At 36.0% G+C, this 50,941-nt stretch carries 44 protein-coding genes and 4 tRNA genes; 30 read left to right on the top strand and 18 right to left on the bottom strand.

The genetic code is table 11. The features are described 5' to 3' along the window. The 15 genes from SKM54_RS11545 to SKM54_RS11615 all read left to right on the top strand — a co-directional run. Positions 1-5,641 (top strand): BapA/Bap/LapF family large adhesin (locus tag SKM54_RS11545; RefSeq protein WP_321095398.1); only part of this gene is annotated, 5,641 nt, incomplete at its 5' end. Positions 5,642-5,799: 158 nt separating this feature from the next. Then, the gene (locus SKM54_RS11550; RefSeq protein ID WP_321095399.1) at positions 5,800-6,648 is read left to right on the top strand and encodes a BapA/Bap/LapF family prefix-like domain-containing protein; all 849 of its coding nucleotides are present in this window, start codon (positions 5,800-5,802) and stop codon (positions 6,646-6,648) included. A gap of 148 nt (positions 6,649-6,796) precedes the next feature. Beyond that, complete coding sequence (gene cysS, locus SKM54_RS11555) at positions 6,797-8,218, top strand: cysteine--tRNA ligase (protein ID WP_321095400.1); 1,422 nt, start codon at positions 6,797-6,799, stop codon at positions 8,216-8,218. Between the two features lie 62 nt (positions 8,219-8,280). Next, positions 8,281-8,356: transfer RNA gene (locus SKM54_RS11560), tRNA-Gly, on the top strand. 199 nt (positions 8,357-8,555) lie between these two features. Next, positions 8,556-9,533 carry a KpsF/GutQ family sugar-phosphate isomerase gene (locus SKM54_RS11565; protein WP_154773778.1) on the top strand — a complete coding sequence of 326 codons (978 nt, stop codon included), beginning with the start codon at positions 8,556-8,558 and terminating at the stop codon, positions 9,531-9,533. A 3-nt stretch (positions 9,534-9,536) separates the two neighbouring features. Further along, a complete protein-coding gene (locus SKM54_RS11570; protein ID WP_154773776.1) occupies positions 9,537-10,076 on the top strand; it encodes a KdsC family phosphatase in 540 nt (179 codons plus the stop codon). A gap of 39 nt (positions 10,077-10,115) precedes the next feature. Further along, positions 10,116-10,661 carry an LPS export ABC transporter periplasmic protein LptC gene (gene lptC, locus SKM54_RS11575; RefSeq protein WP_321095401.1) on the top strand — a complete coding sequence of 182 codons (546 nt, stop codon included), beginning with the start codon at positions 10,116-10,118 and terminating at the stop codon, positions 10,659-10,661. Then, positions 10,651-11,217, top strand: a complete 567-nt coding sequence (lptA, locus tag SKM54_RS11580) for a lipopolysaccharide transport periplasmic protein LptA (RefSeq protein ID WP_154773774.1) — start codon at positions 10,651-10,653, stop codon at positions 11,215-11,217. Before lptC ends, lptA begins: the two co-directional genes overlap by 11 nt. Then, positions 11,217-11,960, top strand: a complete 744-nt coding sequence (gene lptB / locus SKM54_RS11585; RefSeq protein ID WP_248104183.1) for an LPS export ABC transporter ATP-binding protein — start codon at positions 11,217-11,219, stop codon at positions 11,958-11,960. Before lptA ends, lptB begins: the two co-directional genes overlap by 1 nt. Positions 11,961-12,118: 158 nt before the next feature. Next, the gene (locus tag SKM54_RS11590; protein WP_321088107.1) at positions 12,119-13,654 is read left to right on the top strand and encodes a TolC family protein; all 1,536 of its coding nucleotides are present in this window, start codon (positions 12,119-12,121) and stop codon (positions 13,652-13,654) included. Then, on the top strand, positions 13,651-15,804 hold the full coding sequence (locus SKM54_RS11595; RefSeq protein ID WP_321095402.1) for a type I secretion system permease/ATPase: 2,154 nt from the start codon (positions 13,651-13,653) through the stop codon (positions 15,802-15,804). Before SKM54_RS11590 ends, SKM54_RS11595 begins: the two co-directional genes overlap by 4 nt. Further along, positions 15,801-16,991, top strand: coding sequence for an HlyD family type I secretion periplasmic adaptor subunit (locus tag SKM54_RS11600; RefSeq protein WP_321095403.1), 1,191 nt, complete (start codon positions 15,801-15,803; stop codon positions 16,989-16,991). The genes SKM54_RS11595 and SKM54_RS11600 overlap by 4 nt, the downstream gene beginning before the upstream one ends. A gap of 101 nt (positions 16,992-17,092) precedes the next feature. Next, entirely contained in the window at positions 17,093-17,692 is a 600-nt protein-coding gene (locus SKM54_RS11605) for an IMPACT family protein (protein ID WP_321095404.1), read from the top strand. Further along, the gene (locus tag SKM54_RS11610) at positions 17,685-18,302 is read left to right on the top strand and encodes an acyltransferase (protein WP_321090251.1); all 618 of its coding nucleotides are present in this window, start codon (positions 17,685-17,687) and stop codon (positions 18,300-18,302) included. The genes SKM54_RS11605 and SKM54_RS11610 overlap by 8 nt, the downstream gene beginning before the upstream one ends. 105 nt (positions 18,303-18,407) lie before the next feature. Next, complete coding sequence (locus SKM54_RS11615; RefSeq protein ID WP_321095405.1) at positions 18,408-19,250, top strand: universal stress protein; 843 nt, start codon at positions 18,408-18,410, stop codon at positions 19,248-19,250. Between the two features lie 155 nt (positions 19,251-19,405). Here the strand turns inward: SKM54_RS11615 and SKM54_RS11620 are convergent, their stop codons facing one another. From SKM54_RS11620 to SKM54_RS11635, 4 genes are all read right to left on the bottom strand, one after another. Then, a complete protein-coding gene (locus tag SKM54_RS11620; RefSeq protein WP_321095406.1) occupies positions 19,406-20,071 on the bottom strand; it encodes an O-methyltransferase in 666 nt (221 codons plus the stop codon). A gap of 129 nt (positions 20,072-20,200) precedes the next feature. Further along, positions 20,201-20,914 carry a D-Ala-D-Ala carboxypeptidase family metallohydrolase gene (locus SKM54_RS11625; RefSeq protein WP_321095407.1) on the bottom strand — a complete coding sequence of 238 codons (714 nt, stop codon included), beginning with the start codon at positions 20,912-20,914 and terminating at the stop codon, positions 20,201-20,203. Positions 20,915-21,048: 134 nt separating this feature from the next. Next, positions 21,049-21,372: a ferredoxin FdxA gene (fdxA, locus tag SKM54_RS11630; protein WP_321095408.1), complete on the bottom strand. Its 324-nt coding sequence runs from the start codon at positions 21,370-21,372 to the stop codon at positions 21,049-21,051. A 215-nt stretch (positions 21,373-21,587) separates the two neighbouring features. Further along, on the bottom strand, positions 21,588-22,460 hold the full coding sequence (locus SKM54_RS11635) for an ATP-binding protein (protein ID WP_321090229.1): 873 nt from the start codon (positions 22,458-22,460) through the stop codon (positions 21,588-21,590). 167 nt (positions 22,461-22,627) lie between these two features. Here SKM54_RS11635 and SKM54_RS11640 point away from each other — a divergent pair, with 167 nt between their 5' ends. The 5 genes from SKM54_RS11640 (at position 22,628) to SKM54_RS11660 (ending at position 25,363) form a co-directional block, all read left to right on the top strand. Further along, the gene (locus SKM54_RS11640; RefSeq protein WP_321088115.1) at positions 22,628-24,142 is read left to right on the top strand and encodes a DUF3336 domain-containing protein; all 1,515 of its coding nucleotides are present in this window, start codon (positions 22,628-22,630) and stop codon (positions 24,140-24,142) included. A gap of 52 nt (positions 24,143-24,194) precedes the next feature. After that, a complete protein-coding gene (locus tag SKM54_RS11645) occupies positions 24,195-24,944 on the top strand; it encodes a protein kinase domain-containing protein (protein WP_321095409.1) in 750 nt (249 codons plus the stop codon). A gap of 107 nt (positions 24,945-25,051) precedes the next feature. After that, a tRNA-Leu gene (locus SKM54_RS11650) sits at positions 25,052-25,136 on the top strand. A gap of 33 nt (positions 25,137-25,169) precedes the next feature. After that, a tRNA-Trp gene (locus SKM54_RS11655) sits at positions 25,170-25,243 on the top strand. Between the two features lie 35 nt (positions 25,244-25,278). Continuing rightward, positions 25,279-25,363, top strand: a tRNA-Leu gene (locus tag SKM54_RS11660). Positions 25,364-25,524: 161 nt separating this feature from the next. On the opposite strand, the gene SKM54_RS11665 is transcribed toward SKM54_RS11660, so the two are convergent. Further along, complete coding sequence (locus SKM54_RS11665) at positions 25,525-25,728, bottom strand: hypothetical protein (RefSeq protein WP_171501329.1); 204 nt, start codon at positions 25,726-25,728, stop codon at positions 25,525-25,527. 378 nt (positions 25,729-26,106) lie between these two features. Here SKM54_RS11665 and SKM54_RS11670 point away from each other — a divergent pair, with 378 nt between their 5' ends. Further along, the gene (locus SKM54_RS11670) at positions 26,107-26,379 is read left to right on the top strand and encodes a hypothetical protein (protein ID WP_154773344.1); all 273 of its coding nucleotides are present in this window, start codon (positions 26,107-26,109) and stop codon (positions 26,377-26,379) included. Positions 26,380-26,390: 11 nt separating this feature from the next. On the opposite strand, the gene gloB is transcribed toward SKM54_RS11670, so the two are convergent. From gloB to SKM54_RS11685, 3 genes are all read right to left on the bottom strand, one after another. Beyond that, positions 26,391-27,122 (bottom strand): hydroxyacylglutathione hydrolase, encoded by a 732-nt coding sequence (gloB, locus tag SKM54_RS11675; RefSeq protein WP_154773345.1) that lies wholly within the window; start codon positions 27,120-27,122, stop codon positions 26,391-26,393. Positions 27,123-27,233: 111 nt separating this feature from the next. Further along, complete coding sequence (locus SKM54_RS11680; protein WP_154773346.1) at positions 27,234-28,292, bottom strand: asparaginase; 1,059 nt, start codon at positions 28,290-28,292, stop codon at positions 27,234-27,236. A 193-nt stretch (positions 28,293-28,485) separates the two neighbouring features. Continuing rightward, a complete protein-coding gene (locus tag SKM54_RS11685; RefSeq protein ID WP_154773347.1) occupies positions 28,486-29,916 on the bottom strand; it encodes a pyridoxal phosphate-dependent aminotransferase in 1,431 nt (476 codons plus the stop codon). Between the two features lie 226 nt (positions 29,917-30,142). Between SKM54_RS11685 and msrB the strand changes: the two genes are divergently transcribed. From msrB to SKM54_RS11700, 3 genes are read left to right on the top strand one after another with little or no spacing between them, the layout of a single operon-like run. Then, on the top strand, positions 30,143-30,562 hold the full coding sequence (msrB, locus tag SKM54_RS11690) for a peptide-methionine (R)-S-oxide reductase MsrB (protein WP_248102729.1): 420 nt from the start codon (positions 30,143-30,145) through the stop codon (positions 30,560-30,562). Next, positions 30,559-31,038 (top strand): glutathione peroxidase, encoded by a 480-nt coding sequence (locus SKM54_RS11695; RefSeq protein WP_321095410.1) that lies wholly within the window; start codon positions 30,559-30,561, stop codon positions 31,036-31,038. Before msrB ends, SKM54_RS11695 begins: the two co-directional genes overlap by 4 nt. 52 nt (positions 31,039-31,090) lie before the next feature. After that, the gene (locus tag SKM54_RS11700) at positions 31,091-31,537 is read left to right on the top strand and encodes an energy transducer TonB (protein WP_321090232.1); all 447 of its coding nucleotides are present in this window, start codon (positions 31,091-31,093) and stop codon (positions 31,535-31,537) included. A gap of 33 nt (positions 31,538-31,570) precedes the next feature. Here the strand turns inward: SKM54_RS11700 and dapC are convergent, their stop codons facing one another. The 5 genes from dapC to SKM54_RS11725 form a co-directional block, all read right to left on the bottom strand. Then, the gene (gene dapC, locus SKM54_RS11705) at positions 31,571-32,740 is read right to left on the bottom strand and encodes a succinyldiaminopimelate transaminase (protein ID WP_321095411.1); all 1,170 of its coding nucleotides are present in this window, start codon (positions 32,738-32,740) and stop codon (positions 31,571-31,573) included. Positions 32,741-32,759: 19 nt separating this feature from the next. Further along, positions 32,760-35,426, bottom strand: coding sequence for a [protein-PII] uridylyltransferase (gene glnD / locus SKM54_RS11710; protein ID WP_154773352.1), 2,667 nt, complete (start codon positions 35,424-35,426; stop codon positions 32,760-32,762). Positions 35,427-35,454: 28 nt separating this feature from the next. Beyond that, a complete protein-coding gene (gene purT / locus SKM54_RS11715; RefSeq protein ID WP_321095412.1) occupies positions 35,455-36,669 on the bottom strand; it encodes a formate-dependent phosphoribosylglycinamide formyltransferase in 1,215 nt (404 codons plus the stop codon). A 156-nt stretch (positions 36,670-36,825) separates the two neighbouring features. Then, the gene (gene ygaH / locus SKM54_RS11720) at positions 36,826-37,173 is read right to left on the bottom strand and encodes an L-valine transporter subunit YgaH (protein ID WP_154773354.1); all 348 of its coding nucleotides are present in this window, start codon (positions 37,171-37,173) and stop codon (positions 36,826-36,828) included. After that, complete coding sequence (locus SKM54_RS11725; RefSeq protein ID WP_171501332.1) at positions 37,163-37,900, bottom strand: AzlC family ABC transporter permease; 738 nt, start codon at positions 37,898-37,900, stop codon at positions 37,163-37,165. Before SKM54_RS11725 ends, ygaH begins: the two co-directional genes overlap by 11 nt. A 123-nt stretch (positions 37,901-38,023) precedes the next feature. Here SKM54_RS11725 and SKM54_RS11730 point away from each other — a divergent pair, with 123 nt between their 5' ends. Then, positions 38,024-38,503, top strand: a complete 480-nt coding sequence (locus tag SKM54_RS11730; RefSeq protein WP_321088126.1) for a hypothetical protein — start codon at positions 38,024-38,026, stop codon at positions 38,501-38,503. A gap of 66 nt (positions 38,504-38,569) precedes the next feature. Here SKM54_RS11730 and SKM54_RS11735 read toward each other — a convergent pair whose 3' ends face one another. Next, complete coding sequence (locus SKM54_RS11735) at positions 38,570-39,268, bottom strand: Crp/Fnr family transcriptional regulator (RefSeq protein ID WP_321088127.1); 699 nt, start codon at positions 39,266-39,268, stop codon at positions 38,570-38,572. Between the two features lie 100 nt (positions 39,269-39,368). Between SKM54_RS11735 and SKM54_RS11740 the strand changes: the two genes are divergently transcribed. Beyond that, the gene (locus SKM54_RS11740; RefSeq protein WP_321095413.1) at positions 39,369-39,911 is read left to right on the top strand and encodes an Mpo1 family 2-hydroxy fatty acid dioxygenase; all 543 of its coding nucleotides are present in this window, start codon (positions 39,369-39,371) and stop codon (positions 39,909-39,911) included. A 183-nt stretch (positions 39,912-40,094) separates the two neighbouring features. Here SKM54_RS11740 and SKM54_RS11745 read toward each other — a convergent pair whose 3' ends face one another. Further along, positions 40,095-40,718, bottom strand: a complete 624-nt coding sequence (locus SKM54_RS11745; RefSeq protein WP_321095414.1) for a superoxide dismutase — start codon at positions 40,716-40,718, stop codon at positions 40,095-40,097. A gap of 185 nt (positions 40,719-40,903) precedes the next feature. Next, complete coding sequence (gene ychF, locus SKM54_RS11750; protein WP_154773359.1) at positions 40,904-41,995, bottom strand: redox-regulated ATPase YchF; 1,092 nt, start codon at positions 41,993-41,995, stop codon at positions 40,904-40,906. Between the two features lie 305 nt (positions 41,996-42,300). On the opposite strand from ychF, the gene SKM54_RS11755 reads away from it, so the two are divergent. Both SKM54_RS11755 and SKM54_RS11760 read left to right on the top strand, forming a co-directional pair. Continuing rightward, positions 42,301-43,065 carry a glutathione S-transferase family protein gene (locus SKM54_RS11755; RefSeq protein ID WP_321095415.1) on the top strand — a complete coding sequence of 255 codons (765 nt, stop codon included), beginning with the start codon at positions 42,301-42,303 and terminating at the stop codon, positions 43,063-43,065. A 211-nt stretch (positions 43,066-43,276) separates the two neighbouring features. Then, on the top strand, positions 43,277-43,747 hold the full coding sequence (locus SKM54_RS11760; RefSeq protein WP_152873408.1) for an Lrp/AsnC family transcriptional regulator: 471 nt from the start codon (positions 43,277-43,279) through the stop codon (positions 43,745-43,747). A 420-nt stretch (positions 43,748-44,167) separates the two neighbouring features. Here the strand turns inward: SKM54_RS11760 and SKM54_RS11765 are convergent, their stop codons facing one another. Both SKM54_RS11765 and SKM54_RS11770 read right to left on the bottom strand, forming a co-directional pair. After that, complete coding sequence (locus SKM54_RS11765) at positions 44,168-44,917, bottom strand: YebC/PmpR family DNA-binding transcriptional regulator (protein WP_154773362.1); 750 nt, start codon at positions 44,915-44,917, stop codon at positions 44,168-44,170. Positions 44,918-45,148: 231 nt separating this feature from the next. Continuing rightward, entirely contained in the window at positions 45,149-45,709 is a 561-nt protein-coding gene (locus tag SKM54_RS11770; RefSeq protein ID WP_154773364.1) for a 1-acyl-sn-glycerol-3-phosphate acyltransferase, read from the bottom strand. A 1,406-nt stretch (positions 45,710-47,115) separates the two neighbouring features. On the opposite strand from SKM54_RS11770, the gene SKM54_RS11775 reads away from it, so the two are divergent. Together SKM54_RS11775 and SKM54_RS11780 are read left to right on the top strand one after the other, a co-directional pair. After that, complete coding sequence (locus SKM54_RS11775) at positions 47,116-48,837, top strand: ShlB/FhaC/HecB family hemolysin secretion/activation protein (RefSeq protein ID WP_321095416.1); 1,722 nt, start codon at positions 47,116-47,118, stop codon at positions 48,835-48,837. An 82-nt stretch (positions 48,838-48,919) separates the two neighbouring features. Continuing rightward, positions 48,920-50,941: two-partner secretion domain-containing protein (locus tag SKM54_RS11780; protein ID WP_321095417.1), on the top strand; the 2,022-nt coding region annotated here is incomplete at its 3' end.

Raw genomic sequence — 50,941 nt, forward strand, 5'->3', positions numbered from 1 at the left:
TGAAGCTGTATTGGAAGCTTTGCTTGATGCAAATAAATCAGCAAACTCAACAGACATTCCAACGCTTGAACAAGCAACCTCAACATTAAATAAAGCGGTTGAAGATGCGATTGCAGCGGAACGAGCAGAAGATTTAGCCGAAGCAAACAAAGAGCTGATTGCAGCACAGGAAGCACTGCAAGAGGCGATTACTGCTGCAAATAATGCACTGGCTTCAACTGATCCACTATTAGATGGTGAAGAACGAAATTCTGTTTATGAAGCACTTATAAAAGCTCAACAGGAGTTAATTGAATCAGTAACTGCAGAAGAATTCTATGATGCAGCATCAGCATTAAATAAAGCAGTTGAAGCTGCGATTGCAGCGGAACGAGCAGAAGATTTAGCGGAAGCGAACAAAGAGCTGACAGCGGCACAAAAAGCACTGCAAGAAGCGATTGAGGCAGCTGAGGCAGCACTTAAACCTGATGCAACACCACTCTTAGATGGTGCAGAACAAACAGCATTGTTAGCTGCATTATCAACAGCGAAAGATGCAAAAGGACTGACAGATGTAGATGCACTTAATTCAGCTGCCAATACCTTACGTACAGCGATTGATGAAGTTGTGGCTGCGGAACAAGCAGAGATCGAGGCACTTCGAGTACTTGAAAAATTGATTCAGACAGCTGAAGAACAAAGTTATCCAGCTGAAATTCAAGCGCTACTTGATCAAGCAATTGAAAGTGCGAATAGTGTTGCGGTTCGTCTAGAATCATCAAAAGCAGAGTTAGAAGCAGCAACGAAGAAACTGACAGAGGCTTTATCGAAAGCAGCTTCAACTCAGGAAGCATTAGATAGTCAAGCATTGAAAGAAGCACAAGAGGCACTTCAAGAAGCGATTACTGCTGCAAATAATGCACTGGCTTCAACTGATCCACTATTAGATGGTGAAGAAAGAGATGCAGTATGGGAAGCATTGTCAGATGCTAAAGGCCAGCTTAACTCTGATGATTTACAGGCTGTTATCACTGCTACAGATACGTTAAATGATGCGGTTCGAGATGCGATTGCAGCGGAACGAGCAGAAGATTTAGCGGAAGCGAACAAAGAGCTGACAGCGGCACAAAAAGCACTGCAAGAAGCGATTGAGGCGGCTGATGAAGCATTAAATTCAGTAAATCCTAAGCTAGACGGCACTCAAGAAATCGAGTTGCTCAAAGCTTTAGCACTTGCGCAAGGCAAATTAAATTCAAAAGATGTTGTTGAATTAAATAAAGCGGCTGATGATTTAGTTGCAGCGACGAATAAAGCTGTATCTGAAGAGCAAGCTGAGCTTGTGGCATTACAAGGACTTGTGGATCTTATTGAAGAAGTACAACTAGAAGCTACATCTGGAGAATTTGATCAAGCTATAGCGAATACGCTTCAACAAGCCATTATCAATGCAACTAATATTGCAGATCGTCCTGAATCGTCTAAATCAGAATTAGAGGAAGCATCAAGAGTTTTAGCTGAGCAACTGGATGCTGCTAAATCTGCACAATTAGATTTAGAAAATCAAATTGTAGAAGATGCAAGATCGTTGCTTAAACAGGCGATTAAAGATGCTGAGTTAGCATTAGAATCAACAGCTCCATTATTAGATGGATATGAGAAAGAAGCTGTTTTACAAGGTCTAGTGGTTGCTAAGGATTCATTAGATTCTTCCGATATAGATGAACTTAAACTAGCTGCTGATACTTTGAATGAAGTTGTTGATAAAGCAGTTACCCAAGAGAATCTTGAATTGGAAGCTTTACAAGAGCTTAGAGAATCTATTGAATTAGCACAATCAAAAACATATGACCCTGATATTCAATATGTGTTAGATAAAGTTATTGTATGGGCAGAAAAAGTTGCAGATCGAGATTCTTCAACAGAAGAGGAATTAAGAGATGCACTCATTGAGCTTGAAGATGCAATAGCGTATGCAGAATCACAAAGTACGATTGTTTCCGATATTAATGCACCTGAAATATCTATCAATCCTCTAGGTTTGAAAAATGATAAACAGCCATTAATTACGGGTACAGCGAGTGATGAATCTAATTTTGAAATATTTGTAGAAATTAAAGATACAAGTGGCAATGTTATCGATTCAGGTTTAGCTGTAATTACTGGCAACACATGGCAATATAAAGCTTCTAATGAATTAGAAGATAGCGAATATACAGTTGTGGCTACTGCTACAGATGTTGCAGGCAACACAAACAAATCTCACATTATTGAACTCATTATTGATGCTACTGCACCTCAAGGTTTGAAAGCAGCATTAGTGGAAGATACGTCAATAGTGGATGACAAAATTTCAAAAAATGGTCAGGTTGCTGTTACTGGAATTGAGAATGGAGCAACGTGGGAATACTCTCTGAACAATGGTATATCTTGGATCAAGGGAGTTGGTGAAAGCTTCAAATTGAGCGATGGGCAATACAACGTCATTCTTCGTCAAAAAGATGCTGCGGGGAATATAGAAATTTATAATATGGGTAAAGTTATTATTGATAACCAAAATCCAATTATTTCTGAATTAAGTATTTCAGCCAATAACTCAGTTGTGTCGGGTAAAACGGAGGCTTATGTATCTGTTGAGATTACTTTAGATGATAAAGTAGTAGGTACTGTCCAAGCTAATGAGTTGGGGCAATTTACCTTCGTAATGCCAGAGCAAATCACAAATAAAGTAATAATTAAGTTTAAAGCAACAGATTTAGCAGGAAATGAGTCACCATATTCTATTATAGAAACTCAAGCATTAGGTGAAGGTCAGTTATTTATACCTGCTGATAATAATGTTGTTTTAGTAGCAGATATTACACCAACTATTCGTCAGCCAAATGTAGCTAAAGAAAATATTTTAGCTAGTGAGACTACAGGATTTACGATTGTAAATGCAGGGTTAGGTGATGTTTTAAATGCTAGTGTTTTAGGTGATGTATTAAAGACTTCTCTACAGATTGATGTTGCAGAAGATACTATGCGTCGAATTACGCTTAAATCTCAAGCAGGTGGTGTAGCAGTCTTAACAGAATACGATCTGTATGTGTATCGTTTGAATAAAGGTACTGGAGAGTATGAACAGTTTAAGGTTCAACCATCTTGGCTGAAAGCATCATTATTAGCAGGTAATTCAGACTCATTAACCTTAGATTTACCTGAAGGAGAGTATATTGCTTTCTTATCTCCTAAATTTGGTATAACTGCTTTGGTTGGCTATACACTATTTGTAATGGATGATCAGGTCTTAGATTATAGTAATCCAGTAGCAGTGAGTGGTGGATATTCAGGTGATGTAATTAAAGATGTTGATACTCAATCTGGTGTCGATATTGTGCCAGCAGGTACAACGGTTACCCAAATTAAGTTTATAGACAATACTCTGCCTGAAGGTTCTACCAATACGACTACGCCTGTAAGTGTTACTGATTCGGGGGGTACTTTAATTCAAGGGAAATTCGGTACGCTCACAATCAAATCTGACGGTACATATAGTTATAAACTTAATTCAGATTTCAAGGGTGTTTATGGAGAAGCGAAGGAAACTTTTGAATACACATTAACATCTGGCGGTGTTAGTAAATCTGCTGAATTAGTGATTGTAATTGACAATAAAGTTCCAGAACTTTCACCTGTTAAAATGACAGATACGCTAGTTGTAAGTCCAGTAGCCAGTGTTACTGATGTAACAAAGACTAGTGATAAGTTAGCTGACTTTACAAGTTTTGAGCTATTGCAAGTTGGACTATTGGATCCTATTTTGAATGCTAATGCCGTTAAATTATCGGATTATCGTCAATTCACTGTTGCTGAAAATACTGTACGTGAATTGACTATGGTAGGTGATGCAGGAGGTGTTGCAGTTGGAGCAACATTTACATTACTTATTTATAAAAAAGATATTACTGGTAACTATGTGCAATATCATGTTGAAGAAAATTGGTATAGCGCAGTGCTATTAGGTGGTAAATCTAAACCTTTAACATTATCTTTCCCAGAAGGTGAATATATAGCGCGTATTGGCTTAGGGGGAATTTTAAATGTAGCCGTAGGTAGTACGCTTAAATTTACTAATGATTATGTATATGACTATTCACAACCTGTTGAAAACTCTGTTCAAGGTGTTTCTAAAAATAGTATTGCGTTAGACAGTGATGAGATTATTTATAAAGTGAATGACATAGCATTTACGCCAAATAGTCCTTCAGATGAACCAGCAACAATCATTATTACAGGTAAGTTTGGTACGCTCACTATTAATGAAAAAGGTGAATATCAGTATCAAATTAATAGTAATACATCAACTTGGACAGAGTTGCCATATGGTAAAGTAGAGTCATTTAACTACTATGTTAAAGATGCGCAGGGCAATGTTCGTGTCGAAAACTTAAATTTTGAAATAAGTTTAAATAATGCTGAGGACTTAAATGCAACAGTAGCATTAGAAATGTCAAATGTCATTGAACCTGTTTCTCAGCAAATTTTCTCTGGTTTAAAAGGTGAGATTAAAGAAACTATCATTATTCAAGAAGGTTTTGCATCTGAATCAGTGAACTTATTCTTTAATACCACATATAAGTTAACAGAAGGTCGAAAAATAACTTATGAAATTCAAAAACTTGGTTCTAATGAAGTAGTTAAGGGAGTTATAGAAGGAGCTGAAAATGGTCAGTATGCTAATGAAATTGGTATTCCTAATCTAAGTTCTGGGCAATATAGTTTTACTGCTAAATTGGAAGGTTTCCCTTTGGGAGCTAGTTTTACAAGCTCTATTATTGAATACCAAAAAATAGATTTGGATAATTTTGTTCTCGAGGGAGCAAAAGCAAAAGGTAGCCTAGATAATTATTCAAGTTTCGTAAATGCCGAATCCTATACAGTAAATGGTAAAACAGTGTCACCATTAGCTGGATCGAATAGTATTTCGGTTCAAGGTAAATATGGGACATTGGTTATCTTTAAAGACGGGTCATATGAATATATAGCATCTGGTACAGGATATGGACTTGAAGAGTTCGATTATGTTGTTAAGCCTATTGTAGGTGCTTCCGATAAAGGGGCTTTAACTATTGAAGTACCTCCTAGCATCACATTAAATCATTATAGCGGTTCAGATTATAATGACATTATCAATGGTACAGCTAATAACGATTTTATCGACTCAAATGCTGGTGATGATACGATTAATGGCGGTGCTGGAAATGATACGATTAATGGTGGTGCTGGTAATGACACCATTACAGGTGGAGAAGGAATAGATACGGTAGTATTTGATCTTCTTTCACAATTATCTGACGATGGTGGTAATGGATTTGACGTCTGGACTGACTTTACAGTAGGTCAGGATACTGGTGATATTATTGATGTCAGCAAATTGTTAAATGGCTTACAAGACGAAGATAATATTTCAGAATATATCTCTATTGCTGTTAAAGGTGATGATGTTGTTTTATCTATCGATAGAGATGGAGCAGCTTCAAATTACGGTAAAGCCGACTTGTTGAATTTACAAGGCAAAGCTAAAGACTCAAATTTCTTAGAGACGAAAGATGGAGTTCTGGTCCTCAAGTCAGAAGATGACATCTTGAAGCAACTTCTTGTTAATAACCAAATCGTTTTCTAATTAAATCTTAGAAAATTGAAAAATAAAAATCCCTGACTTCGGTTGGGGATTTTTTATACGTACAGATTTTAAAAAACCTGTCTAAACATTTAGTTTATTGAGTTAGAACCCTGAATTTGGTAAAAAGCTCCTAATTCATGTGATGTATTGAGAGAATTGTGGCGCTTTATAATATTTATAATCAAGTAACAGGGGCTTTTGTCACAAATGGTTCGACAAAACAGCCTATTATTGTTGAGTTAAATGTTGATAAAGCAAACGTTAGAAACACCTTTAAAGATGAACAAGATTTAATTGTTTCACTGAATACAGGTGAAGAAATTATCATCAAAAACTTCTTTGATGATAAAGGTATCAATAAACTTGTTATACAAGAAAGTAATGGTCATTATTCTGAAATTTTTCCTTCAGAATTGAACAATCAAGGTTTATTTGAAGTTGTTAATTACGCCAAAATCGAGAATTTCGCAGATTATTTATATCAAGCATCCGTTGCAACAAGTGGAATGGATTGGGTTGATGCCGCGATAGCTGTGGGTGCTGCTGGACTAACTGCAGGAATTCTTTACGAGAATGAAAAAGACTCGCAAAAAAATGATGATCAACCAATACAAGAATCGCCAGGATTGCTAAATTTTGAGCAAGTTCCATTGATAGATGATGAGTCGAAAAATACAGAAATTTTCAACCTTTTAAATGATTTAGAACTAGAAAATCTAAATACTGTTGAAACTTGGGATAACTTCCAAGTAGGTACAGTGGGTGTTGATCCAGAAGCAGATATTATCGATGTGAGTAAGTTGTTATCAGATGATGCGACATCAGAAAATATACAAGACTATATTCAAGTTAATTATGATGAAGCAACGCAAACTGCAATTATTTCAATAGATCGAGATGGTGCATCATCATCTCAATACGACATGGCAGAATATTTAACGCTGGCTGATCTTGAAAAATCTGTGACTTTAGATGAGCTGTTGCAAAATAATCAAATCGTTTTCTAATTTCTATTTCTGACGTTAAACGAAAAAATCCCAAACTTAGGTTTGGGATTTTTTATGTAAAAACCATAAAATTTAATGTTAAAACTTTATGAAAAATAGTGCTTAGGTTAAGATGAGCCATCTTTTATAAAAGCACTTATGAAAACCTATGCAACCATTTGTTCTATACAATTCAGAGCAACGTAAAAAAGTTGAATTTGTTCCACGTAAAGAAGGACATATCGACATGTATGTGTGTGGTATGACAGTTTACGATTACTGTCATATTGGTCATGCTCGCGTAATGGTTGCATTTGACTACATTATTCGCTTTTTACGTAGCCAAGGTTGGAACGTAAAATACGTTCGTAATATTACAGATATCGACGACAAAATTATTAAACGTGCCAATGAAAATGGTGAAAGCATTACCGCTTTAACAGACCGTTTCATTAAAGCAATGAACGAAGATGCTGAAAATTTAGGATGCTTACATCCAGATGAAGCACCACGTGCGACAGAATATATTGATCAAATGCAAAATATGATTGGTACGCTTGTCAATAAAGGCACAGCTTATCCATCTGCAAATGGTGATGTTTATTTTGAAGTTGAAAAATTTGCAAAATATGGACGCCTTTCAGGTCGTAAACTTGAAGATATGCAAGCAGGTGCATCTGAACGTGTAGATGTTGAAGTTGAGAAAAAACATCCATTCGATTTTGTACTTTGGAAACATGCGAAAGAAAATGAACCTTCATGGGCTTCACCGTGGGGGAATGGTCGTCCGGGTTGGCATATTGAGTGTTCAGCAATGTCGACTTGCTGCTTAGGAAATCATTTTGACATTCATGGCGGTGGTTCAGACTTAACATTCCCGCATCATGAAAACGAAATTGCACAATCAGAAGCTGCAACAGATGAACAATATGTAAACTATTGGATGCATGTTGGTTTTATTAATGTTGATGGTGAGAAAATGTCTAAATCATTAGGCAACTTCTTTACTATTCGTGATGTGATGGATAAGTTCCATCCTGAAGTGATTCGCTATTTCATTGTATCTTCGCACTATCGTAGCCCTGTAAATTTCTCAGATGCGGCTTTAAAAGAAGCGAAAAATACATTGTCACGCTTCTATCATTCATTCAAAGCATACCAACAAACTTATGGTACAGAAGTTGTTGTTGCTTATGATGAAACATTGGTAGAGCGCTTTAATGTAGCAATGCGTGATGACTTCAATACATCTGAAGCAATTGCAGTTTTGTTTGAAATTAACAAAGCATTAAATACGTCAGTTAAAGATGAAAACGCAGAGCAGGCAGCTGTTTACTATGCAACTTTACGTTATTTAACCAATGTTTTAGGTTTGGTTCAGCATAATGTAGATGACTTTTTAAAGTCAGATATTGGTCAAGAAGCTTTAGGTTTAAGTGCTGAACAAATTGAAGATTTAATTCAGCAACGTGTTGATGCTAAAAAGGCAAAAGAATTTGCTCGCGCAGATGAAATTCGTCAATCTTTACTCGATCAAGGTGTTGTTTTAGAAGATACGCGTCAAGGTACAATTTGGCGTCGTGCTGATTAATTAATCAAACAGAGTTGTAGAGAGTTGACATCAGCATAAAACTCTCTATAATTCACCTCATTGCGGGAATAGCTCAGTTGGTAGAGCATAACCTTGCCAAGGTTGGGGTCGGGAGTTCGAGTCTCCTTTCCCGCTCCAGAATACGAAAAAGCCTTTATCGAAAGATAAAGGCTTTTTTTATGGCGAAATAAAAGTAAATTGAGTCTGTAAATTTAAGTTTTCTTATACATTTAGAAACGTTGCCGTTGAATAGATATGCTAAAATTGCGAAAATTAAGCATAAATACATATGAATGGCTCTTATTGGGCAAGGTCTTAAAAGTTGAATTCAGAAAACATGCCAAATCAAATTGATTTTCAAAGTGTTGCTTTAGAAACTTTAAAAATAGAAAAGCACGCTTTACAAGTTCTTGCTTCTCAAATTGATGAGCGTTTTACTCAAGCTTGTGAAATTATTTTGCAGTGCAAAGGTCGCTTAGTTGTGACAGGTATGGGTAAATCGGGTCATATTGGTCGCAAAATGGCTGCAACTTTTGCCTCAACAGGAACACCATCATTCTTTATGCATCCAGGTGAGGCAGGGCATGGCGATTTAGGCATGCTGGTTCGTGGAGATGTACTTATTGCAATTTCTAACTCTGGTAAGAGTGATGAAATTATGATGTTAGTGCCTTTAGTTAAACATCTTGGTATACCTTTAATTACGATTAGTGGCGACAATAAAGGTCCGATGCCGCAAAATGCAGATGTTGCACTTACATTAGGTAATATTCAAGAAGCGTGCCCACTGGGTTTAGCACCTACATCAAGCACAACAGCAACCTTGGCTTTAGGTGATGCTTTAGCAGTAGCTTTACTTGAAGCACGTGGTTTTACAGCAGATGATTTTGCACGATCGCATCCTGCAGGTGCATTAGGCAAGCGTTTACTTTTAGATGTAAAGCATTTAATGCATACAGGTGATGAGTTACCAAAAGTATCGCCAGATACGCCAATGAATAAAGTCTTATATGAAATTTCAAGCAAGCGTCTTGGTTTGACAACAATTGTCGATGAAAACGATGCTTTACTTGGTATTTTTACTGATGGTGATTTACGTCGACTTATTGATAAACAACAAGGTTTTGATGTTCATTTGAAAGTATCTGAAGTCATGACAAAAAATCCAATCACAATTGGGCAAAATTCTCGTGCTGTCATTGCTTTAGATAAAATGAATGAAAATAAAATCAATCAATTTGTTGTGGTAGACATAGACAACAAAGTAATTGGTGTAATTGGAATGCATGATTTAATTCAAGCTGGGGTAAAATAAATAATGGCATCATATGTTTTATTAGAACAGGCGCGTCATATTCAGGCTTTAGTTCTAGATGTTGATGGTATTTTAAGTGATGGCTTTGTAACACTTACCAATACTGGTGATGAAATTAAATCTTTTGATATTCGTGATGGTTTAGGCATGAAGCTTGTGCAGCAAGCGGGTGTCAAAGTTATTATTATCACAGGTCGAAAAAGTAATATTGTAGAAACACGTATGTCTGCATTAGGCGTAGATTTAGTATTTCAAGGTCGTGAAGACAAAGGTGTTGCACTGAAAGAAGCATGTGCACAATTTAATCTTAAACCTGAAGATTGTTTATACATGGGCGATGATTGGCCTGATTTATCTGCATTTGCAATTGCAGGAATGAAAGTGACTGTGCCAAATGGACATGTTGAAGTACGTCGTCGTGCAGACTTGGTTACTCAGGCAATGGGTGGTCGAGGTGCTGTTCGTGAGGTTTGCGATATGATCTTGTTATCGAAAGGCGTATACGAAGAGTTACTTGAAAAATACGTAACTGCTCCACAATAATGTTATATACATTCAAAAGCTTGAGTTGAAATCACACTTATGGATACAAAAAAGTTATATGTCACAGCTTTAATTATTGTAGCTATAAGTAGTGGCTATTATTATTTTGGCGGAAAAAGTAAGAAGTTAGAAGTCGATTCTTCTAGAAGTATGACCTATTCTGCTGAAGTAATTAATTTGACACAAACCGATGAAAAGGGCTTGGTATCTTTAAAGGCACAAGCAGATCGTCTGGAACAGGATATGCAAAAGCAGACCTCTCGTTTAGATAACTTACATGCTTATACTTTTCAAAATTCGAGACCCGATGGAACTTTCTATGCAAAAGTAGCAAATGCATATGATGACAATGCAAAAGTGATTATGTCTGATGAGGTTGTTGCTACACGGTTGTTAGAAAATGGCGAAAAAATGGTGTTTAAGACGACCGAGCTAACGGGCTATCCGAAAACACGAGAGTTGCAAACAGATAAGCAAATTACCGTTGAATCTCCACAAGCTAACTTCATGAGCCGTGGAATGAAAGCAAACTTTAACAACGGACAATACGAATTCTTTAATATTCGAGGCATCTATGAACGATAATTCTAAGATTAATACATTAAAATTTTTAGCTAGAAAATCGGTATTGGTTGCTAGTTTAGCTGTTGTATTTTCAAGTGCTGTATATGCATTACCATCAGATCGTCAAAAACCACTTTCATTGCTTGCAGATAGAGCAACGTTTAATGAAAAAACAGGTGTTACGACTTATTCAGGTAATGTCATTATTGAGCAAGGAACAATGAAGCTTCAAGCAAGCTCAATTGTTGCAAATCTCGATGCGAATAAACAAATTAGTGTTATTACTGCAAATGGTAGCCCTGCAAAATTTCAGCAACAGCTTGATACTGCAAAAGGTCTAGCAAAGGGGCAGGCACAAAAAATTGTGTATAACGCACAAACAGGAATCATCACGCTTACAGGTAATGCACTGTTAGAACAAGATGGTTCAAGTATTCGTGGTGCAACATTAAGATACAGCATGAATAAAGGCGATGTTGAAGCGATTGGTACTCCAAATAGTTCTGGTTCAGATGGCCGTGTGAAAATTGTGATTCCACCAACAAGCTCTAAGTCTTTCCCAGGAGCACGTGATTAATGGATCAACAGCAAAAACCACAAACTTTATGCATTAAGCATTTAGCGAAAAACTACAATAAACGTTGGGTAGTAAAAGACGTATCTTTTACCATGCAAAGTGGTGAAATTGTAGGTTTACTTGGGCCAAATGGTGCAGGTAAAACTACAAGTTTCTATATGGTTGTTGGTCTTGTGCGTATGGATAAAGGCGAAATTCATTTAGATGATTTGGATTTATCCGATTTAGCCATGCACGAGCGTGCGCAAAAAGGTATTGGTTATTTACCGCAAGAAGCGTCTATTTTTAGAAAGCTGACAATTGCCGACAATATCATGGCAATTCTTGAGACTCGTAAAGATTTAAACAAAGAACAACGTAAAAAACGCTTAGCTGAATTATTGGCAGATTTTAAAATTACGCATATTAAAGATTCATTGGGTATGAGTGTGTCTGGTGGTGAGCGACGTCGTGCAGAGATTGCACGTGCTTTAGCGGCTGATCCTAAGTTCATGCTACTTGATGAACCTTTTGCAGGTGTAGACCCAATTTCAGTAGGTGATATTAAAGATATTATTAGTACGCTTAAAAACCGTGGTATAGGTGTACTTATTACAGACCATAATGTCCGTGAAACATTGGCAATTTGTGAAAGAGCTTACATAGTGAGCGAAGGTTCAGTCATTGCAGAAGGCTCTCCTGAAGATGTTTTAGCCAATGAAACTGTGCGCCAAGTTTATTTGGGCGATGACTTTAAGGTATAGAGTTATTCATTTCATGCAAATATCTAACGTGAATATTTGCATGAAATGTAAATTGATAAATTTAATAACAAAACTATGCGAAATAAAATATTTTTCAACTAAATCCTATTAAAATACTTTACATTATATGAAGCCGCTCATTAGCTCTGGTTTGAATAATGGTAAATGCAAAATTAAATAAATTTAGTTTTTTGAAAGGTTTCGGATCCTTTATTATTGTTGTTCATGGCAGTGGAAGTGTTCAAGCGCAAAATATAGATTTACAAGAGTCATTTAATTCCACTAAGCAATCTTTTAAAAATATCATAATTCCCAAAAGTAAGACTGAGTTTAATCAGGTCAATATCAATGAACTAAGTCAATTCCAAGTTCATACGGCTAACTCGAATGTATTACCTATTATTACAGCTAGTGATACCAAGTCGAAAGATTTAAGTCGAGTAAGTGTATTTCAAAGTAATCAGGTTCCAAGAAACTTTAATCATACTGTTGCAATGGCTTTACAGCGAAGCCCTGCAATAACAGAAGCGTTGGCTAAGTTGTCTGGTGAAAGTTCTAAAATTGATGTGGCGCGAGCGGGATACTATCCACAAATTTCAGGTGGTTTATCTACAGAAGATTATACAAATAAGCAGGGCTATGGGCAGGTTTGGTCAATTGATGCCAAACAAATGGTTTTTGACTTTGGGAAAGTTAAAAGTGATGTGAATGTTGCTGAAGCCAAACTTAGCGTAGCTCAAGCAGATGCTTTAATTAAAATTGATGAAGTTGCATACGATACAGCAATTGCTTTAACTAATTTAAAGCGCTATCAAAGTTTAGCCGAAATTGCCAAACAGCAATTAAAGGGTTTGTCGAGCATTGCTGAAATTACGAAGTTACGTGCAGCAGCGGGTATCAGCACTCAAGCCGATCCTGTTCAGGCACAAACTTATTTGCAACAAGCAGAATCAACATTAATTAATCAACAGAATCAGCTTCAGCAATATGAACAAACACTTCGTACATTAATTGGCACAGATCCAGCCTTAATCACGTTCTCTATCCCACAAAATATTGTTGTAGATTCAAAGTTATTTGATGAACCGAAATATAATCGAATTCCAAAATTAATGGCAGCTCAATCTGCTGTTTCGCTTGCAAGTTTGGAAAAGCAGCAAACTAAGCTAAGTAGTTATCCAACGCTCAGTTTAAGAGGCTCATTAAGCCAAGCCATGAATGGAAAAAATCCAAGTAATAATGAAGAAAATGGCTCAGATAGCTTAATTAAATTAGAAGTAAGCAGTAATTTTTTCCAAGGTGGTGCAATTACCGCACGTAATAAAGCTGCTGCATTTTCAGAACAAGCTGCTAAAGCGCAAGTCAGTGCTGCATATTTAGAAGTTCAAGATGAGCTTTCTAGACTCCGTGAAGAAGTAAAAAATAAAGAAAAGTTATTGGCAATATTAGTTGCACGTAAACAAACGACGGTGCGCACTCGAGAGCTGTATCAGGAACAATATAAATTGGGCACACGTTCGGCTGTAGATTTACTCAATGCGGAACAGGCTATTCATAGTGCGGCTCAAGAAATAGAAAATGCTCGCTACGATATTTATGGTGCCATCATTAAATATTTATCCGTAACAGGTAAATCATATGATGTTTACCAACTTAATAATACGTCAATTCAAGGGTTTACGATTAAGCCATGAGTACATCAATTAATTATCAGCCGTGGCTTCAAGCTGTTTTATCTATTGCGAAGCATTACAGAATTGAACCATCAGAAGAGCGTATTCGTTTACAACTTGACTGGAATACCAATCAAACTGTAGATGATGTATTGGCAGTTATGACACGCCAAATTGGTTTAAGTATTCGTAAGTCAGCGTTTAGTAAAGATTTATTAAATCCTTGGCGTTTGCCTATTCTTGTTGAAATGAATGATGGGCAAGTCGGTGTAATTGATAAAATTGATGCTGAAGGGAATGTAAATATTCAATTTAGTGGAGATGGTGGCTTGTCTCAAACATCCACAATAGATGTTTTAGAACAGCATATTGGCAATATTTACATATTACGTCCTGAAAAGTCTGTACCAGATGCGCGTATTGATGAATATATCAAGCCTTATGAAGAAAGCTGGTTTTGGTCAATTGTTCTACGAGATTGGAAGCGTTATACCGATATTATGTTGGCTTCATTATTGGCGAACATTTTAGCTTTAGCGACCATTTTATTCTCTATGAATGTGTATGACCGTGTGATTCCTGCACAGTCTGTATCTACATTGTGGGTACTTGCAAGTGGTGTTTTGCTGGCTTCAATTTTTGAATTTGTATTACGCATGGCACGTATTTACCTGTCAGATATTATTGGTAAACGTGCAGATTTACGTATTTCAGATCGAGTATTTGGTCATGCTTTACGCATAAAAAATAAAGAAAGATCAAAGTCGACAGGAACATTTATTTCACAAATTCGTGAATTAGAAGGTGTTCGAGATTTAGTGACAAGTACAACAATTTCAGCAATTGCAGATTTACCATTCTTTATTTTATTCCTAGCAATTTTCTGGATTATTGGTGGAAATTTATTTTGGGTCATGTTGCTCATTGTACCTTTAATGCTAATTCCTGGATTCTTAGCTCAAAAACCTCTCGCAAAGCTTGCCAATGAAGGTATTAGAGAAAGCTCCATTCGTAATGCAATGTTAGTAGAAGCGGTGCAAGGTATTGAAGATATCAAGCTTTTACGTGCCGAAACTCGATTTCAAAACCAATGGAATCACATGAATGAAGCATCTGCTGAAATTTCAATGCGCCAACGTAAAATCGTTGGATTCATGAATACATGGACGCAAAAAATTCAAGGTTTGGCATTTGCAATTGTGGTGCTTGTTGGTGCTTTTGCTGTCATGGAAGGTGAAATGACCACAGGTGCATTGGTTGCATGTTCAATTTTGTCATCTCGTATGCTTGCACCCATTTCACAATTAGCAGGTGTTTTAGGGCGCTGGCAACAAGCGAAGGCGGCTAAAAAAGGTTTAGATGAGTTAATGAGAAAGCCTGTAGATCAGCCAGATCATGCACATTTAATTCATAAACCTGCAATTCATGGCGATTACGAATTTTCAGGAGTGATTTTTCAATATGGAGAAGATGACCCTAAACCAAGTTTAATTGTGCCTAAACTCAATATTAAAGCAGGCGAAAAAATTGCGATTTTAGGTCGTAATGGCGCAGGTAAATCTACGTTATTGCAATTACTTTCAGGTATGCAAACACCCGTTCAAGGTAAAATTAAACTTGATGGTGTCGATATGTCGCTGATTGATCCTTCAGACGTACGTCGAGATATGGCACTTTTGAATCAAGGATCAAGCTTATTCTTTGGTACGGTTCGCGAAAATATTACGCTTGGTGCACCATTAGCAAGTGATGATGAAGTTCTAAAATCATTGCAAATGACAGGTGCAATTAATTTTGTACAAGATAAAAAAGAAGGCTTAGATCATCTTATTTTAGAAGGTGGAATTGGTTTTTCTGGTGGGCAACGTCAAGCTTTACTTTTATCGCGCTTGCTTATTCGTAAGCCGAATATTCTACTTTTAGATGAACCAACTGCGGCTATTGATGATGTGACTGAAAAGCAATTTATTGATCATTTGAAACAACAACTTGATCATAAAACTTTAGTAATTGCGACACATCGTAGAGCTGTTTTAGAGTTGGTCGATCGAATTATTGTAATGAACGATGGCAAAATTGTGATGGATGGTCCACGTGATCAAATCTTGAATCAAACACAGCCAAAATCTCGTGTTCAACAGCAACAAGTTCAAGCTGGAGTTCAGTCATGAGTGAGAAAAAGATTAATCTAAAAAGTAATATGACTGTAACTGAACTTGAGCCGCCATTACCAAGCGCAAGTAAGCTGATTTGGATTGTTTGTGTTGGGCTTTTAGTTTTACTTGTATGGGCTTGGTTTTTTAAGCTTGAAGAAGTTTCAACAGGCACAGGTAAAGTTGTACCAACATCTAAAGAGCAAATTGTACAGTCTTTAGATGGTGGTATTTTGACTAAAATTCATGTGAAAGAAGGTCAAATTGTAAATAGAGGTCAAACACTTGCACAATTAGACCCAACACGATTTGAATCGAATGTGGGTGAGACGGCTTCATTGCTCATGTCATCTAAAGCTACAGCCGCTCGTTTACGTGCAGAAGTGAGTGGTACGCCATTGTCATTTCCTGCTGAGGTCTTGAAAGAGACAAAATTAGTAGCTGAAGAAACAGCGCTTTATAATTCAAGACGTGCAAATTTAGAAGAATCATTGGCGGGTTTACAGCAAGCTTTAAGTTTGGTGAAGCAAGAATTAAGCATGACTGAGCCATTGGTTGCGAAAGGTGCAGCAAGTGATGTTGAAGTACTTCGTTTAAAGCGTGAAGCGAATGATTTACTTAATCAAATGAACGATATAAAAAATCAATATCATGTGAAAGCTCGAGAAGAATTAGCGAAAGCCAATACAGATATTGAAACGCAGCAACAGGTCGTAAAAGGTAAGTCTGACACATTAAGCCGTACAGTTTTTAAATCGCCTGTACGTGGTATTGTGAAAGAAATTGATGTCATGACGATTGGCGGGGTTATTCCTCAAAATGGTAAAATCATGACCATTGTTCCTTTAGATGATCAGCTGTTGATTGAAGCACGTATATCACCACGAGATATTGCATTTATTCACCCTGGGCAAGAAGCACTGGTTAAGATTACAGCTTATGACTATGCAATTTACGGTGGTTTAGAAGGTAAAGTTGCGGTTATTTCACCAGATACGACACGTGATGAAGTGAAGCAAGATCAGTTTTATTATCGTGTTTATATTCGTACTAATACCGATAAGCTCACCAATAAAGAAGGTAAGCAATTTAGTATTACCCCAGGTATGGTAGCAACAGTTGATATTAAAACGGGCTCGAAAACTGTGCTTGAATATTTGGTGAAACCATTTAATAAAGCAAGTGAAGCTTTACGTGAACGTTAAACTAGCTTGAAGTAAAAACCTCTTTTCGAAGAGGTTTTTTTATTGCTAAATTTAGCATTAAAACACGTTATAATTAGTCAATTGCTTATGTTTTGTTGTTTATGCCATTTACCATTGCTGAATCTGTACAGTTTGAAGAAGATATAAAGAAAAGCCGTTTTCAGGCGATTGCTGTGCCTGTTGAAAATGAACAAGCAGTTAAAGATTTTTTAGAAGCCAATAAAGATCACACCACAACACATCAATGTTGGGCGTGGAAAATTGGACATGATGTACGTTTTAACGATGATGGCGAGCCTTCAGGCACAGCAGGGCGTCCAATACTTGCAACTATTGAGGGCAATGAGCTTACAAATGTACTTGTATTGGTGAATCGTTGGTATGGCGGTGTAAAGCTAGGTACAGGTGGATTAGTACGTGCTTATGGTGGCTGTGCAGGGCAATGCTTATTGCTTGCCGAAAAAATAGAACTTATTAAAAAGCAAAAAATCTATTTTGAATGCTTATTCAATGAATGGTCAATTTTGCAATATGAACTAAAACAAAACGAAATTGAATATCAAGAAAGTTATACCGCTGAAGGCGTTCAGGTAAATGCGCTTGCACAAGTTCATCAAATTGAACATTTAGCCAATAAAATTCAAGATTTAACCCGAGGGCGTGAACAACTCAAAATTATTGAGGAGCCTAATAATGACTGATGTCGATCCATTATTAAAATATCGTGAACAGCATAAACATCGTTTAAATTACATGCCTTGGTTATATTGGTCACTTAAGCCGAAAAATCGTGTTTGGGCAGAACAGTGGCAAAAAGAATACCAAGAGTATTTGATGTCTATGGAAACGGTTGAAATAGGTGAAAACTGTTTTATTTCACCATTGGCTCATATTTTTGCAGAACCTGGCCGTAAAATTATTATTGGCGATAATACTTTTATTGCTGCCGATTGTACTTTGCACGGACCTTTAGAAATCGGTAATGAAGTTGCAATTAATCATCACTGTATTTTAGATGGTGGCAGAGTAGGTATCAAATTGCATGATCAAGTTCGAATTGCGGCTTATTGTCATTTATATGCCTTCGATCATGGTATGGAATTAGATACGCCAATTTATCAACAACCTGTACGTTCACAAGGCATCGAAATTGGTAAAGATGTTTGGTTAGGTGCACATGTTGGTGTTAAAGATGGGGTGAAAATTGCCAATCATGCTGTAGTTGGTATGAACAGTATGGTGACAAAAAATGTCGAAGAAAATGAAATTGTCGCAGGAAATCCTGCAAAGTTAATACGTTATAGAAAATAAAGGATAATGTTTTAACTTACATATTTTGATGAAAACTATAATAAAGATGTGCTAATTTAAAAATAACAACAATGAATTAAAAATGTGGGATAAAAGGAGGGCTTTATGAAACGTGTAGTAGCTTGTATTGATTCATCCCCTTGTATTAATGCACTCGCAGAAGCGGCTGCTTGGATTGCAAAGAAAACCAACCGTGAGTTGGTGCTTTTGCAAGTTCTAGATTATTACCCAGCAAGTTATCATTTGGGGGAAATTAGTGGTGTAATTGGCTTTGAAAGTAATGCAATGCTGTTAAAAGAGCTTGCGGAACTTGAGCAAAAACAAAGTGAATTGGCACTCGATTATAGTAATAATTTACTCAATCATATTTCTGAATTAATTCAAGAAAAACACGGAATAGTCCCTACACGTATTCAAGAAAAAGGCGACTTTTTAGAACAAAGTTTAAGTGTTCTTCATGAAGATGATATTGCACTTATTGGACGTTTGGGCGAGCGCTCTGCCGAACGTAAAAAACCAATGGGTAGTAATGTTGAAAACTTCATTCGTGGTGCAAATTGTACGGTAATGACCGTAGGTGAAACCTTCAAGCCACCAACGCGTTTCATTTTTGCATATGAATATTCACCAACTTGCGTGAAAATGATGCATCGAATTGCGCAAAGTGATTTGCTTCGAATATTACAATGTCACTTACTGTATGTAGGGGATCATCCTGAGGTGCTCAAAGACCCTGAACAGTTCTTGAAGCAAGCAGGTTTAGATGTAGTTACAGAATATAGATATGGCGATGTTTCAGAGAATATTTTGGGATATCAAAAAGAGCATGGCATTCAGCTCATTTTATTGGGCGCATTTAGTCACAGTAAAATTAAGCAATTCTTTTTAGGTAGTATTACCACAGCCATTTTTAGAAACTCAACTGTACCATTACTTGTTGTGAAATAAGGCTGAATATATTGTTTAGCTTGATGATTTAAACTGATTTATTTCTATCCATAGTTATCCTCATTTATTGTGGATAACTATATGGATAGTGTGTGTAACTATATAAAAAATAAAAAGTAAAAAACTAAGGTTGTTTTTTGCACTGAGTTAAAAGATTATTTAACAATTGCCAAAGCAAAGCCATCGTGTCCTTTACTACCAATAGTTTGAAGTGCTGTACAAGATAGAATTTTAGGATGATTTTGCATCGCTTTAAACATATCTCGAAGACCAACAATACTTGGTTTTTGATTTTCAGGATTTAAGATTTCACCTGCACGAATTACATTATCTAAGAAAATAATTGTCCCCGAGCGTGAAAGACTTAAGCTTAATTCTAAATATTCAGGGTAACTTTGTTTGTCTGCATCAATGAAAATAAAATCGAAAGGTTCTGTATCTTCAGGTAATGCACGTAAAATATCTGCTGCACGACCACATTTAAGTTCTACAGTTGGCTTAAGTTTCGCATTATCAATATTTTCTTGACCTAAAGCAGCGTGAGTATCACGACCTTCCATTGTTAAAATGTAGCCATCTTCAGGAAGTGCGCGTGCTAACCACATTGTGCTGTAAGCAGCAAAAGTTCCAAGTTCAAGAACGCGTTTGCAGTTATTCATTTGAATTAACATTTGCAAAAGCATGCCTTGGTTTGGCGCAACAGCAAGATGATCTGGAAAACCTTTATCGTCAGTATTTTTTAAAGTCTGAGTCAAAATAGGATCTTCAGGAATTAAATGTGACTCGATATAACTATCAATTTCTGTCCACATTTGTTGCATAGTTCATTTACCTTTGTTGCGTTGCGTGCATTTTATACCTTTATGCTCAGACTGCAATTTTAAAAGATAAAAATAAATTTTAGATGTAAAAAAAAGAGGTCAATTGACCTCTTTTTTTAAGATTTTAATTTAGTAATTACACATAGAAGAACTACGAGATAAATTAGGTCCCCATGTGCGGAAACCTTGAGAATCTATGTGAATTTGACCTGAAGAATATAAGCCTAAGCCCATATTTAAGCTGCTACCGTATTGTGACCAAAATTGGCAAAGTTTGAATTTGGTGTATTCAATATATGCATAATCTTCTGGTTGCGGAGTAGCAGGGCCAATACGAAAATCAATTGCAGAGTTAAATAAATGACGAGATGAACTTGCACCACCAGCGCATTGATTTAAAGATAAATCGCGATAAACCGAAGTTACGGTGAAGTCTGTAAGCACTTTAGAGGCAATAAGATATTTAAATATTTTTAAAGTAGGAACTTGGTTTGCCCACAATTCACGACTTGGCACCATGTATTCAGAGCGACCACATTTTTGCCAATCTCGTGCTGTACGTAATAATTCATAGCTTGGAATAATATTTCCTACGCCATTTTTTTCTAAGAATATTTCATAATCACGTATTTGTTTTAAATTATCACTTACGGCAGTCCAAGAGTTATACGCATAAGGAATAACTTTAGGCGGAATCTTGCGATCAAAAGTAACATTTTCATGAGGGATAAAAATTCTTTTACCCGGATGAGAACCTGAACCTTGATTAGGATTAGACGAACATCCAACCATAACAAGTGGAATAAAACTAAACGAAAGCAATGCTTTCAAAAAATGCTTCATTATTTAAATCAGAAGTTTATTAAAATCAGAAACATCATAATCTAAAAAATGATAATTAATGAGAAAATATTGAAATGAAATGTGTCTTTTATGGATAAAAAAAGATCAGCATTTGCTGATCTTTTTTTTTAAACTTATTTTTCAAGATATTGTAATTTATCTTCTTTACCGTTCCAATCTTCACGGTCGGCAGGTTGATCACCAATTTGCGTGATATTTGGCCATGTTTGAGAAAGCTCTGCATTTAGCTCAATAAACACTTCTTGACCTGCTGGTAACTCATCTTCAGAGAAAATTGCATTTGCAGGGCACTCTGGTTCACATAGCGCACAGTCAATACATTCATCTGGATTGATAACAAGGAAGTTTGGACCTTCGTAGAAACAATCAACAGGACAAACTTCAACGCAGTCTTGATACTTACATTTAATACAATTTTCTGTGACAACAAATGTCATGGCGACGGCTACCTAAAAAATTTGGTCTAATAACTAATGATGTATTTTAGGCAAAAACACATCAAACAAACAATTCCTTTTATTGATATTTATTATTTAAATCTATGAAAAGGGGAAATGATATGATTTTTCTTGATAAATGATAATTAATATCACTTAGCGATATCGATTTGTATGACGAATAAAGTGCAATATCGCGAAGTGAATTTAAAAAATTAACTATTTTTAAGCTGTTGAGAGCCAATCCAATGTTTTGAAAATTGATAAGCAGCTCGACCTGAACGTTGTCCACGTGCTTGGCACCATCTGAGCGCTTCTGCGCGTGCTTCTGTATTAAGTTCCATGTTGGCTTTATTTAAATAGCTTTCTACAATTTCTAAATAAAGATTTTGATCCATTGGATAGAAAGAAAGCCATAAACCAAAACGGTCAGATAGAGAAATTTTTTCTTCAATTGCTTCTTGAGGATGCAATTCTTTATGTTGAGGAACATCTGCTCGCATGATAGGCGTGTTCTCATGCATAAATTCAGGTAATAGATGACGACGGTTACTGGTCGCATAAATAATAAAATTACCTGAACCCGATTGTAATGAGCCATCTAATACGCTTTTTAAACTACGATAATTTTCATCTTCTGCATTAAAAGCAAGGTCATCACAATAAACAATAAATTTTTCAGGTCGATCTTTAATAATGTCCTGAATTAAAGGTAAGTCTGATAAATCATCACGTTCAATTTCAATCAGTCTTAAACCTTGAGATTCATATTCTGTAAGTAGGGCACGCACAATAGATGATTTTCCTGTACCGCGAGAGCCAGTTAAAAGAACATCATTTGCAGGTAAGCCTTTTAAGAACTGCAAAGTGTTTTGAATGACTTTTTCTTTTTGACGTTCAATACCTTTTAAATCATCTAAATATATTTTTTTGGCTTGAGTAATTGGCTTTAACTGTTTGTTTTGCCATTTGTAAGCAGCAGCCGAAAAGTCAGGACTTTTTTGAAGCTCAGGTAAAGATTGTTGTACTTGTTGAAGTACAGTGGTCATTAAATTAAGAATATTTTCAGGTAAATCAATTAGTGCCATGATTTTTCAGCTTATATTTCCAAACAGAAGAGGCGAGATGTTGCTTAAAAGAATGTATACCAAACGATAATACATTGCCAACTAAAACACGTTTTAGTCATTGAACTATTTAAAGAAGTTCTGCATAGTGAAAATGTAAAAGATAAAAATGACAGCAGAGGAACATAATGTTGTTCAAAGATTTTGGAAATAGCATGAATCCGCATCAATCTAAACGGATTAAAACATTAAAAAAAGAGATAGAACATGCTGAATCTTATGAGGAATGGAAGCATTTAGCACTCAAAATAGACGAAGAAACAGGTGCGCAAAGTTGGAAGTATGACAATTCATCTCCGTATTTCGATGCTGCCATTATTGCGCATCGTTTAACGTTGTTACGTCGCTATAGAACGCAAAATCGTATCCCAGATTTAATGCATATATTACGTGAAGGCTTAACGTACGATATTGCCAATATTGCACATCCAATGTTGTTTACTGCAACGTTGGTTGGCACAAAAAAAATAATTGAAGACTATGTTTCAGAAGTCAGTAACAGTTTGGCTTTTGTAGCATCTGAAGAATGCCAGAGTATTCCTCACGAAGAAAAAATCACATTTTTCCAATCTTGCCAAAAAGCCTATGGTCAACCTGCTTTAATGTTTTCTGGTGGTGCAACATTAGGTTTGTTTCATACAGGTGTATGTAAAGCGCTATTAGAGCAAGATTTAATGCCAAAAGTCATGTCAGGTTCGAGTGCTGGTGCAATTATGACTGCGATGCTTGGCGTTTCTAAACCTTCAGAAATGCAACAAATTTTGAATGGTGATAGTTTCTTTAACGAAGCTTTTAAATTTAGAGATTGGCGTGAAATTATTAAAGGCAATGGTGGTATTGCAGATGTTAAGTTCCTCAAACAATTTTTAAAGAAAAATTTAGGTGATTTAACATTTGCAGAAGCTTATGCCCAATCTGGCTTGCACATTAATGTTGCTGTAGCACCGTATGACGCATCTCAGGATGCACGTATTATGAATACCTATACAGCGCCAGACTTATTGGTTTGGAGTGCGGTATTGGCTTCTTGTGCTGTTCCTGTGCTATTTCCACCTGTACGTTTAACCAGTAAGCGCCTTGATGGTAAATATACACCGTATATGGCAACAACAACTTGGGTAGATGGAAGTGTGCGTAGTGATTTCCCACAAGAGAAAATGGCACGCTTATATAATTTAAATTACACCATTGCAAGTCAGGTGAATCCGCACGTTGTGCCATTTATGCAAAGTGATGAAGAGCGTTTCCGTAAAGATATGCTCAGTTGGCCTGAACGTATTGTTCGTCGTCAAGGGAAGGTTATTTCAAGAGGTATGATGGACTTTGCTCGTGAGCGTGTGGGAAGTGTTCCTGCGGTTAGACGTTTACTCGATCATGGTTATGGTGTAATAGATCAACGCTACTATGGTGATGTGAATATCGTAGGTCATTTTAATTTGCGACATTATAGTTATATGCTCCAAAACCCTAAAGAGCATTTATTTAAGATGTTGCAACGTGAAGGCGAGCGTGCAACATGGCCAAAAATTTCATCTATTGAAGTTCATGCACGTGTGGGTAAAACCATTCAACACTGTTTAGAGCTACTCACTTATCAGCAAGACAAAGCCCAACATGCAGGTTCAGAATTCATTCAAGTTTAATTTTGAAGATTTATGCTCAAAAAAACTCATTTGTGCATCAAAGCCAAAAAGTTTGGCTTTAGGTCGCCGTGTATTTTATTGGTTTGAAGAGCATCAACAATATTGGTTGAAAACTCAAACATTGAAAAGTGAAAAAGTATTAGAAGATTCATTTCAGCATGAGCTTGAATTTTATTTATCTTTAACGCATCAGCAAGCTAAAAATATTACCTTGCCTTATCAAATCTTGAGCCATTCAGCGGAAATAAATCATTTTAATATCGCCATGCCTTTGTTAGTTTTGCCACATGCAAAATGTCTATTTGTAGAAAGCCCACAAACACTCAGTATTGATCAAATTAAACATAAGATGATTCAGGCACTTTCTGTATTAGAAAACTTGCACAAAGCTGGGTGGCTGCATGCAGATTTAAAAGCAGAACATTTTGTTGAAGATAATTCGTATTCAAAACTTATTGATTTTGAGCAAAGTATAAAAATAGAAGATGTGCAAAATACGAAAGCTTTAAATGCTACTCCACGCTATATGGCACCTGAATTATTCCATGCAGAGGCTAAAAGTATTGAAAGTGATATTTACGCTTTAGGTATTATTTTTTATGAATGGTTAAAACAAGAACGACTTTTTGCAAATAATTATTATGATTGGGCTGTTTTACATTGCCAAAAGTTAGAAATTGAATTGCCAGAAGCATATTTATGCTTCAAATCAACATTAAATGCGATGTTACATAAGCAAAAAAAACTTAGGTTGAGCGATATTTCGGCATTGAAAATAGGCTTAATTACTGAAAATGTATAAGAAAAAACCAAAAAATATGGTTTTGTTTTATATTTAAACAATCGATGTGTTTTTTAATAAAAAGGGCTTGTCATCATCAAGTGATCTCTATAATATACACAGCCATTGGGGACGTGGCGAAATTGGTAGACGCACTGGATTTAGGTTCCAGCGCCGCGAGGCGTGAGAGTTCGAGTCTCTCCGTCCCCACCAATAATTACTAAGTAATATTGGTAATTAGGCAATAGAGGATTGGTGTAATGGTAGCATGACGGTCTCCAAAACCGTTCGTCAAGGTTCGAGTCCTTGATCCTCTGCCAACTTAAAATCTAACACTATGTTAGTACCCTATGATGGGGACGTGGCGAAATTGGTAGACGCACTGGATTTAGGTTCCAGCGCCGCGAGGTGTGAGAGTTCGAGTCTCTCCGTCCCCACCATCAATATTAAAGCAAGGTGTTGTCCTTGCTTTTTTATTGCCTGAAATTTAGTAAATATAGAATTATAAATGAAATAAAATTTTAGGTATAAAAATGCCCATTAAAAAATGGGCACATGAAAATCCGTTTTCACTTTATCGAGTAAGGACTTAAGTTTTACACTAAGCTTTTAAGTGGTCTTCAAACTCCTCACCTAATTGAACTGCAAGGGCATTACCTGCAAGTTCACAAGTCACTAAACCATATTCTTTTTTAAAGCTAAATGTAAAACCACGGTTATCTGTTAAGTTTTTTACTGAATAGCCTAACTTTTCTAACCAAATACGAAATGCAATTAAATTTTTTGCCTTAACAACTTTTTTCACGAGAAAGCTCCTTGTTTATCCCTAAATATAATAATAGGGATAGTTCGAATTTTTTAAAGGATAAAATTAAATAATTTTTAAATATGTAGATTTTTCTTTATATCTAAACCGAAAAATGAAGGATATTTTCTACATATTGAAAAATAAAACATGGAATAAATTATTGAAATTTAATATGAATAATAAATATATTAATTATTTAAGTTGGGGGTATAAAAGTTACTTTGTGTAAAGTGGAAATATTTTGTAAACATTCAATGTGGGGCGTTAGTATTGAAGAATAGTTGGTTGGAATATAAACATAAGAAAGTTGAACTTATGTAAAACAATGAAATTTCTATTAATATTCAACTCAATTTTAGACTTAGATATTTCCCCATGACTGAACAAACAATAGAAGCATACGTAACTCAAACTATTGAAGAAATGCAAAAACAAGGTCAAGTTCCTGTGGCTGTATTTATTGGTCATGAAGACTGGTTAGTATTTTCTGAGCAATCTAAAGTGTCGTATACGCCATTTGGTAGTGCAAGACGTTATCAGCCTGCTTTAGGTGGATTATTGTTGGTGCGTGTTGATGAGATGAATTGTGTGCGTGTCGTTACACAAGCAGAACTTGATGCATTTGCAGCAACACATCAAATTCTATAATTGTTTTTACGTTAGAAATTATCTTTTAACTCACGTAATTTTTGAAACTCGCTGACTGAATTAGCTCTTAAAAAAGGATTTGTTTTAAGTTCTAGTTCAATGGTGCTTGGTAACGTACATTTGTTCAACAGTCTTAAATCTTCAATTTCTTGTGCACGTTGACTTATTTCTAGGTTGTTGGGTTCTACGTGTAACGCAAATTTAGCATTGGAGAGTGTGTATTCGTGTGTGCAATAGACTTTGGTATGTGGAGGTAATGCAGAAAGTCGATTAAGTGAATGATACATTTGCTCAAATGTACCTTCAAATACGCGTCCACAACCCATCGCAAATAAAGTATCACCACAAAATAAGCTATCAATTGCATCTGCAAAAAAGACAATGTGTCCGAGTGTATGACCAGGAACAGCAATAATATCTATTTTCAAGTCGTGAAATTTAAAATGATTTTCATGTGAAAGTGGGTGAGTGATAAAAGGAATTTTACTGAGTTCATCACGCGGGCCATAAACAGGAATGTTTCTAACTGCTAATAATGCAGGAACACCGCCTATATGGTCTTTATGCCAATGTGTTAGCCATATTTGAGAGAGTGTTAATTGATGTTCTGTGCAAAAGCTTTCTACAAGCTTGGCATCAGTAGGATCAACACAAATGATTTCTTGTGACGGTGTGTGTTCAATTAACCATATATAGTTCTGAAGCTGATTTTTAACATCAATAAAATGAACTTTATAGGTCATATGCACTCACCAGAATTGAGAAATATCTTCGCATTAATAGTACCTTTTTAAAGATGGTATGTGTATTAAAAAAATGCGCCATAAAAGGCGCATTTTTATTGAATGCTTAAATTAATATTCCCAAAACATGCGTTGAATTTCTTTTGCATCTTTGGTTTTTGTTAAAGCCAAGGCTGCTAGAATTTTTGCTTTCTGTGGATTTAAGTCATGTGCAACAACCCAACCGTATTTATCATCTGGTTGTTCTGCATTACGTAACACAAAACCATGCGGGACACGTGATGAGCGGATAATTTGTACGCCATCTGCTTGTAATTGATTAAGTGTAGGTACGATGTATTTCGCTACAGAGCCATTACCTGTACCTGCATGAATAATCGCTTTTGCACCTGCTTTTTGATAAGCAAGATAAGCATCTGGCAACATATTTGTTGATCCATAAACTATTTGTACAAGTGGTAGGGCATCGCCTTTAATATTTTCAATATTAAATTCTGAGGCATTATTGAAGCGTTTTGCGACATTACGGAACCAATATGGTTTGCCTTCAACAAGTGTACCTAAAGCACCCCATTGGCTTGTAAATGCATTTGTATGAATGTTAATAGATTTGGTCACATCACGTGCTGCAAAAATACCATCATTCATTAGAATCATTACGCCTTTACCTTTTGCACTATCTGAAGCTGCAAGTGCAACAGCACTATATAAGTTCAGCGGGCCATCTGCTGAAAGCGCTGAAGGTGGGCGCATAGATGCGACAAGCACAATTGGTTTATCTGTTTTAATAACGAGGCTGAGGAAAAAGGCAGTTTCTTCTACAGTGTCTGTACCATGTGTAATGACAACGCCATTCACAGATGGCTTTTTCACTAAGTCATTTACTTGGCGTGCAATGCTTAAAAGTTCTTTGTCTGTAATGCTTTCAGAGGCAATCTGGAGGGCTTGAACACCTGTTACATTGGCTAAATTCTGAATTTGCGGAACAGCATTTAATAAATCATCAACAGGAACTTTGGCAGCTGTATAGGTTGCACTATTGGTTGAACTTGCACCAGCACCTGCAATGGTACCGCCCGTTGCAACAACGACAACATTGTTTTTTGCAAAAGATGAAATTGGAATAAGTAAGCTTAAAGAAAGTGCTAAGGTGGTAAAAGTTTTTTTCATTACATTTCCTTGTTTGTTGTCATTTGTAAAACATCCTGAGCAATTAACTTAACGAAAGAAATCTATTCAGGATATAGTCAAATCTAAATATCAAATTAATAATCATCATTTGAAATGATGAATATTGATATCAAAGGCAATGCAATAAAAAAGCCAAGTGCGAACACTTGGCTTAATCTTTTTTAAATGATGATTAACGCATTTTTGATAAGAAACGACCTAAGCGCGTAATTGCTTCACGTAATTCATTTTCGGCAGGTAAGAACACAACACGGAAATGATCTGGAGTTGGCCAGTTGAAACCTGTACCTTGAACAAGCAGAACTTTTTCAGCTTTCAATAAATCAAGCATAAGTTGTTCGTCATCTTGAATAGGGTAAACATTTGGATCAAGTTTAGGGAAGCAATACATTGCGCCTTCAGGCTTCACACAAGACACGCCTGGAATTTCGTTTAGCATTTCCCATGCAATATTGCGTTGTTCGTATAAACGACCGCCAGGACGAATTAAGTCATTAATGGATTGGTAGCCACCCAACGCTGTTTGAATTGCGTATTGCGCTTGATGGTTTGCACATAAGCGCATAGATGCCAACATATCTAGACCTTCAATGTAGTCTAAAGCACGTGATCTATCGCCTGTAATTGCCATCCAACCAGAGCGGTAGCCTGCAATACGATATGCTTTTGATAGACCATTAAAAGAGACACAAAGTTGATCGCCTGCAAGTGCTGCAACTGAAACGTGTTCAATTCCATCGTAAATAATTTTGTCGTAAATTTCATCTGCGAACAAAATAAGGTCGTGTTTTTTAGCAAGTGCAACAATTTGCTCTAAAACGTGGCGTGGATATACAGAACCTGTTGGGTTGTTTGGGTTAATAATCACAATACCGCGTGTGCTTGGTGTGATTTTACTTTCCATATCTACAATATCAGGATACCAGTGATTTTCTTCATCACATTTATAATGAATTGCTGTACCACCAGATAAGTTGACTGCGGCTGTCCAAAGTGGATAGTCAGGCATAGGAACAAGCATTTCATCGCCATCGTCCAATAAACCTTGCATTGCCATTACAATTAATTCAGAGACACCATTGCCAATATAAACGTCGTTGACATGCATATTTAAAATGCCTTTTTGTTGGTAGTACTGACAAATGGCTTTGCGCGCAGGGAAAATACCTTTTGAATCGGTATAGCCAACTGCATTTGGTAGGTTTAATGCAACATCGTTAATAATTTCTTGCGGTGCTTCAAAACCAAAAGGAGCAGGGTTGCCAATATTTAATTTAATAATTTTGTGACCTGCTTCTTCCATCTCATTGGCCGCTCGTAACACAGGTCCGCGAATGTCGTAGCATACGTGCTCGAGTTTAGATGATTTTTTAATTTCGCGACGGGTTTGTAATGTGTTAGACATTTTGATGTTCTCGGAATGAGTGGTAGTCACTTTTGCATAACGGTATAAATAGCTTTTAAATGTCTCTGTGCTCACTAAATCAAGATGGTGTTCATCTTTCAGTAGGGTCACTATTTTTTCATGCGTAAATCCTGCTTGTTGATATTGTTTGATCACAGGCAATAGATTTTTAAACAGAACGCTTTTCTTTTGAGACATTTTTGTATCCTATACAAGAATGTGATCAAGATTAACACTAATTTTGCTTACAAAAAAGTGATTGTTACTAAATTTGCTTACTTTATTTGGGTTATTTGCTTACTTTTTGCTTTTTAGGATTTTATATCTTTTGTAAAATGTTGAATAAAGACTAGAAATTTAAAGATGAATCACGTAAATATAGGTTTATCCTATTTAAAATAGTTTGTTGGAAAGGTACGTAATCATGGGAAAACTCAATAAAACAGACAGAGAATGGCAAAGAGAGTTATCACCTGAGGAATTTCGTATAACACGTCAAAAAGGCACGGAAGCACCTTTTACGGGTAAATATTGGAATACTAAGCAAGAAGGGACTTATTATTGCCGTTGTTGTGGTGAAGCATTATTTGCTTCAGAAACTAAATTTGATAGTGGTTGTGGTTGGCCTAGCTTTTATAAGCCAATTACGACTTCTGTAATTGAAGAACAAGAAGATACGTCACATGGCATGCTAAGAACAGAAATTCTTTGTCATCATTGTGATGCGCATTTAGGGCATGTTTTTCCAGATGGACCAGAGCCGACAGGACTACGCTATTGCGTAAATTCGGCATCATTAGAATTAAAAACACAAGAAAAAAATGATGAGGATACTTATCCATGACAAATGTTTATCAATTCGATGCTGAGTTGTTAAATGGTCAAAATAAATCTTTTGCTGACTATGAAGGCAAGGTTTTATTGATTGTTAACACAGCAAGTAAATGTGGTTTTACGCCACAATTTTCGGGGCTAGAAAAGCTTTACCAAAAATATAAAGATCATGGATTTCTAATTTTAGGATTTCCTTGTAATCAATTTGGTGGGCAAGACCCTGGTTCTAATGAAGAAATTGAAAGTTTTTGCCAAAAAAACTATGGCGTAACATTTCCGATGTTTGCCAAAGTAGATGTAAAAGGTGCAGAAGCACATGTGCTATTTCGCTATTTAACCAATAATAGCAAAGGTGTTTTAGGTAATGGAATTAAGTGGAATTTCACCAAATTTCTCATTGGAAAAGATGGCACTGTGCTAGATCGATTTGCTCCAACGACAAAACCTGAAGCGTTGGAAGAGGAAATTGAAAAAGCGTTGAAATAGATGATTCAATAAGGCAATCGAAAGATTGCCTTAAATTATTGGTGGTTGAATAATGCAAAATATTTCTCGTGTATTTCTAATTATAAGTTTGGGAGGATTCATTTCTTTTTCATCTGTTTATGCTGAAGACAAGTACGAGCAACTTTTAAAAGCATTAGAAACGCCACAAGCTCAATATGAAGTTCCCAAAGATGATTATAAAATTGATCCTAAATTATATAAAAACGAGTATGAGGTAGATTGGGCATCCCATCCTCAATTTAAGATTACAGCACAAGAATTTAAAGCGTATAAATCGTCAATAAAAGTAAAAATGACGGTGATTGCAAGTACTGGCTATATTGCAGATGCTGTTGTGCTAAAAAGTTCAGGCTCTCAAGTTATAGATAAAAAAGTACTCGATGCTGTAAAACTGGCTCGTTTAAGTAAAATTCCACATGTTGATAAAACCGTTACTTATCAGTTGATACATGATTTTGAAATTAAAAAACCACTGTAAGAACAGTGGTTTTTTAATGCGTATTATTTCGGCTTAAAGAATCGCTTTAAGACGTTTTACGACTTCTTCGCATTGAGCAATATCTGCAACCAATGCAAGACGTACATGATTTTCACCTGGATTTCCTTGCTCTGTATCACGAGATAAATAACGACCAGGTAAAACTTTAATATGCGCTTTTTCCATTAATAATTTAGCAAAAGTTTCATCATTATCTACTTTTAACCAATAGTAGAAACCTGCATCTGGTTTTAGTAATGGAAGTAAATGGCCTAACTCATTTTGGAATAATTCAAATTTCGCACGGTAAAGTTTACGGTTTTCTTCTACGTGTGCTTCATCATCCCAAGCAGCAATAGAAGCAAGTTGATGTTGTACAGGCATTGCAGCACCGTGATAAGTACGATATTGCAAATATGGTTTAAGTAGGTTTGTATCACCTGCAACAAAACCTGAACGCATACCCGGTAAGTTTGAGCGCTTAGAAAGTGAATGGAAAACCACGCAATTTTTGTAGTCATCACGTCCTATTTCAGCACAAACTTCAAGTAATCCAACAGGTGCTTCGTCAAACCAAAGTTCTGAATAACATTCGTCAGATGCAATGACAAAGTTATATTTATCTGAAAGTGCAATTAGCTTTTTCAACTGTTCTTTTGAAAGAACAGTACCTGTCGGATTTCCCGGTGTGCATACAAAAAGAAGCGCTGTTTTTTCCCAAACTTCGACAGGAACGGCATCAAAATCGCCTAAATAATTATTTTCTTCTGTGCAATTGATGAAGTAAGGCTTTGCGCCTGCAAGTAATGTTGCACCTTCATAAATTTGATAAAACGGATTAGGCATAACCACATAAGGTGCATCTTCACGTTTTACTAAAGCTTGAACAAAAGAAAAAATAGCTTCACGAGTTCCAGAAACAGGGAGTACGTGAGTTTCTGCGCTAATGCTATTGAGTTTAAAACGACGTGTTAACCATTGTGCAATACTTTCACGTAATTCAGGTAAGCCTTTGCTATTTGGATAGGTAGAAAGGTGGTGGAAATTATCAATGATTGCTTGTTTTACAAATTCTGGTGCAGGGTGTTTTGGTTCACCAATAGACAGAGGAATTAACGGTAAATCGGCAGTTTTTACATCCTGAAAAAGTTTATTTAATTTTTCAAATGGATAAGGGTGTAATAAAGACAAACTAGAGTTCATGGAGCGAATACCGATTAAATTAATGTTGTATACAAACTTGATGAGAAGCTTCGTCTAGTGCTGCTTTAAGTTGTGCAGCAAAAGTTTGAGATTCTTCATCTGTCATTGGGATGCTATCTTTTTTGGTCACATAGAAAATATCTTCCGCACGTTCACCAAGGGTCGCAATTTTTGCAGAATGAATATCTAAGCCTTGCATCATAAATAGACCACCAACTTTAGCGAGTAAACCTGGATGATCGAGTGTCGCAATTTCAACCATGTTCTGGTTAAGCGCTTCATTGAAAGTAATTTCGACTTTATTTTCAATGTCAAAGTGACGTAATTGGCGTGGAATTCGACGTTGCATTAAACCAGGGTATTTATCTGACTGGCTAAGTGCTTTAACCAATGCCTCTACCACTGTTTCTTCACGCTCAGGGTCTGTAAGTAATGTGCCAAAGCGGTCAAGCACTACATAAGTATCTAAGCTGAATGCTGTACTTGCTGTAATAATACGGGCATCTTGAACATCCAAATTCATGCGGTCTAAAATTGCCACCGTTGTTGCAAAAAGATTGGGTTGATCTTGCGTGTAAATAAAGATTTGCACAGCATCTTGTGCATATTTACGGTGCGCACGCATTAATACAAGTGGTGATGCGTTATCGCCATGTTGTAAAATTGCACGTGTATGCCATGCAATTTCATCGGCAGATTCTTTTAGGAAATATTCATCGCCCAATTCTTGCCAAACTTTTTCAACATCAAACAATGAAAAGTCATTGACTAATAATTCACTTGCTTCAAATTTGGTGTCTTCAATAAGCATTTGATAATCGACAGGGCGACCTAAACCTGAGCGAATAACATCACGTGCGTGAGTATAAAGTTGACGCATGAGCGAGGCACGCCATGTGTTCCAAAGCGTAGGATTTGTTGCGTTAATATCGGCAACAGTGAGCACATATAAATAATCTAAGTGCTCCATATCTCCCATTTTTTCAGCGAAAAGTTTTACGATGTCAGGGTCGGAAATATCACGCTTTTGTGCTGTAACAGACATGCCTAAATGGTTTTTCACCAACCAAGCCACTAAATTACATTCACGTTCTGTTAAGCCATGTGCTCGGCAGAATGAAATGGCATCGGATGCACCAAGTTCACTATGGTCACCACCTCGACCTTTTGCAATGTCGTGGAAAATGGCGGCAAGATAAACAATGTCACGTCTTGCAAGGCGTTGGAAAACAGAGCTTACAACAGGAAAGTCTTTTGTAAATTCAGGATCTTTAAAACGATTTAAGTTACGTAATAATAATAATGTGTGCGCATCTACCGTATAAATATGGAACAGGTCATATTGCATAAGTCCCATAATTTGCCCAAATGCAGGAATATAATTACCTAAAACGCCGTAACGTTTCATTGCATTCATTGTTTCGTATAAACGATCTGGAGATCGGATAATTGACATAAACAATGCTTGGTGTGCAGGATTATCTCGGAAATTTTGATCGATATATTTAGATGAAAGCGTAAGTAATCTTAACGTTCGTGCTCGAATTCCTTCAATATTTGGTCGATTTGCCAATAAATAGAAAATTTCTAAAATTGCACTTGGGTTTTCAGAGAAAACTTTATGATGCTGAACTGCTAATTTGCCATCTACAATTTTGAAGTTTTCGTTAATTTCTTCAATTTTGCGTTCGTAATCTGGCAAGCGAGGAGTAATAACAGATTCGTTAAAATAAGCTAAAAGTATTTCATTGAGCGTTGTAACTTGCTGCGCTGTTCTGTAGTAGCGTTTCATGAATTGTTCAATAGGATAATTTGCCGATTGATCTTCTGCACGCTCATAGCCAAATATTGCTGCAATATCACGTTGATAATCAAACAATAAACGGTTTTCATCTCGTTTGGTCATTAGGTGTAAATAATGACGGATTTCCCAAAGGAAACATTCAGCTTCTTCTAAAACACTGAGTTCAAATTCTGAAATAAAACCTAAATGCACCAAGTCGTAAATACGATTTACACGGAAATGGCGTTTTGCAATCCAACCAATTTGGTTAATATCACGAATACCGCCAGGGGCATTTTTAATATCGGGTTCTAAATTGCTTTCTGTATGGTTATGTTGAGCATAGCGTTTTGCTTGCTCTTCCATTTTGGCATCAAAAAAGGTTTTATCTGTCCAAGACTGCGAAACAATGCGTCGTGGCCATTTTGCTAATTGTGCATTTCCTGTAATGAGGCGTGCTTCAATAAGCGCAGTTGCAACGGTTAAGTCATTTGTTGCTTGAGTTACGCAATCTTGAATGGTACGAACGCTAATAGCTGGTTTAAAATTTCCGACATCCCATAAAGATGAAATAAACGTCGAAATAAGTTGTTCTTGTTCTGTTGAAATTTCTTGTTCAGATAGAATCATGATGTCGACATCTGAATACGGCAACATTTCACGACGTCCATAACCACCTACAGCAAATAAGCCTAAGTTAGTGGTTTGAAGTTCGGCATGTTGCCATAAAAATTTCAGTGCTTCATCAATTAAGTTAGAACGCGCAAGAATAACCTCGCGGATAGACTGTCCTTGATCAAAATACGCTTGAAGCTGATTTTCCACGTCTGAACGCCATTGATTAATCGCTTTAATATCGTGGTTGCTTTTAACGTAATTTTCTAAAGGTAAAGTATTGATCATGAACAGTATCCTTTGTTGTATCTCTAACTTAATTTTTGTTTACAGTGACTAAACTTGCTGTGGTTTTTGCAAGTTCACGTGCTTGATCTGTAGATTCTGCACGAGCTGTTGCAACACCCATACGACGACGTTTAAAGCCTTCTGGTTTGCCAAATAATCTTAAGTCTGTATTAGGATTTGATAAAGCAAGATTTAAGCCAGAAAAAGACAAATTGTGGTCATCAACACCTGCATAAATTACAGAACTTGCTGCGGCACTATGTCGAGCAGTATTTACAGGTAAACCTAAAATGGCACGAGCATGTAATTCAAATTCGCTTTGGAATTGTGAAGCAAGCGTAACTAAGCCTGTATCATGCGGGCGAGGAGATACTTCACTAAACCATACTTTTTCTGCTTTTACAAACAGCTCAACGCCAAAAATCCCGCATCCACCAAGGGCTGCAGTCACTTTATGTGCAATGCGTTTTGCTTCTTCTAAAGCGGCAGGCGTCATGGCTTGAGGCTGCCAGCTTTCTACATAATCGCCTGAATCTTGAAGATGTCCAATTGGGTCGCAGAAAGAAGTCTCAATTGCACCTGTTTCTGGGTTTTTAGAGCGTACTGTTAATAAAGTAATTTCAAAATCGAAATCAATTTGTGATTCAACAATAACCGTACCTTGATTCACTCGACCGCCTGTTTGCGCATATTCCCAAGCAGCATCGACTTCACTAAAGCTTTTTACGCGAGATTGTCCTTTACCCGAAGATGACATTACAGGCTTAACAAAATTTGGATAACCAATGTCATCACATGCAGCACGGAAAGATTCTAATGTATTGGCAAAACGGTAAGCTGAGGTAGGTAAGCCAAGTTCTTCTGCCGCAAGGCGACGAATTCCTTCACGGTTCATTGTGAGGTTTACAGCTTTTGCTGAAGGAATGACTGTTGCAATATTTTGTTCTTCTACTTCAATAAGAACTTCCGTCGCAATTGCTTCAATTTCAGGAATAATTAAATGGGGTTTTACTTGATTGATGAGTTTTTTTAATTCTTCGGCATCTGCCATATTAATTGTATAAGCATGATGTGCGACTTGCATTGCAGGTGCATTGTCATAGCGGTCTGCTGCATGTACTTCTACGCCTAATCGTTGTAGTGAAATCACCACTTCTTTACCCAGTTCACCCGAACCTAAAAGTAAAACTTTAACAGCAGAAGATTGAAGTGGGGTACCAATAGTCACGCTCATGTAAATCATCCATGCTTGATTTTATGGACTTTTAGCATAGCAGAACTAGAACAAGTATTAAGCGCGGATTCACATAAAATAATGATATTGTCTAACAATTTTTTTTATAAGTTTATTAAACAATATCATCTTTAAAATATATGATTTTTTTTAATTCAGAAGCATTTAAAAAGGCATTGGATAATAAGTATAAACCAAGCCATATGCTAAGGCAGCCGTTAGCGTTGCGGGTACAATTTGCTTAAATTTGAAATATAAGCCTGTAAGTACGGTAAAGCCCACAAGCATTGCAAAGCTTTTGTTTGGGGTTTCTAATAGTGGTGGCAATGTTGCAACCACAAGCATTGAGCTAATAGCAGCAATACCAATACTACCTAAGGCAATTTTAATCCAAAGTGAACCACGTTTTTGTGAGCCTTCTTGGCGTTTTTGAATAACGTAAAATGGTCCAAAACGAGAAATAAAGTTCGCAATACCAACAAGAATACCAACAAGAATAATCTCAAGACTCATGATGATCTCCTACAAGTGCTGCATCGGGTTGCTTTAAAATATAATGCTTAAATAAACCAGCTAAAATACCAGATGTAATACCAATAAAAATTGCTGCTGAAAGGTCGATGAAATAACACGAAATTGCAGAAACAATAATGGTGATAGCAACCACAAATGTATGTTTACGTTCAAAAGCTGCCAATAAGAAACTAAGGAATAGTGCAGGTAGTAAGAAATCTAAAGCGGCTTGTAAAAATTGCGGTAAGTTACTGACTTGATCTGCAAATAAACCACCTAAAAAAGAACCTAAAGCCCAAGACATCCAACTAAATAAACTTAAACCCAACATCCAAGATTCAGACCATTCTTGACGACGCTGTGACAGTTTAATCATACCTGAAGCAAAAACTTCATCTGTTAAACCCCAAGACCAAATGGCAGTTTTCTTTAAATTGAGTTTATCTTGAATTAAGTTTTGTAAGGCTGGGCCATATAAAAGATGGCGAATATCTAAGGCAATAACGGTCAGGGCAGTCATCCAAATAGATGTTCCGCTTCCTAAAAGTGCGACAACTAAAAACTGACTTGCACCTGCATACATCGAGCACGACAGAAATAGTGCTTCCCACGCGGTAAAACCAAATTGCGTAGCAGAAACACCAAATGCAAATGAAACAGGAAGATAGGTAAAAATAATGGCTTGGCTATCTTTAGCACCTTGCCAAAATCCTGCGGGTTTTAAAATTGTTGTTTTTCCCAAAGACACAGTACACCTTACAAAGTATTAAACAAATAAATAAATGTAGATTGAGTATTCTAGCCGAATTTACTAGCATAGTGCCTGATTGTTTTAGGTAGCATGCATAAAATGTTGAAGTTTAATGTTCGTTCTTTATTAATAGTTTCTTTGTTGAGCAGTGGGTTCTTATTACAGGCGTGTGGCAATAATGAATCGAAAGATCAAACAGTTGAAATTAAGGCTGCACCTAAGTTAACCAATGATGCAACCACTTATGCACATGCTGCGTGGGAATTTATAAATCAAGTTGATCCACTTATTTATGCAAATAAGGTTGATCAATTAGAAGAACAAGTACGTAAACCTGCACGTAAATTAAGTACAGATTGGCGCATTAATGTAAAAATGACAGATTCTGTGACTGAAGGTAAATATGCTTTATGTCGTAAAGCATTAACCAGTTTAGAGATTTGGGCACGTGAAACGATTGATCAATCAAATGATGTTGCTCAGAAAAAAGCAGATTATGAACGTGATAAAGCGCAGTGTAAGGGTGCAATTGATAATCCTGAACTAGGTAATACAGACCCGAAAAAAATTGGTGTTTAATTTCTGAGTAAATTAATAAAAAGCAGAACATAAGGTTCTGCTTTTTTATTGGCTCTAAATCTGCTTCTATTCATTTAGGTTGAAAGCAATATTTTGAAGTTTTTGGTAATCAATCACTTCTATTTTCTTAAATGAAACTTGAATAATGCCTTCTTTTTCTAAGTTGTGTAACTCTTGATTAATGGTTTGTCTGGAGCATACAAGCATTTGTGCAAGTTGTTCTTGAGATAAATGAATGATGTTATTTTCAATATGTAGTAAATTTCCATATCCACCAAGAATGGTGATTAAGCGCTGCGCAAGTCGTTGATAAATCGTTTGCGTTTGAATAGAAATGAGTTCTAAAAATGCGAAACGTAATTTCTGAGTTGTAAGTTTTGCAATATAAAACCAAAACTGTGAATGTTGTTCTAAAAGCTGAATTAAATCTTGTGCATGAATATGTAAAATAATTGCACTTCTTACTGCAATAGCATCATGTGAACGAGGTTGTTGATCGACCAATGAAATTTCGCCAAACCACATAATAGGTTCAACTATGGCTGCAACGGCTTCTTTTCCCTGAATATTAATATAGCCTAAGCTAACTGTTCCTTCTAAAACAGCATAAATACCATTAAATGTATCGCCTGAAAGAAAAATGTTTTGATCTTTTTTAATATGTAAAAGTTGAGCTTTATCTAAAATAAAGTTTTGAAAAATAGAGGGAAGTTCAGAAAACCATACGTTGTTTTCTAATTGTTTTACATAGAGTGCATCTAACATAAAACGTCCTTTTTCTTATAATTTTAAATGTCGGGTAACCGACAACTTGCTTGTTTATTATCTTATATATTGTAAGAAGAATATAAGCAAGGAGATTGCTATGACTAAATTAGAAAAATTATTAAGCCAATATGCAGCTTATCATTTAGATCGTAAAAACGTATTGACGCATTTTATTGGCATCCCACTTATTGTGTTTGCAATTATTTGTTTAACTGCAAAAGCAGGATTTGTTGTGGCAGGTTTTCCAGTTACATTGGCATTACTATTGATAGTTGTTAGCGTGATTTATTACTTAAGTTTGGATGTGATATTTGGTGTGGTGATGGCTGCAATTTTCGCAATTGCGTACCCATATGCATTAATTATTACAGAAATGTCTATGATGCATTGGCTTACATTTAGCATTGCAACTTTTGTAATAGGGTGGGTTTTTCAGTTCATTGGTCATTTTTATGAAAAGAAAAAACCCGCATTTATGGATGATATTGTAGGTTTAGCAGTAGGGCCATTGTTCGTATTGGCTGAATTGGTTTTCTTAATTGGTTTAAGAAAACCACTTGAAGAAAGAATGTTAGCAGAGGCTAAAAGGTTGCGTTCAGAGATGGATCAAAAATCTATCAAAGTTGTAAATGCAGATTAATATTCTGTATTTATAAATACATTTTATAGAAATAAAAGCTCCGAAATTGGAGCTTTTATTTTGAATATGAAAGATGTTGCAAGATGTCTTAAATAGATTTTAAAAGTAGAAAACATCCAAATAATAAAATGAATATTCCTATATAAAATCGAATGACTTTTAAGGGCGGCATAAGCGTATTTGTCATTGTTGATTTGATTGCATTGCTGCTAAATAGCGAAGGTTCACTTCTTGCCAATTCACAACGTTATAAAAAGCTGCAATATATTCAGGTCTGCGGTTTTGATATTGCAAGTAATAGGCATGTTCCCAAACGTCTAAGCCTAAAATAGGAGTATTGCCATACATGAGAGGCGAGTCTTGATTGGCACTGCTTTCTACAATTAGTTTCTTTTCAGGTGTTACGCTTAGCCAAGCCCAACCACTGCCAAAGCGGCTGATTGCAGCTTTTGTAAAAGCATCTTTAAAATTTTCAAAGCCACCAAGTTCTTGTTTAATTGCAAGTGACACTTGTCCAAAAGGATGACCACCACCATCTGGGCTCATAACTGTCCAAAATAAAGAGTGGTTGGCATGACCACCCGCATTATTAATAACAGTATTTTTTAACTCAGCAGGAACTTCATTTACTTTTGAAACCAACTCTTCAACAGAAAGCTTTTCCCACTCAGTGCCTTCAATTGCTGCATTTATATTATTGATATAAGTTTGATGATGTTTTGTGTGATGAATTTCCATTGTCTTAGTATCTAAATTTGGTTCAAGTGCGTTATATGCGTAAGGCAAAGCGGGTAGAGAATAAGCCATGGATTCATCCTATTTATAGTTTGGTATTTTAGTTGGAATGAGTTTAGGATAATCTTATTGCTGTGTAAACACTAATGATAATTATTATTATTTGGGATTTATTTTTATTTGGGTGTTTTGGTATAGGTAATAAGTTTCAGAGAACAAAAAGCCCCGAATAATCGGGGCTTTTTGTTCAATATACTTTATACATTGAAACGGAAGTGTAAAACGTCACCATCTTGAACGATGTAAGTTTTACCTTCTAAACGCCATTTACCAGCTTCTTTCGCGCCAGCTTCACCGTTGTACTGAACGAAATCATCGTAAGCAATACATTCAGCACGAATAAAGCCTTTTTCGAAATCTGTGTGAATTACACCAGCTGCTTGAGGTGCTGTAGCACCTACTTTAACAGTCCAGGCGCGAACTTCTTGTACGCCTGCTGTGAAGTAAGTTTGCAGACCTAAAAGTGAATAACCCGCACGAATAACTACGTTAAGACCAGGTTCTTCCATGCCCATTGCTTCTAAAAATTCAGCACGATCTTCATCTTCAAGTAGAGAAATTTCTGCTTCAATTTGGTTGCAAAGTGGAACAACAATCGCATTTTCTTCAGCAGCTAATTTTTTAACAGCTTCTAAATGAGGGTTGTTTTCGAAACCATCTTCAGCAACGTTAGCAATGTACATTGTTGGTTTCAAAGTCATTAAACCAAAACCACGTACAAGTTTACGTTCGTCATCATCAAGGTCAGCTGCACGAGCAGGTTTGCCTTCATCTAATAATGGAAGAATTTTGTCTAAAACGGCTTTGGTTGCAACAGCTTCTTTGTCGCCACTTTTTGCAGATTTAGCTAAACGAGTGACTGCTTTAGTTACTGTTTCTAAGTCTGCAAGTGCAAGTTCAGTGTTAATAGTTGCAATATCATCTAATGGATCAATTTTACCATTTACGTGAATTACGTTTTCGTCTTCAAAACAACGAACTACGTGTGCAATTGCATCTGTTTCACGAATGTTAGCAAGGAATTGGTTACCCAAGCCTTCGCCTTTAGATGCACCAGCAACTAAACCTGCGATATCCACAAATTCCATTGTTGTTGGAAGTACACGTTGTGGATTTACAATTGCAGAAAGTTTGTCTAAACGTGGATCTGGAACAGGAACGATACCTGTGTTTGGTTCAATAGTACAGAATGGGAAGTTTTCTGCAGCAATAGCAGCTTTAGTCAATGCATTGAAAAGAGTAGATTTACCAACGTTCGGCAAGCCGACAATACCGCAATTAAAACCCATGAAATGACTCACAAAGTGTTATATAAAAATTGTGAATGATTTTACATGAAAGCCATGACAAAGTCAGGTCATGGCTAGTCGCTTTTTTGCAAAGTGTGATGAATAAAGACTTTTATATTTTCCGTTTATCTAAAAGCAAGAAAATGATTTACCTTTAAATGAGTTCATATTTTTAATTTATATAAATTGAGGTTTGATGAAGTGGTAATCGCCAATACAAATTATTTGGACATTGTATTTTATCAAGGCTATGTCTAAAGTAGTGAACATAAGAACAAGTTGTATTTTATGATTACGGAGAATTTATGCGAACTTTGTACCAGTTTCCTTTATCACATTTTTGTGAAAAAGCACGTTGGATGCTTGATCATAAAGAACTGGAATATGTGGCGCATAATTTAGTCCCAATTGTGCATCGTGCATTTGCAAAATTAAAAACAGGGCAATATAAACTGCCTATTTTGCATGATCAGGAACGATGGATTGCAGACAGTACAGAAATTGCTTTGTATTTAGATGAGATATACCCAGAAAGAACGTTATTACGTGCAGAAAAATTACAACGAACTGAAGCTTTAGAAATTAATGATTTAGCAAATGAGTTGGGTCGTCATGTTCGCCGTTGGACAATGGCGCATGCATTATCCAAAGATGAAGAATCTTTGGATCTTTTAATTGGTGAAAAAGGCTATTTACGTCAATTTGAAAAATATTCAAAACCCATTATGAAAAGCTTAGTTTCCAAAGGTTTAAAGTTAGATGAAGCAGAAATACAAGCTTCAAAACTTAAAATGGATGATTTGGTAAATACCTTAAATCAAAAACTAATTGATCAACAAGGGCGCTATTTTGTCGGAGATCGTTTAGGTTTAGCCGATATTGCAGTTTGTTCAATGCTTGCACCAATTTTAGAAATTGAAGCGACGCCTTGGGAAAAAGAATATGGTGAAATATCATCTGAAGAGTTTAGGGAATTTAAAGCAACTTTAACCGATATGCCCTTGGGGCAATATGTGCTTCGAATTTATCAAACTGAACGTAACGCTCGTGTAGATTGGCGAGGTGTTTAAAATTTTTAAAGTCTTCAAAGCTTCATAATTCATTCTTAGAATAATTCCGTATTTTTGAAAAAAGGTACGGATTTTTTTATAAATATAGTTTAATGGTTAAAAAAAATACGCTGAATAGTAATTTAAATGAAAAGTTTTTCAATTAACTGTGTTATACCTAATGTCAATCTTATCGAATTGTGCAAAACATAAAAAATAACAGGAGGATATGATGGAATTAGATCGTTACGATAAGCATATATTGGAAATTTTAACCAATGAAGATGTCAATCTAAATGAACTGTCTGAGCGTATTAATCTATCTGTCAGCTCGGTACATAGACGTATTAAAAATTTAATAGATACTAAAGTTATTTCAGGTTTAAAACGTGATATTAACTACCAAAAATTAGGTTTTAGTTTACATGTTTTACTACAAGTTTCGCTCAGTAAACATGACACAGATACTTTTGCAAAATTCTTAGAAGAACTTGAAAGTATTCCTGAAGTAATTAATGCCTTTTTAGTGACGGGGCAATCGGCAGATTTTATTGTCGAAGTGATTGCAAAAGACATGGAAAATTATAGTGAAGTGTTGCTGCGTAGAATTGGAAAAATAGAACACGTTGTTGCGCTACATTCGAGCTTTGTGATTAAAGAATATAACGTATTTAATTGTAGTGGATTACTCAGTGGAGTTTAGCTTTGGCTAAATTTCATTGTTAAATTCAGGTAACATCTAATAGATGAAATTCTTTATTAGATTTTTCTGTATAGGTATTTTAATTGCCTTCTTGTGGATAGGGCTAGATGCTTTTTATGTCCACTTTAAAGTGCCGTATATATATTCAAAATATTTAGATTTACTTTGGTATGCGTTGACGTATTTATTATGGCTGTGGGGAAGTTTAGTATTATTTAAACAGCATATAACAATCAAAAAATATGGATTTAGACTATTCACTGCTTTTATTCTTTGGGCGATTACTTTGCCAATTTATTTGGTTATCACATTGAGTTTTCATGTTGCTATGGGATGGCCACTATAAAATATTGAAAGTATTATTACATTTTAAAAAGCATAAAAAACGCACCTTAAGGTGCGTTTTTTTACTGGAAGAGTTTATGCATCTAATTCTGCAAGAACTTCATCAGAGAATTCAACGTTTGTATAAACGTTTTGAACATCATCAAGATCTTCAAACATATCAATCATTTTTAAGATTTTTTTCGCTTGTTCGATATCTGTGATTTCAGCTTTTGTAGAAGGGCTCATTACCACTTCTGCATTGTCTGATTTAAGACCCGCAGCAGATAAAGCATCTTGTACATCACCAAACGCTTCAGGTGTTGTAATGACTAAGATTTGATCTTCATCAACTTCAATGTCTTCTGCGCCAGCTTCTAATGCAACTTCCATGATTTGATCTTCCAAAGAAACATCTTCAAAAGTAATCTCGCCACGTTTTGTGAATAAGAATGCAACAGAACCGTTAGTACCTAAGTTACCATCAGTTTTAGAGAAGCAGTGACGAACATCTGGAACAGTACGGTTTAGGTTGTCTGTCATTGTTTCAACAATAACTGCGACACCACCAACACCGTAACCTTCGTAAGTTACTTCTTTTAAATCGTCGTTGTCATCGCCACCAGCACCGCGTTGAATAGCACGGTTAATGACATCACGTGTCATATTTACAGACAATGCTTTTTCCACAACAGCACGTAGACGAGGGTTACTTCCTGCATCTGGGCCGCCGAGTTTTGCAGCAGTTGTTAATTCACGGATGTATTTGGTAAAAAGTTTACCTCGGCTAGCATCTTGTTTTGCTTTACGATGCTTAATATTGGCCCACTTGGAATGACCCGCCATGCGAAATGCTCCTTGTAGATTGGCTGTATGCCGATCGAATTGTGCAAATTCTACCATAAGCCGTTTTTTCGGATAAAGAGTTTAAAATCAAGATTTGTTCAGTTTGGTTAAACTTTTTTTTGAAATATGTGCCTTTGTAACAAAATAGAAAATATCAAAGGTTATTTTTAGATTTAAAGCATTTAAAAATACAAAATTAAAAAGGGATATAAACGTTATATCCCTTATTTATTATTTAGCTTCTGGAATAACGATATCTAAACCGACGTTATCTTTATAAAGCTGTTTTAGTAGCGCCAAATCGTGATTGATTTCTGTGGGATAAATTTTTCCTAAAATACCGCCACGTTTATTTTTAGAATCTGCATACATTAAAACAATTGGAACATTTGCAGCTTTTGCAATATGCCAAAAACCTGTGCGAATAGGACGACGTTCTTCACCATTTTTCGCACGTGTTGCTTCAGGTGCAATGACTAAGTTGAACTTATCATTTTTTTCAAAAAGCTCAACCATTTGAGACACGATATCTTTACTAGATTTACGGTCTACAGGAATACCACCAACAGCATCTAAAAGTGGCTTAAAAGGCCCTTTGAATAATTCTTTTTTTATTAGAGTGTGAATTTTCAAATCGTAAATTTGGAATAGTGCAATAGAAAGTACAGCATCCATCATAGACGTATGTTCAAAGCCGACAATAACTTGTTTATCTTCAAGTACATTTTCTTCAACTTTGTATGTCCAACCTGATACTTTGAAAGCAGCATCACCAATAAATTTTTTAAGCATAATAGGGAAATAACACATAAATTTAACATGCCTAATTTCTACTTATTATTAAAAACAGTCAACATTAAATTTATAAAAGGTGCTTAGATTGATTTAAAAATAAGGGTTAAGGAAAGGTTGGAATGTGATTTTTTATGAAGAAAATTATAATTAAGATAATTAAAATATTGTTTGATAAGAAATAAATATTAAAAAATATTGGTTTAATACTATCCAAAATTAGAAATAGTTATTAGACTTTCGTCGCAAATTAAAACTCTTGGTTATTTATCTTAAATTAGACTTTGGAGTCGCAGATGACATATTTTTCACTATTTATTATGGTAATGTTTTCTATAGTGGTGCTATGGTCTGTTGTTGAATTTACTCTACAGCGTAAGAAAGAAGAATTTTTAGATTCTAAAGAGATTTAATTCTATTAGGCTTCTTTGTTTTTTAACATATTGATGTTACTCGTGATTTTTTCTCTGTAAATGGATTTTTCACTTATTCAATTTTTTTAATAATTATATTTCGAAAATAGGTGTTTAAAAAAAATACAAATCATTTAAATTCATAGCTTTATTATTGTTCTATTAATATTCACTTGTTTTCTAAATTACTTGTATTTTACTTGGTTAGTATTCTTGGCGATTGAACTTATTGTATCAATAAACTCAATATATAGGGCCTATAGCTCAGTTGGTTAGAGCAGCGGACTCATAATTCTAAAAGCACATAAAAGAATAACAATACATCGCAATATTTCACTTTTAATCACAACACAAGCCGCATTTAAGATATTGAAATTGCAACATTTGACAATATTTTGCAATCATTGGTAATTTACCATCATATTTCTGTAGCCTACTATGCGCCTACTTAAAAATAGATTTATTCATTTATTCTAATACAGAAGTTTAATGTTGTTTGATGATCAAATTTTTCTTTCGCCTTTCATGACGTATGATCAAATAATTTGTTTTGAAAAAATTTAAATCCATGAAAATACTAGAACTTATAATCTTTAGCGGGAAAGAAATGGGTCATCGATGTATGTTGGTTTAAGCTCAGATGGAATGCATAAAATTATTAGAAAATAACCTCAGCATTAGAAATTTTAATAGTCAAGTCAATGATATTTAGTCGCATTCTAGTTGTCTTAGGCAAATTTACAGACTTAGATCGATGTTATATCTAATTTACTATTTAAAATTTTTAGCTTGGGCAGGTTCTATAAAAAATATGTAATAAAGTATGTAAATTACAAAAAAAGATAAGATAAAAAACAACTAATTATTAATTTTATTAAATAAATTATTTAATAAATGTTGAATAATTAAGTGAAATTTGATATTTTTTTGCACAAAATCTAACCATAAATTAACATTATGTTTACTAAAAAATTACTGTGCAAAAGTATTCTTTTGGCTTTGGGGAGCAGTGCTATTTCTGCAAATATTCATGCAGAAAGATTTGATCCTGCTGTAGATGGGCTTATACAAAATCAACAGCGCCAAGCAGAATTAGAAAAAATTATTCAACCTTCAGCTGATGTGAATTTAGATGCTGCACGTCAAAAAGAAAACTTGAAACTTCATGAAATAAAAGAAGAAAACTGTTTCGATATTAATGAAGTAAAACTTAATGGAGAAATGAGTGAAAAGTTTAGCAAATACTTAACGCAAGCTTTAAAAGAACTCGAATTTAAGTCAGGCATGTGTATGGGTGAGCAAGCCATTAATTTGCTGATGACCAAAACACAAAACATTATTATTGGTCGTGGCTATACCACAACACGTATATTGGCAGCCCCACAAAACTTAAGTACAGGTACTTTAGAACTTACGGTTATTCCTGGTTTAGTTCGAGAAATCAAACTTGATTTAAGCGATGAAGCGAATACCCGAGCAGGGCGAATTCAATATGCGAAGAACATCTTCCCAATTAAAAATGGCGATGTACTGAATCTACGAGACTTAGAACAAGGCTTAGAAAACTTAAAACGTGTACCAACGGCAGAGGCTGACATTCAAATTGTCCCTGCGGATGCACCGAATCAAAGTGATGTCATCGTTAAGTGGAAACAAAGAAAAATACCCATTCGTGTGACTTTAAGTGCGGACGATGCAGGTAGCCGTCAAACAGGCAAATACCAAGGTAACATTACTGTTTCTTTAGACAATCCATTATTTCGAAGTGACCTTTTCTATATTACGGTTGGGCGTAACTTAGCAGATCAACAAGAAATCACGGATAAAAATGGTACGACGGTAAAAAGTGGTACCAATAACTATGCACTGCATTATTCAGTTCCTTATAAAAACTGGCTCATTAGTGCCAATGCTAGCCAATACAATTACGACCAAGCCGTTGCAGGTGCGAATAACGTCTATAACTACAACGGTGAAAGTAAAACACAAGATTTAGGTGTAACACGCTTGTTATACCGAGATGCGAAAAGAAAAACTTCAGCAAGCTTTAAAGGTTGGCATCGAGAATCAAAAAGCTTTATTGACGATGCAGAGATGACGATTCAAAGACGCGATGTTTCAGGTTGGCAATTCAATATAGATCATCGTGAATATATCAAATCATCGGTACTCGATTTGAGTTTGGGTTATAAGCGTGGCACTGGTGCTTTTAGTGCTTTACGTGCTCCAGAAGAACTCTTCGATGAAGGGACTTCGCGCATGAAGATTTGGACATTAGATGCCAGTTTAAATGTGCCATTTCAATTTGAAAAACAAAACTATAACTACTCAAGTTCAATCAGAGCGCAGTACAACGACACACCATTAACCATGCAAGATCGTATGTCAATTGGTGGACGTTATACGGTACGTGGCTTTGATGGGAACATGACCTTAGCTGCTGACCGTGGTTATTACTGGCGTAATGATTTAGCCATGTCAATTTTGCCAGCACACCAATTTTACATGGCCTTAGATGCAGGACATGTCGATGGACAGTCTGCCGATCAGCTTTTGGGTAAAACCTTAGTGGGTGGTGCAATGGGCTTTCGAGGTCAAGTGAAGATGGGTGGCACATTTTACTATGACGTGTTTGCAGGTAAGCCGATTAAGAAGCCAGATTACTTCCAAAATTACGACATGAACTATGGTTTTAGTGTGAATTACTCATTTTGATTGAAAGAAAATCAAAAACATAACTTAAAAAGTAATTCAAAAATTTAGAAATTTAAAAGATTAAAGAATGGGTATTTGAACAATGAATAAGAACTTTTATAAAACGATTTTTAGTAAAACACGTGGTGAAATGATTGTTGTTGCAGAGAATGTATCTGCAGAAGGACAAACGAGTAATCAACGCACCACGCAGTTAGAGATAGACACCGAATCTACAGCTGAAAAAAGTTTAGGCTTAAAAGTTCTCTCATTCTCCATCATGCTTATGACCGGTGTTGCAAGCATTGGTATTACTACAGATTTAGCACAAGCCAATGTCGTTGCAGATCCAAATGCAGCTGGAAATCAAAGACCGACAATCATCAATAGTGCCAATGGTACAACTCAAGTAAATATTCAAACGCCAAGCCAAGCAGGCGTTTCAATGAACCACTACCAACAATTTGATGTGAATAAAAATGGGGTGATTCTTAATAACAGTCGTCAAAACACACAGACCCAACTTGCAGGACATATTCAAGGCAACCCTTGGCTTGCAGGCGGTGAAGCCAAAGTAATTGTGAATCAGGTTAACTCAAGCAATGCCAGTCACCTCAATGGCTATATTGAAGTGGGTGGACGTAAAGCCGATGTGATTATTGCCAACCCAGTTGGGATTAATGTAGATGGTGGTGGATTTATTAACGCAGGTGGTGTGACCTTAACTACAGCGAATCCACTATTGAATAATGGTGCAGTTACAGGCTTTCAAGTTCGAGATGGTTTAATCAACATTACAGGACAAGGCTTAGATACCAGTACAGCAGACTACACACGATTACTTAGCCATGCTGCACAAATTAATGCAGGGATATGGGCAAAAGACTTGCAAATAGTCACAGGTCAAAATGACATTGATGCAGAAAATAATATTAAACATGCTGGTACAACAAGTGGCAGTACAACACCCAAATTTGCCATAGATACAGGCAGCTTAGGGGGAATGTACGCAGGCAAAATCAGTCTGATTAGTACAGACAAAGGTGTGGGTATTAATAATGCAGGGCAAATCTTTGCATCTGCTGGCAGTATTAAAATAAGTGCTGATGGGCAACTACAAAACAGTGCTCAGATTGTTGCTGAACAAAAAACAAGTTCTACTCCAGCTCAACTCGAACTTCAAGTTAAAGACTTGAATAATACAGGTGAGCTATTGAGTTTAGGTGATCAGCGCATTCAAGCTGAAAAAATTAACAACACAGGTTTGATCAATAGCCAAGGCTTAACTCGTATTGATGCAAGTCAAAGTATTCAAAACATAGGAACAGGTCAAATCTACGGTGATCATATTGCGCTACAAACAGCTTATTTATTGAATGCAGAACAACAAACAAACGAAGGCATGAAAGCGGGGACGATTGCAGCACGACAACGCTTAGATTTGGCTGGTGGAAAAATTGAAAATAGAGAGCAGGCCTTAATTGCCAGTGAGGGAACACTTGTAGTTGGGGGACAACTAAATGACCAACATCAGGCGGAAGGTTCGGCAACTGCATTAGATAATGCTAGTGCACGAATACAGTCTGTGGGTGACATGTATTTGGGTGTCGATACATTGACCAATAGAAATTTGCATTTCAGTTCAAGTGTTAAAGAGATTCCTGGAACACGTAAAGATATTACAGCCTATCAAGGTGATGGTAGTTCAGAGATTTTAGATTCATCACACGTGACGGGTTGGGGGGCTCAACAAAGAGTATATTTAGATGGTCGAGAATTTGAAGACTATACTCGTTATATTTATAACCAACATGAGACTAAGCATTACGTGGATTCGAGTGCACCTGCTGAAATTATATCAGGTGGTGAGCTTACGATTAAAGGCGACAGCCTAACCAATGACAAGAGTCAGATCTTAGCGGCTAAAGGCATCAATATTGAACAAAATGAAGTGAATAATATTGATGCAGAGGGTGAGCATCGTGTGATTAAAACGGGGACATCACAGTATCATTATGTTGGCTGGAATACATTAGGGACGAGTAAGCGTAGTAAATGGAATAGTATTAAGGCCTACAATCCTGCTGACGTTGTGACTCCTATTAAACTTGATGTGGTGAAGTAC

The sequence above is a fragment of the Acinetobacter faecalis genome (assembly GCF_034187745.1).
In the GTDB taxonomy this organism is placed as follows: Bacteria; Pseudomonadota; Gammaproteobacteria; order Pseudomonadales; family Moraxellaceae; genus Acinetobacter; species Acinetobacter faecalis.

What these genes read in the sequence shown, in the direction of transcription:
- SKM54_RS11730 (WP_321088126.1), top strand. Translation starts at nt 38,024, where the DNA reads ATGTTGAAGTTTAATGTTCGTTCTTTATTAATAGTTTCTTTGTTGAGC.
- SKM54_RS11610 (WP_321090251.1), top strand. Translation starts at nt 17,685, where the DNA reads ATGACTGATGTCGATCCATTATTAAAATATCGTGAACAGCATAAACAT.
- SKM54_RS11700 (WP_321090232.1), top strand. Translation starts at nt 31,091, where the DNA reads ATGCAAAATATTTCTCGTGTATTTCTAATTATAAGTTTGGGAGGATTC.
- ychF (WP_154773359.1), bottom strand. Translation starts at nt 41,995, where the DNA reads ATGGGTTTTAATTGCGGTATTGTCGGCTTGCCGAACGTTGGTAAATCT.
- SKM54_RS11680 (WP_154773346.1), bottom strand. Translation starts at nt 28,292, where the DNA reads ATGAAAAAAACTTTTACCACCTTAGCACTTTCTTTAAGCTTACTTATT.
- SKM54_RS11565 (WP_154773778.1), top strand. Translation starts at nt 8,556, where the DNA reads ATGCCAAATCAAATTGATTTTCAAAGTGTTGCTTTAGAAACTTTAAAA.
- SKM54_RS11600 (WP_321095403.1), top strand. Translation starts at nt 15,801, where the DNA reads ATGAGTGAGAAAAAGATTAATCTAAAAAGTAATATGACTGTAACTGAA.
- dapC (WP_321095411.1), bottom strand. Translation starts at nt 32,740, where the DNA reads ATGAACTCTAGTTTGTCTTTATTACACCCTTATCCATTTGAAAAATTA.
- lptA (WP_154773774.1), top strand. Translation starts at nt 10,651, where the DNA reads ATGAACGATAATTCTAAGATTAATACATTAAAATTTTTAGCTAGAAAA.
- msrB (WP_248102729.1), top strand. Translation starts at nt 30,143, where the DNA reads ATGGGAAAACTCAATAAAACAGACAGAGAATGGCAAAGAGAGTTATCA.
- glnD (WP_154773352.1), bottom strand. Translation starts at nt 35,426, where the DNA reads ATGATCAATACTTTACCTTTAGAAAATTACGTTAAAAGCAACCACGAT.
- SKM54_RS11570 (WP_154773776.1), top strand. Translation starts at nt 9,537, where the DNA reads ATGGCATCATATGTTTTATTAGAACAGGCGCGTCATATTCAGGCTTTA.
- SKM54_RS11640 (WP_321088115.1), top strand. Translation starts at nt 22,628, where the DNA reads ATGTTGTTCAAAGATTTTGGAAATAGCATGAATCCGCATCAATCTAAA.
- cysS (WP_321095400.1), top strand. Translation starts at nt 6,797, where the DNA reads ATGCAACCATTTGTTCTATACAATTCAGAGCAACGTAAAAAAGTTGAA.
- lptC (WP_321095401.1), top strand. Translation starts at nt 10,116, where the DNA reads ATGGATACAAAAAAGTTATATGTCACAGCTTTAATTATTGTAGCTATA.
- SKM54_RS11755 (WP_321095415.1), top strand. Translation starts at nt 42,301, where the DNA reads ATGCGAACTTTGTACCAGTTTCCTTTATCACATTTTTGTGAAAAAGCA.
- SKM54_RS11735 (WP_321088127.1), bottom strand. Translation starts at nt 39,268, where the DNA reads ATGTTAGATGCACTCTATGTAAAACAATTAGAAAACAACGTATGGTTT.
- SKM54_RS11590 (WP_321088107.1), top strand. Translation starts at nt 12,119, where the DNA reads ATGGTAAATGCAAAATTAAATAAATTTAGTTTTTTGAAAGGTTTCGGA.
- SKM54_RS11615 (WP_321095405.1), top strand. Translation starts at nt 18,408, where the DNA reads ATGAAACGTGTAGTAGCTTGTATTGATTCATCCCCTTGTATTAATGCA.
- SKM54_RS11595 (WP_321095402.1), top strand. Translation starts at nt 13,651, where the DNA reads ATGAGTACATCAATTAATTATCAGCCGTGGCTTCAAGCTGTTTTATCT.
- SKM54_RS11770 (WP_154773364.1), bottom strand. Translation starts at nt 45,709, where the DNA reads ATGCTTAAAAAATTTATTGGTGATGCTGCTTTCAAAGTATCAGGTTGG.
- SKM54_RS11605 (WP_321095404.1), top strand. Translation starts at nt 17,093, where the DNA reads ATGCCATTTACCATTGCTGAATCTGTACAGTTTGAAGAAGATATAAAG.
- SKM54_RS11620 (WP_321095406.1), bottom strand. Translation starts at nt 20,071, where the DNA reads ATGCAACAAATGTGGACAGAAATTGATAGTTATATCGAGTCACATTTA.
- SKM54_RS11745 (WP_321095414.1), bottom strand. Translation starts at nt 40,718, where the DNA reads ATGGCTTATTCTCTACCCGCTTTGCCTTACGCATATAACGCACTTGAA.
- SKM54_RS11695 (WP_321095410.1), top strand. Translation starts at nt 30,559, where the DNA reads ATGACAAATGTTTATCAATTCGATGCTGAGTTGTTAAATGGTCAAAAT.
- SKM54_RS11670 (WP_154773344.1), top strand. Translation starts at nt 26,107, where the DNA reads ATGACTGAACAAACAATAGAAGCATACGTAACTCAAACTATTGAAGAA.
- SKM54_RS11760 (WP_152873408.1), top strand. Translation starts at nt 43,277, where the DNA reads ATGGAATTAGATCGTTACGATAAGCATATATTGGAAATTTTAACCAAT.
- ygaH (WP_154773354.1), bottom strand. Translation starts at nt 37,173, where the DNA reads ATGAGTCTTGAGATTATTCTTGTTGGTATTCTTGTTGGTATTGCGAAC.
- purT (WP_321095412.1), bottom strand. Translation starts at nt 36,669, where the DNA reads ATGATTTACATGAGCGTGACTATTGGTACCCCACTTCAATCTTCTGCT.
- lptB (WP_248104183.1), top strand. Translation starts at nt 11,217, where the DNA reads ATGGATCAACAGCAAAAACCACAAACTTTATGCATTAAGCATTTAGCG.
- SKM54_RS11635 (WP_321090229.1), bottom strand. Translation starts at nt 22,460, where the DNA reads ATGGCACTAATTGATTTACCTGAAAATATTCTTAATTTAATGACCACT.
- SKM54_RS11685 (WP_154773347.1), bottom strand. Translation starts at nt 29,916, where the DNA reads ATGTCTCAAAAGAAAAGCGTTCTGTTTAAAAATCTATTGCCTGTGATC.
- SKM54_RS11625 (WP_321095407.1), bottom strand. Translation starts at nt 20,914, where the DNA reads ATGAAGCATTTTTTGAAAGCATTGCTTTCGTTTAGTTTTATTCCACTT.
- SKM54_RS11740 (WP_321095413.1), top strand. Translation starts at nt 39,369, where the DNA reads ATGACTAAATTAGAAAAATTATTAAGCCAATATGCAGCTTATCATTTA.
- gloB (WP_154773345.1), bottom strand. Translation starts at nt 27,122, where the DNA reads ATGACCTATAAAGTTCATTTTATTGATGTTAAAAATCAGCTTCAGAAC.
- SKM54_RS11765 (WP_154773362.1), bottom strand. Translation starts at nt 44,917, where the DNA reads ATGGCGGGTCATTCCAAGTGGGCCAATATTAAGCATCGTAAAGCAAAA.
- fdxA (WP_321095408.1), bottom strand. Translation starts at nt 21,372, where the DNA reads ATGACATTTGTTGTCACAGAAAATTGTATTAAATGTAAGTATCAAGAC.